Annotated in this window: 55 protein-coding genes and 1 riboswitch; of the genes, 17 read left to right on the top strand and 38 right to left on the bottom strand. The window is 44.3% G+C overall.

Translation table 11 applies throughout. From position 1 onward, the window contains the following. The first annotated feature begins 381 nt into the window (after positions 1-381). Positions 382-834, top strand: coding sequence for an RNA-binding protein (locus AB4232_RS02460; protein WP_009848258.1), 453 nt, complete (start codon positions 382-384; stop codon positions 832-834). Here AB4232_RS02460 and murI read toward each other — a convergent pair. The 3 genes from murI to AB4232_RS02445 are packed head-to-tail and all read right to left on the bottom strand — an operon-like array spanning position 797 to position 4252. Further along, positions 797-1603, bottom strand: coding sequence for a glutamate racemase (gene murI, locus AB4232_RS02455; protein ID WP_029225473.1), 807 nt, complete (start codon positions 1601-1603; stop codon positions 797-799). The two genes, AB4232_RS02460 and murI, sit on opposite strands and share 38 nt — an antisense overlap. Positions 1604-1663: 60 nt before the next feature. Continuing rightward, on the bottom strand, positions 1664-2329 hold the full coding sequence (locus tag AB4232_RS02450) for an ATPase (RefSeq protein ID WP_372086000.1): 666 nt from the start codon (positions 2327-2329) through the stop codon (positions 1664-1666). A gap of 48 nt (positions 2330-2377) precedes the next feature. Continuing rightward, positions 2378-4252: a TonB-dependent receptor domain-containing protein gene (locus AB4232_RS02445; RefSeq protein WP_372085997.1), complete on the bottom strand. Its 1875-nt coding sequence runs from the start codon at positions 4250-4252 to the stop codon at positions 2378-2380. Positions 4253-4291: 39 nt separating this feature from the next. Beyond that, positions 4292-4495, bottom strand: a riboswitch (cobalamin riboswitch). A gap of 154 nt (positions 4496-4649) precedes the next feature. On the opposite strand from AB4232_RS02445, the gene trmA reads away from it, so the two are divergent. Then, positions 4650-5759, top strand: coding sequence for a tRNA (uridine(54)-C5)-methyltransferase TrmA (gene trmA, locus AB4232_RS02440; RefSeq protein ID WP_009848254.1), 1110 nt, complete (start codon positions 4650-4652; stop codon positions 5757-5759). An 80-nt stretch (positions 5760-5839) separates the two neighbouring features. On the opposite strand, the gene AB4232_RS02435 is transcribed toward trmA, so the two are convergent. Continuing rightward, on the bottom strand, positions 5840-6211 hold the full coding sequence (locus tag AB4232_RS02435) for a YijD family membrane protein (RefSeq protein WP_004736696.1): 372 nt from the start codon (positions 6209-6211) through the stop codon (positions 5840-5842). Then, positions 6211-6852: an HTH-type transcriptional repressor FabR gene (fabR, locus tag AB4232_RS02430; protein ID WP_010438693.1), complete on the bottom strand. Its 642-nt coding sequence runs from the start codon at positions 6850-6852 to the stop codon at positions 6211-6213. Before fabR ends, AB4232_RS02435 begins: the two co-directional genes overlap by 1 nt. Positions 6853-7179: 327 nt before the next feature. On the opposite strand from fabR, the gene sthA reads away from it, so the two are divergent. Further along, positions 7180-8580, top strand: a complete 1401-nt coding sequence (sthA, locus tag AB4232_RS02425) for a Si-specific NAD(P)(+) transhydrogenase (RefSeq protein WP_372085994.1) — start codon at positions 7180-7182, stop codon at positions 8578-8580. 106 nt (positions 8581-8686) lie between these two features. Here sthA and dinF read toward each other — a convergent pair whose 3' ends face one another. The 4 genes from dinF to AB4232_RS02405 all read right to left on the bottom strand — a co-directional run bounded on the left by dinF (position 8687) and on the right by AB4232_RS02405 (position 12237). Further along, positions 8687-10042: an MATE family efflux transporter DinF gene (dinF, locus tag AB4232_RS02420; RefSeq protein WP_372085992.1), complete on the bottom strand. Its 1356-nt coding sequence runs from the start codon at positions 10040-10042 to the stop codon at positions 8687-8689. A 141-nt stretch (positions 10043-10183) separates the two neighbouring features. Further along, a complete protein-coding gene (locus AB4232_RS02415; protein WP_372085989.1) occupies positions 10184-11062 on the bottom strand; it encodes a class I SAM-dependent methyltransferase in 879 nt (292 codons plus the stop codon). Between the two features lie 97 nt (positions 11063-11159). After that, positions 11160-11780 (bottom strand): transcriptional repressor LexA, encoded by a 621-nt coding sequence (gene lexA, locus AB4232_RS02410; protein WP_009848249.1) that lies wholly within the window; start codon positions 11778-11780, stop codon positions 11160-11162. 94 nt (positions 11781-11874) lie between these two features. Then, a complete protein-coding gene (locus tag AB4232_RS02405; RefSeq protein WP_029223019.1) occupies positions 11875-12237 on the bottom strand; it encodes a diacylglycerol kinase in 363 nt (120 codons plus the stop codon). A 219-nt stretch (positions 12238-12456) separates the two neighbouring features. Between AB4232_RS02405 and plsB the strand changes: the two genes are divergently transcribed. Continuing rightward, positions 12457-14880 (top strand): glycerol-3-phosphate 1-O-acyltransferase PlsB, encoded by a 2424-nt coding sequence (plsB, locus tag AB4232_RS02400; RefSeq protein ID WP_372085986.1) that lies wholly within the window; start codon positions 12457-12459, stop codon positions 14878-14880. A 104-nt stretch (positions 14881-14984) separates the two neighbouring features. Here the strand turns inward: plsB and ubiA are convergent, their stop codons facing one another. Beyond that, entirely contained in the window at positions 14985-15839 is an 855-nt protein-coding gene (gene ubiA, locus AB4232_RS02395; RefSeq protein WP_135445449.1) for a 4-hydroxybenzoate octaprenyltransferase, read from the bottom strand. Further along, positions 15840-16382, bottom strand: a complete 543-nt coding sequence (locus AB4232_RS02390; RefSeq protein WP_162924288.1) for a chorismate lyase — start codon at positions 16380-16382, stop codon at positions 15840-15842. Positions 16383-16544: 162 nt separating this feature from the next. Between AB4232_RS02390 and AB4232_RS02385 the strand changes: the two genes are divergently transcribed. Further along, positions 16545-16952 carry a flagellar basal body-associated protein FliL gene (locus AB4232_RS02385; RefSeq protein WP_009848242.1) on the top strand — a complete coding sequence of 136 codons (408 nt, stop codon included), beginning with the start codon at positions 16545-16547 and terminating at the stop codon, positions 16950-16952. Positions 16953-17040: 88 nt separating this feature from the next. On the opposite strand, the gene glpG is transcribed toward AB4232_RS02385, so the two are convergent. The 6 genes from glpG to ftsY all read right to left on the bottom strand — a co-directional run bounded on the left by glpG (position 17041) and on the right by ftsY (position 22707). Continuing rightward, a complete protein-coding gene (glpG, locus tag AB4232_RS02380) occupies positions 17041-17883 on the bottom strand; it encodes a rhomboid family intramembrane serine protease GlpG (protein WP_372085983.1) in 843 nt (280 codons plus the stop codon). 55 nt (positions 17884-17938) lie between these two features. Continuing rightward, on the bottom strand, positions 17939-18259 hold the full coding sequence (gene glpE, locus AB4232_RS02375; protein ID WP_009848240.1) for a thiosulfate sulfurtransferase GlpE: 321 nt from the start codon (positions 18257-18259) through the stop codon (positions 17939-17941). A gap of 440 nt (positions 18260-18699) precedes the next feature. Continuing rightward, the gene (gene rpoH, locus AB4232_RS02370; RefSeq protein ID WP_029223159.1) at positions 18700-19557 is read right to left on the bottom strand and encodes an RNA polymerase sigma factor RpoH; all 858 of its coding nucleotides are present in this window, start codon (positions 19555-19557) and stop codon (positions 18700-18702) included. A 177-nt stretch (positions 19558-19734) separates the two neighbouring features. Next, entirely contained in the window at positions 19735-20703 is a 969-nt protein-coding gene (gene ftsX / locus AB4232_RS02365; RefSeq protein WP_009848238.1) for a permease-like cell division protein FtsX, read from the bottom strand. After that, positions 20690-21367, bottom strand: coding sequence for a cell division ATP-binding protein FtsE (ftsE, locus tag AB4232_RS02360; protein WP_009848236.1), 678 nt, complete (start codon positions 21365-21367; stop codon positions 20690-20692). The genes ftsX and ftsE overlap by 14 nt, the downstream gene beginning before the upstream one ends. A 77-nt stretch (positions 21368-21444) precedes the next feature. Beyond that, the gene (gene ftsY / locus AB4232_RS02355; RefSeq protein ID WP_372085980.1) at positions 21445-22707 is read right to left on the bottom strand and encodes a signal recognition particle-docking protein FtsY; all 1263 of its coding nucleotides are present in this window, start codon (positions 22705-22707) and stop codon (positions 21445-21447) included. Positions 22708-22937: 230 nt separating this feature from the next. On the opposite strand from ftsY, the gene rsmD reads away from it, so the two are divergent. Both rsmD and AB4232_RS02345 read left to right on the top strand, forming a co-directional pair. Continuing rightward, entirely contained in the window at positions 22938-23540 is a 603-nt protein-coding gene (gene rsmD / locus AB4232_RS02350; RefSeq protein WP_017061036.1) for a 16S rRNA (guanine(966)-N(2))-methyltransferase RsmD, read from the top strand. Between the two features lie 10 nt (positions 23541-23550). Beyond that, positions 23551-23817 carry a DUF1145 domain-containing protein gene (locus AB4232_RS02345; RefSeq protein WP_009848233.1) on the top strand — a complete coding sequence of 89 codons (267 nt, stop codon included), beginning with the start codon at positions 23551-23553 and terminating at the stop codon, positions 23815-23817. Positions 23818-23935: 118 nt separating this feature from the next. On the opposite strand, the gene AB4232_RS02340 is transcribed toward AB4232_RS02345, so the two are convergent. The 4 genes from AB4232_RS02340 to AB4232_RS02325 all read right to left on the bottom strand — a co-directional run bounded on the left by AB4232_RS02340 (position 23936) and on the right by AB4232_RS02325 (position 26976). Continuing rightward, positions 23936-24520: a YhgN family NAAT transporter gene (locus tag AB4232_RS02340; protein ID WP_009848232.1), complete on the bottom strand. Its 585-nt coding sequence runs from the start codon at positions 24518-24520 to the stop codon at positions 23936-23938. A gap of 205 nt (positions 24521-24725) precedes the next feature. After that, the gene (locus AB4232_RS02335) at positions 24726-24962 is read right to left on the bottom strand and encodes a YecH family metal-binding protein (protein ID WP_009848231.1); all 237 of its coding nucleotides are present in this window, start codon (positions 24960-24962) and stop codon (positions 24726-24728) included. A 90-nt stretch (positions 24963-25052) separates the two neighbouring features. After that, positions 25053-25673, bottom strand: a complete 621-nt coding sequence (locus tag AB4232_RS02330; protein WP_041472940.1) for a lysoplasmalogenase — start codon at positions 25671-25673, stop codon at positions 25053-25055. A 928-nt stretch (positions 25674-26601) separates the two neighbouring features. Beyond that, entirely contained in the window at positions 26602-26976 is a 375-nt protein-coding gene (locus AB4232_RS02325) for a hypothetical protein (RefSeq protein WP_004736595.1), read from the bottom strand. Between the two features lie 244 nt (positions 26977-27220). On the opposite strand from AB4232_RS02325, the gene AB4232_RS02320 reads away from it, so the two are divergent. Next, entirely contained in the window at positions 27221-27550 is a 330-nt protein-coding gene (locus AB4232_RS02320) for a DUF2500 domain-containing protein (protein ID WP_009848228.1), read from the top strand. A 60-nt stretch (positions 27551-27610) separates the two neighbouring features. Here AB4232_RS02320 and AB4232_RS02315 read toward each other — a convergent pair whose 3' ends face one another. From AB4232_RS02315 to rhtB, 7 genes are all read right to left on the bottom strand, one after another. Continuing rightward, the gene (locus AB4232_RS02315; protein WP_372085978.1) at positions 27611-28624 is read right to left on the bottom strand and encodes an acyltransferase; all 1014 of its coding nucleotides are present in this window, start codon (positions 28622-28624) and stop codon (positions 27611-27613) included. A gap of 184 nt (positions 28625-28808) precedes the next feature. After that, entirely contained in the window at positions 28809-30029 is a 1221-nt protein-coding gene (gene arsJ / locus AB4232_RS02310; protein ID WP_372085976.1) for an organoarsenical effux MFS transporter ArsJ, read from the bottom strand. 101 nt (positions 30030-30130) lie between these two features. Next, positions 30131-30634 (bottom strand): cyclin-dependent kinase inhibitor 3 family protein, encoded by a 504-nt coding sequence (locus AB4232_RS02305; protein ID WP_372085973.1) that lies wholly within the window; start codon positions 30632-30634, stop codon positions 30131-30133. 179 nt (positions 30635-30813) lie between these two features. Continuing rightward, positions 30814-31815 carry an ArsJ-associated glyceraldehyde-3-phosphate dehydrogenase gene (locus tag AB4232_RS02300; protein ID WP_372085971.1) on the bottom strand — a complete coding sequence of 334 codons (1002 nt, stop codon included), beginning with the start codon at positions 31813-31815 and terminating at the stop codon, positions 30814-30816. Between the two features lie 101 nt (positions 31816-31916). Beyond that, entirely contained in the window at positions 31917-32258 is a 342-nt protein-coding gene (locus AB4232_RS02295) for a metalloregulator ArsR/SmtB family transcription factor (RefSeq protein ID WP_372085969.1), read from the bottom strand. Positions 32259-32356: 98 nt separating this feature from the next. After that, complete coding sequence (locus tag AB4232_RS02290) at positions 32357-33577, bottom strand: EAL and HDOD domain-containing protein (protein WP_372085966.1); 1221 nt, start codon at positions 33575-33577, stop codon at positions 32357-32359. A 45-nt stretch (positions 33578-33622) separates the two neighbouring features. Next, positions 33623-34240, bottom strand: coding sequence for a homoserine/homoserine lactone efflux protein (gene rhtB / locus AB4232_RS02285; RefSeq protein ID WP_009848221.1), 618 nt, complete (start codon positions 34238-34240; stop codon positions 33623-33625). Positions 34241-34321: 81 nt separating this feature from the next. On the opposite strand from rhtB, the gene AB4232_RS02280 reads away from it, so the two are divergent. Both AB4232_RS02280 and AB4232_RS02275 read left to right on the top strand, forming a co-directional pair. After that, complete coding sequence (locus AB4232_RS02280; protein WP_372085964.1) at positions 34322-35302, top strand: alpha/beta fold hydrolase; 981 nt, start codon at positions 34322-34324, stop codon at positions 35300-35302. Between the two features lie 190 nt (positions 35303-35492). Next, the gene (locus tag AB4232_RS02275; protein WP_009848219.1) at positions 35493-36320 is read left to right on the top strand and encodes a Cof-type HAD-IIB family hydrolase; all 828 of its coding nucleotides are present in this window, start codon (positions 35493-35495) and stop codon (positions 36318-36320) included. Positions 36321-36408: 88 nt separating this feature from the next. On the opposite strand, the gene AB4232_RS02270 is transcribed toward AB4232_RS02275, so the two are convergent. After that, on the bottom strand, positions 36409-36876 hold the full coding sequence (locus AB4232_RS02270) for an EVE domain-containing protein (protein WP_372085962.1): 468 nt from the start codon (positions 36874-36876) through the stop codon (positions 36409-36411). A 39-nt stretch (positions 36877-36915) separates the two neighbouring features. On the opposite strand from AB4232_RS02270, the gene AB4232_RS02265 reads away from it, so the two are divergent. Together AB4232_RS02265 and AB4232_RS02260 are read left to right on the top strand one after the other, a co-directional pair. Further along, the gene (locus tag AB4232_RS02265; protein ID WP_372085959.1) at positions 36916-38460 is read left to right on the top strand and encodes a COG3650 family protein; all 1545 of its coding nucleotides are present in this window, start codon (positions 36916-36918) and stop codon (positions 38458-38460) included. Positions 38461-38462: 2 nt separating this feature from the next. After that, positions 38463-39059 (top strand): tRNA-uridine aminocarboxypropyltransferase, encoded by a 597-nt coding sequence (locus AB4232_RS02260; RefSeq protein WP_371728366.1) that lies wholly within the window; start codon positions 38463-38465, stop codon positions 39057-39059. Positions 39060-39238: 179 nt separating this feature from the next. Here AB4232_RS02260 and AB4232_RS02255 read toward each other — a convergent pair whose 3' ends face one another. The 8 genes from AB4232_RS02255 to lptM form a co-directional block, all read right to left on the bottom strand. Continuing rightward, positions 39239-41719: an EAL domain-containing protein gene (locus tag AB4232_RS02255; protein WP_135382946.1), complete on the bottom strand. Its 2481-nt coding sequence runs from the start codon at positions 41717-41719 to the stop codon at positions 39239-39241. 191 nt (positions 41720-41910) lie between these two features. Continuing rightward, positions 41911-44409, bottom strand: coding sequence for an EAL domain-containing protein (locus AB4232_RS02250; RefSeq protein WP_065679907.1), 2499 nt, complete (start codon positions 44407-44409; stop codon positions 41911-41913). Positions 44410-44574: 165 nt separating this feature from the next. Further along, positions 44575-45291, bottom strand: a complete 717-nt coding sequence (gene yigB / locus AB4232_RS02245) for a 5-amino-6-(5-phospho-D-ribitylamino)uracil phosphatase YigB (RefSeq protein ID WP_372085956.1) — start codon at positions 45289-45291, stop codon at positions 44575-44577. Between the two features lie 15 nt (positions 45292-45306). Next, on the bottom strand, positions 45307-46239 hold the full coding sequence (xerC, locus tag AB4232_RS02240) for a tyrosine recombinase XerC (RefSeq protein ID WP_122047531.1): 933 nt from the start codon (positions 46237-46239) through the stop codon (positions 45307-45309). Beyond that, the gene (locus tag AB4232_RS02235) at positions 46208-46906 is read right to left on the bottom strand and encodes a DUF484 family protein (protein ID WP_012605049.1); all 699 of its coding nucleotides are present in this window, start codon (positions 46904-46906) and stop codon (positions 46208-46210) included. Before AB4232_RS02235 ends, xerC begins: the two co-directional genes overlap by 32 nt. Positions 46907-46949: 43 nt before the next feature. After that, positions 46950-47780 (bottom strand): diaminopimelate epimerase, encoded by an 831-nt coding sequence (gene dapF / locus AB4232_RS02230; RefSeq protein WP_009848210.1) that lies wholly within the window; start codon positions 47778-47780, stop codon positions 46950-46952. Between the two features lie 11 nt (positions 47781-47791). Next, positions 47792-49045, bottom strand: a complete 1254-nt coding sequence (gene lysA, locus AB4232_RS02225) for a diaminopimelate decarboxylase (protein WP_009848209.1) — start codon at positions 49043-49045, stop codon at positions 47792-47794. Between the two features lie 41 nt (positions 49046-49086). Next, positions 49087-49203 carry a lipoprotein gene (gene lptM, locus AB4232_RS22765; protein WP_407829960.1) on the bottom strand — a complete coding sequence of 39 codons (117 nt, stop codon included), beginning with the start codon at positions 49201-49203 and terminating at the stop codon, positions 49087-49089. Between the two features lie 75 nt (positions 49204-49278). Between lptM and cyaY the strand changes: the two genes are divergently transcribed. After that, complete coding sequence (cyaY, locus tag AB4232_RS02215) at positions 49279-49593, top strand: iron donor protein CyaY (RefSeq protein WP_009848207.1); 315 nt, start codon at positions 49279-49281, stop codon at positions 49591-49593. Positions 49594-49664: 71 nt separating this feature from the next. On the opposite strand, the gene AB4232_RS02210 is transcribed toward cyaY, so the two are convergent. Further along, a complete protein-coding gene (locus AB4232_RS02210) occupies positions 49665-52193 on the bottom strand; it encodes a class I adenylate cyclase (RefSeq protein WP_135382947.1) in 2529 nt (842 codons plus the stop codon). Between the two features lie 344 nt (positions 52194-52537). Between AB4232_RS02210 and hemC the strand changes: the two genes are divergently transcribed. From hemC to AB4232_RS02190, 4 genes are read left to right on the top strand one after another with little or no spacing between them, the layout of a single operon-like run. After that, a complete protein-coding gene (hemC, locus tag AB4232_RS02205) occupies positions 52538-53476 on the top strand; it encodes a hydroxymethylbilane synthase (protein ID WP_009848205.1) in 939 nt (312 codons plus the stop codon). A 2-nt stretch (positions 53477-53478) separates the two neighbouring features. Next, positions 53479-54207 carry a uroporphyrinogen-III synthase gene (locus tag AB4232_RS02200; protein WP_372085954.1) on the top strand — a complete coding sequence of 243 codons (729 nt, stop codon included), beginning with the start codon at positions 53479-53481 and terminating at the stop codon, positions 54205-54207. An 18-nt stretch (positions 54208-54225) separates the two neighbouring features. Further along, positions 54226-55452 carry a uroporphyrinogen-III C-methyltransferase gene (locus AB4232_RS02195; protein ID WP_372085952.1) on the top strand — a complete coding sequence of 409 codons (1227 nt, stop codon included), beginning with the start codon at positions 54226-54228 and terminating at the stop codon, positions 55450-55452. Further along, positions 55452-56633 (top strand): heme biosynthesis protein HemY, encoded by a 1182-nt coding sequence (locus AB4232_RS02190; protein WP_135382950.1) that lies wholly within the window; start codon positions 55452-55454, stop codon positions 56631-56633. Before AB4232_RS02195 ends, AB4232_RS02190 begins: the two co-directional genes overlap by 1 nt. The last annotated feature ends 846 nt before the right edge of the window (positions 56634-57479 follow it).

Below are 57479 nucleotides of genomic sequence, written 5' to 3'. Positions count from 1 at the left end.
TTAAATTGTTAAAGAGCGCTAGCGTTTTGTGACTCACACCTCAGTCGCTAGGGGTGCGTACTATACCTGCACCACTTAGAGAGTCAAGGGTTATTTTCAAACTCTTATTCTCTACCGATTTCGCAGCGTGACTTTCGTCTCATTCCTTGTCGGTGAGGCGGCATTATAGAGAGTTCGATATAGAGCACAAGAGCTTTTTTAAATAAAAGTTTTGTTCGCCTAAAAAGCCACCACATCCGCATTTTTCGAATAAAAACTAAACATTTGAGACGTATCACAGCAATACATTGGCAAAATGGAAGCCATGAACGTAAGATTCATGTGTCTATTTTGTTAATGATAGATGCGTATATTTCGTTTATTAATATGTAGTATTCCGATATGAACTCAAAAAAATCGATGTTGTTAATTGTCGCGCTAGCTGTATTGGGCGGCATTGTTTTCTCTCAGGTAGATATATCGCCTGCAATTACCTTTATCCTTGGTGTCTTGGCTTCCGCTTTTGTTGTTAATTTTTCAAGCACCAACTCAAAATCAGAGTCAGAACCTAAGGCTTCAACAAAAACACTTTATGTGGGTAACCTTCCATACAAAGCGAATGAATCACATGTACGTGAATTGTTCTCTGAATATGGTGAAGTATTTGCTGTACGTTTAATGAAAGACAAACGTACTGGTAAAAGAAGAGGTTTTGGATTTGTTGTTATGGCAAGTAATGATGTGAATCATGCTATTTCAGAACTTAACGATAAAGATTACATGCAACGTACTTTAAAAGTACGCGTTGCAAACGATCCTAAACATCCAGAAACGGACGAAGCTGAGCTGAGCTAAACCCTAACTGCTTCAGCATACTATTTAGTGCACTTTCTTTTTTAGGAAGTGCACTACAAAAAGCCTCACGCACTCCCCCTTCTTCAGTACTGCTCTCTAAATCCAATAAATCTTGAACCCGCTTAGCAATAGCCTTACCTGAATCAATCAACATCACGTTTTTACCTAGCACTTGCTGAATCTCTGATTTGATCAGTGGGAAATGAGTACACCCTAAAACAGCCACATCAATTGTGTTGATCATTGGTTGAAGGATTTGCTGCAGCTCTTCAAGGTTAATCGCCTCTCCTCGGAGTTTATCTTCGGCCATATCCACCAGCTGAGTAGAACCTAAAAGCTCAACTCTTTTATTACTAGAGAAGTTTTTGATGAGCTCGTGTGTGTATTCACGAGTAATCGTTGCGGGTGTTGCAATAAGACCAACGGCTTTATTGGCAAGTAGCGATGCTGGCTTGATTGCCGGAACAACCCCGACAATAGGGATTGGGTTATTAGCCCTTAGTGTAGGTAACACAATTGTACTTGCTGTATTGCAGGCTATCACCACAATATCAATAGCGTGGCTAGCCACAAAACTGGCGACGATGCTTTGAACTCTGTGGATAAGGACTTGCTGGTCGAGCTCACCGTATGGGTAAGCCTCGTTATCGAATACATAAGTATAGTTATGATTCGGTAGTAAGTGGCTTATCTCTTTATATACGGACAGACCGCCAACTCCAGAATCAAAGATCAATATGTTTTTTTGTATGCTTTCCGACACAACCATTACCTGTAATAAGTTCCGTTGCAATGATACCCCTTCACTTAGTTTTCGCCAATCATCACTCTACATAATGCAGGCTCGGTAGCGTTGATGCACAAAGCGCTCACCCTGCTCTACATTTTCCAGCTCTATCTTAAGCCTTCCTTTAAAGCATGGCGCTGACGTGACTAAAGTATGGAACTCACCATCTTCCCCGCATGGGTCGACGTGACTCGGTAAACTGTCGATTAGCTCAAACGTGTATTCTTTCCCGCAATAGCTCATGTCTAATGCATCGGTATCGACCGTGACGAGAAAGGTTTCGATTCCTCTGTCTATTATTTCACTCGCAAGTACCTGACTGCTCTCTCCCATTAGGGGAAACACACACTCCCAACCAGCTGGCTCTATATAACTTCTTCGGTAATCGGCAATGCCATTACAGAACATATCTCCAAACGCGACCGCATCGATTGATAAGCTAAAATCTTTAAGTACCGAGACAATCGTACTTTGGTAAACCTCATTACTTGGGAAGACTTCCGGTAGCTCAATCATGATTAATGGTAAACCGACCAATCGAGCTTGCATTGCAACTACCTCAATAGGAGTTACCTGGAAAGGAACTTCATCTCCAACATACGTAGTATACAGAGCAACAACTTCATACTCGGTGCTTTCAAGTAGGCGCTCTAACGTTAACGTAGAGTCTTTACCTGACGACCAACTTATGACGACTTTCTTTTTCATTGATACATCCAATAAGAAAAAACCGCCCGAAGGCGGTTTGCATACCAGTTAGAACTGATATGAAGCATTTAGGTAGTATGCTTGATCTTGCGTTTCATACTTATCCACCGTTTGGTATTGAGTATTAAACAAGTTTTCAACTTTAGCTCGTAGTTTCCATTGTTCGGTCAACTGGTAAGCTAGTGTAAAGTTCACGAGGCTATACGGTTCAAGTTCCACCGTATTTTTTGCATCGTCATAGCGTTTACCTTGATACTGATAGCTCAAATCACCACGCCAGTGATTGTGTTCATAGCTGACCAACCATTTCGCTGCAAAGTTTGCTCTACGAGACAGCTCTTTATCTTGAATGTCTTCTGGTTGACCATAACCAGCGACATTGATTTTGTTGTTATGGTCTAGGAAGTCTAGCGACACTGAGTGTGAAATCACGCCGGTCTCAAACTGCGAGCTTACTTCAATACCACGTATTGTCGCATCAGAATTCTTTAAAGCTTCACCTTTTGACTGATAACTTACCAAATTAGTAATTTTGTTTGAATAACCTACAACGCGTATATCTGATACGTCAGAGAAGAACTCAAATCCAGCCTCAAAACTCAAAGACTCTTCTGGTTTCAAGTCACTCTTACCATAGCCAGGCCAGAATAAGTCATTGTATGTCGGAGCTCGAAAGGCAGTACCACCAGACGCAATCAAACGCCAATTCTGATTAACAAGATAACCAGTTCCTAGCTGCCATGTCGACTTTCCGCCATAGACTTCGTTGTCATCATGACGAACACTTGCTTCAATTTGCAGACCTGAATTGTCATAGAAAGCCGAAGCGAATACTGCATTATTCTTACGACTAGTACCGTCATATTTCTGGTAACTATTGCTGCTCCAAATTTTGGAATCAGCCACGGTGTCTTTAGTTAGGTCGACGCCTGCATTAAGTACAAAGATCTCAGATAACTTATAAGAGTTCAGCCAGTTAAGAGCATGGCGGTCAGTGATTAAGTGGCTACCCGGAACTTGACCGCCTTTATTGTTACTATCGTCGCGGTTAGTTGATACAGACAAAGATGAACGATACTTCTCACCATTATATGCAACAAGCGCTGCGTAGTTGAAAAGAATAGATTCTTGCTCATCAGCTGATAGCTTACCTGTTGAAAAGTCCTTATAACTTTCATATTCAGTCACACCTTTATGATAGAAGCCCATCACTTTGGCAGACCACTCAGGTGAAAAGTTTGTCCCAACCTCAAGCGTTAAGTCTTGACGGCTATAGCCATCTTCATCAGGTTGAGCCGGGCCAGTGCCTACGACATCAAAACCATCTGACGCTTCAGTGTTTACAGACATATTGATCCAAGATTTCTGACCAACTTTAGAGCTCACACCAGCTGCACCTTGGCGATAGTTATCAGTACCAGCACCAACTTGAACAGTACCAGAGTCAACATCAGCCCCTGATGAAGTAATAATGTTAATTACACCACCTATTGCATCAGCACCATATACCGCAGCACGAGCACCTTTTACTAACTCGATACGTTCAACGCCGCTTAGAGGAATAGCTGAGAAGTTCGCACTACCAGTTGTCGCACTACCAATTCTCACCCCGTTATAGAGGACAATGCTTTGATTCGATGAGGTACCGCGAACAAAGACTGAACTGTTTTGTCCACGTCCGCCATTTTGCGTTACTTGCACACCAGGTAATAATGCTAAAGCTTCCGTTAGAGATTTGATTTGCAGGTTATCAATTTGCTCTTTAGTCACAATATCGACTGTTGCTGTAACTTGACCCACAGACTGCTCAAAACGGTTAGCTGTAACGACCATGGTTTCGTCAGCAGATGCTTCTTGTGCGTGTAAATTGGAGATAGGTGAAAGCAGCGATGCTACAGCAACCGCTAAAAGGGATTTGTTCATGTTGTGATCCTAAATCGCGTAAAGTCCTACCAAACCACATTTTATGGTTTGGCCGCTGGCAGGTATTCGGACTCAAGAGCACAACCTTATGGTTACCTAATATTCGACTTCCCACAAAACGCTATTTGCAGTGTCTATGAATACTCGTTCTCTTTTACCGCTGCGCGTCAGTTCTGGATTTTCACCAGATTCCCTCTTCAGCCATCTATACATCCACATGGCACCAGCTTGCCGGAAATAGTATTGACCTATGAATCATTTGTCTAGTCTAAGATAGTTATAAGCTATAGTTTTCGTCGTCTATTTAGACTGAATGGCTCTCAACACTGGACAAGCGCCTGTGATTGAATAAAATCTGCGCTCTTGATTTAAAAGCACGATAGCAAAAGGCATAACAATGGCGAATTTAGAAGTAAACCCGCAACGCTACCAAGAACAACTGGCAGAAAAGACTGAGCGTCTTACTGAAATGTTCTCAGAATATAATGTGCCTGAGCTGGAAGTGTATGAATCTCCAGAACAACACTACCGTATGCGTGCAGAGTTCCGCGTGTGGCATGAAGGTGACGATATGTATTACGTCATGTTCAATCAAGAAACTAAAGAAAAATACCGTGTCGACCAGTTCCCAGCGGCTAGCCGCCTGATCAACGACCTAATGCCTCTATTAACGGATGCAATGAAGGACAACCACTCTCTACGCCACAAACTATTCCAAGTAGACTTCCTTTCTACATTAAGCGGCGAGATTTTGGTGTCACTGCTTTACCACCGCCAATTAGGTGAGCAGTGGATTCAAGATGCTAAAGCACTTAAGCAGCAATTAAACGATGAAGGTTTTAACCTAAACCTGATCGGCCGTGCGCGTAAGATGAAAATCGTACTGGACCGCGACTACGTTATTGAAAAGCTAGATGTGAATGGTGATAGCTACATCTACCAACAAGTTGAGAACAGCTTTACTCAACCAAACGGCAAAGTAGCAGAGAAAATGTTGGAATGGGCTGTCGACTGTACTCAAGACAGCAAAGGCGACTTACTTGAACTTTACTGTGGTAACGGTAACTTCTCACTAGCACTGGCGCAGAACTTCGAACGTGTACTGGCAACAGAACTAGCGAAGCCGTCAGTAGAATCTGCGCAATACAACATCGCAGCCAACAAGATTGAAAATGTTCAGATCATCCGCATGTCTGCGGAAGATTTTACCGTAGCAATGGAAGGCAAGCGTGAATTCCGTCGTCTACAGCAAGCGAACATCGATCTTAAGAGCTACAACTGCAACACTATCTTTGTTGATCCACCGCGTTCAGGTATGGATGTCGATACTTGTAAGATGGTTCAAGGCTACGAGCGTATCATGTACATCTCTTGTAACCCTGAGACATTGAAAGAGAACCTAGACATTCTAAGCGAAACACACGACATCACCCGTTTTGCTCTATTTGACCAGTTCCCTTACACACACCATATGGAAGCCGGTGTGTTTCTAGAGCGTAAAGCGTAAACCTCGCTCTCTAAGTCGAAGCTAAGCAGCAGATACAAAAAAACGAGCCAATTGGCTCGTTTTTTTATTTATAGATTGGTTTAAGCAGTTTTACCGATAAAGCCTAGCTTCTTACCTACCCAAGCGAGCAGTAGCATCGCGACGATAATCGCAAAGAAGTTTGACCCGGCATCAGGGTGTTGTGCTTTCACAAAAGCCGAGTGGCCAAATGCACCTACAAAGAAACAAGCTAAACCCACTAACGGAATATCTTCAGATACTGGATTTGTTAGGTATTCTTGGTATAGCGCTTGTACAGCCAACACTAAAGCAATCAGCGGGAAAATAGAGAAGCCCACTTCGCTCATTGTTACCCAAGATAACAGTGCATCACCACACACACCTGCTACAACAGCAAGTACGAGTGTCTTTCTTTCAGAACCACGGTTTACAGTATTATTTTCATTCGACATTATTCAATCCCGCCTTTTAATCGGTTACGTTCACGTTCTTTACGATACCAAAAAGCTCCTTTGGCCATCATTCGCAATTGCATGATCAAACGCTCAGCCAATTCATCTCGCTGACGTCGATCTAAATCTAATGCTTCTGCCCCTGAGTTAAAAACCAAGATGACGGAGGCTTCCGCTTGAGTAAAAGCTTCGTCTCTTGTCATTCCTGTTGTGATTAAATATTCGGTTAACTCAGCAGAGAAATGCTGTATCTCACGAGCTACCGCTGCACGAAACTCAAATGAAGTTCCAGAGCGCTCCCGCAATAACAGTCTGAATACGTTTGGGCTGCTTTCAATGAATTCCATAAAGGTTTCAACCGATGTGCGAATCACGCTGCCTTCTTTTACTATGCGTTGCCTAGCTTGACGCATCAACTGACGCAACAATAAGCCACCTTCATCGACCATGGTTAAGCCAAGCTCATCCATGTCTTTGAAATGGCGATAAAAGGAAGTCGGAGCTATTCCAGCCTCACGAGCGACTTCTCTCAAGCTTAGATTAGAAAAACTACGATCGGCACTGAGTTGGCTAAATGCCGCATCGATTAAGCTACGACGAGTCTTTTCTTTTTGCTGTGCGCGAATGCCCATTGGTTTCATACTTTATCAACATCTTCTTTTACAGCCTAAACAGGCATGTCTAATACTCTATTCAATATAACGCGAATCACTTACTTATATAAGGCACTCTGGTTATATAAGACACTAAACACACCTCTTTGTTCACGTATCGAAGTAAATACGTTCAAAGAAAACATTTCAATATCCGCACCGTCATTTGGAGACATACGACATACCAAATATTATTTTTTCAGTAGCATGACGTGATCTCACCGACTCTCTGATGCCCTTTTCATGTACCCAAGAACAGAATCAGTTAAAATCTCGCTAAAGCAATGTTAATCAAATATAACAAGGAAGATATCTATGTCGCACTCCAACCACTTTGATGTAATCGTAATTGGTAGTGGCCCCGGAGGAGAAGGGGCAGCGATGGGATTAACCAAAGCCGGGTTGAACGTTGCTATCATTGAAAAAGAGAGCAGCGTTGGGGGTGGTTGTACCCACTGGGGGACCATTCCTTCCAAAGCACTGCGTCATGCCGTAAGTCGTATTATTGAATTCAACAGTAACCCTCTGTTTTGTCAGAACAATAAAAGTATCCACTCAACATTTTCCAATATTCTGGGGCATGCTAAATCGGTCATCGACAAACAGACTCGCTTGCGCCAAGGTTTCTACGATCGCAACCAATGCACGTTAGTCTTCGGTACTGCACGTTTTATCGATACCCACACGATCTCCGTAATGCAAAGCGACGGTACTGAAGAAGACTACAGCGCAGACAAATTTGTTATCGCGACAGGTTCTCGCCCTTATCAGCCAGACAACGTCGACTTCATGCATGAACGTGTCTACGACAGCGATTCAATTCTTTCTCTTAAACACGATCCTCAGCACATCATCATCTATGGTGCTGGTGTTATCGGCTGTGAATACGCCTCTATATTTCGCGGTTTAGGCGTTAAAACCGATCTCATTAATACTCGCGACCGCCTGTTGTCCTTCTTAGATAACGAAACCTCAGATGCACTTTCTTACCACTTCTGGAACAGTGGCGTTGTTATTCGTAACGATGAGACCTTTGAGAAAATTGAAGGAACAGATGATGGTGTAATCATTCATCTAGAGTCAGGTAAAAAAATGCGTGCCGATTGCCTACTGTATGCCAATGGTCGAACGGGTAATACTGATAAACTGAACCTTGGTGCGGTTGGCTTAGAAGCGGACTCTCGTGGACAAGTATCAGTCAACAGCAACTACCAAACCAGTGTTGAACATGTTTACGCTGTCGGTGATGTGATTGGGTATCCTAGCCTAGCAAGTGCTGCTTATGACCAAGGTCGATTTGTGGCCCAAGCCGTGGTGAAAGGTGAAGCAGAACGACACCTTATCGAAGACATCCCAACAGGTATCTACACCATTCCTGAGATCAGCTCTGTCGGTAAAACCGAGCAAGAGCTTACCGCAGCTAAAGTGCCGTATGAAGTGGGACGTTCTTCATTCAAGCACTTAGCTCGCGCTCAAATTGCAGGTAAAGATATTGGTAGCTTGAAGATACTTTTCCATCGTGAAACTAAAGAGATTTTAGGTATCCACGTGTTTGGTGAACGTGCCGCTGAAATCATTCACATTGGCCAGGCGATCATGGAACAAAAAGGCGAAGCCAACACCATCGAATACTTTGTGAATACCACCTTTAACTATCCGACGATGGCCGAGGCGTATCGCGTAGCAGCGCTTAACGGACTTAACCGTTTGTTCTAAACAAAGAACCAACAGGACTATTTGACCACCTGTAGGCCAAATACATAAACAGCAAGCCATTAGCTTGCTGTTTTTATTTTTCGTTCTCTGAACTAAGCTATGCAAACTAAGCGAGAAACTCTCCTTTCTTCCACTGAGAAACAAATAAAACACCAAGACCAATGCCACGCATCGCCATAAAGCTCAACATTGCTAGCCACAGCGCATGGTTTTCTAAACCTGAGGCCAAGTAGAAAATTACAAAGAAGCTGCAGGTCGCCACGAACATGCTATTGCGCATATCCTTGCCCTTGGTTGCCCCCACAAAAATGCCATCGAGTAGGAAGCACCACATAGAAACAAGCGGCATTGCAATCAACCATGGTAAATACACCTCAGCTTGGCTCTTAACGTCTGAGATTGTGGTGATCATATTAATCAAGCTAGACCCCGCTATCGCGAACACTGTGGTCAGCACCAAACAAATATTGAAGCTCCAGAAAAAGGTACCAATCAACGACTGATTTAATTCATCTTTATCTTTCGCGCCTATCGCTTTACCGACCATCGCTTCCATTGCGTAAGCAAAACCATCCATCCCATAAGAGATGATCATCAAGAAACTCATCAACACTGCATTGGCCGCAACAACATCATCGCCAAAGCTTGCACCTTGGAAGGTCATGAAAGTGAAAGTCGCTTGTAGGCATAGTGAACGAAGGAAGATATCGCGATTCAGTTTTACGAAACGACTCAAACCTTGGCTGGTTTTCTTAAGCAGCTCCCATGGCGATGGCAACTGCTTCTTCACCCAGATTCGGTAAACACAAATCAGGCCAAATGTTAAACCGGCATAATCAGCCATTACAGATGCCAATGCTGCGCCTTCCACTTGCCAGCCGAGGCCAATCACAAATACGATATCTAAAACGATGTTGGTGATATTAGTAATGATCACCATCCACATGGGTGCTTTGGCATTTTGGGTTCCGAGTAACCAACCTAACAGCACAAAGTTAGTCAACGCAGCAGGCGCACTCCATGCTCGGATAGAGAAATATTGCTGACCATAGTGTTTCACTTGGTCACTGGCACTACTCAGAGAGAAAACCGCATCCGCAACAAAGCTATGCAATAGCAAGAAGACACCAGCAAACCCAAGTGCCATGGTCACGCCTTGCACAAAGACTAAACCAAGTTGCTTTCCATCGTTCGCCCCATAAGATTGCGCGGCTAGTCCCGTCGTCGACATTCGTAGGAAACCAAGCAACCAAAAAGTCACGCTGATCATCGTGCCACCTAAGGCCACACCACCTAAATACCAAGAATGCTCTAAGTGACCGATAACCGCAGCATCGACTAAACCCAACAGTGGAACCGTAATATTGGAAAGAACCATCGGGATCGCGAGCAACAGCACTTTTTTGTGCATCGCCTGATTGGATAGCGTTTGAAAAATAGTTTGGGGATTAAATAACTTCACGATCACCTCTTAGATTAGAGGCGATAGTTTAACCTAGTGAGTGGCCTTTCACTATGTTGTGGGGAGGTGCTTGCCTTTTATCGATAACGAATACCTATAACGAGGCAAGTATTCAGATACCTGCCAACAGAACCGCTAGCACTACCACTTAACAAGCACTAACTGCGGGGTTAAACGCTTTTTGACCTGAGAGATTTTACAAAGAAGTCGCTGCCACAATTTCCAACGATTACACTGCTGGTCAAGTGGAGAAAACGCTTTTACCCACTGAGCCCATGGCAGCCAATTAAGGACGCTGTCTATCGGAGAAGATAAGCCATGTGCGTATTTTCCAGAACCGAGCTTTTGCCCCAGAGCACTAGAGCTTTTATCTCCAGCTAACACTAAACACGCATGAGCGTGGGTAAAATAACGGCTCAAAGACTGAATAAAGTTCGCCGTCTGTTGTTCATTACAATCAAGCAGAGCATGTTCACACACCACCATCACTGAGGCTTGTTCTGGAATATTAAGTTCATCCAACCAGGTCAGGTCATCCACCGAGCCACACTCTAGACGGTAGCGTTCATTCTTGTGGAACAGGCGTTGTCGCCAAAGTAGATTCTCGGTTACATCCAATTCAACCCAATGACAGCGGCCGTTATCTAAACGGTAGAAGCGGGTATCAAGCCCTGCTCCCACGTTAATTATCCAAGCATCTGGGTTATGAGATAAAAACTGTTGAACTTGAGAGTCACAAAGTTGAGTCAGTGTCGCGTAAAGGAGTTGTTGCTGGTCGAGTTCACCGGTAAGACATTCAGGTGCGAGTTGGCAACGCTTGCAGGCTTGTGCTGCAATAGGGTCATAAACAAGACCGTCATCGGCTAGACTTTCGCGACTGCGAAACCAAAGGTGTTGAACAAGATTGGTCGGTACTTGGAATTCTTGATGTGCTGACCCGAGATCAGAAGAAGCCTTTTGATCATAGGTGTGCGACTTACGAATAAGCGGCTTCATTTGAGGTTTGGTTGGGTTTGGCATCATCATCTTCCTTGTATCTCGACAAAGAAGATGATAATGAATATCAATTACAATAACAAGTTATTGAGAGTAAATATCAATAAGCTGTTTGCACTGACTACATCCAGTCCGTGTTACGAATAATACCAACCGCAAGCCCTTCAATAGACAAGTGTTGGGATTCTAAGTCCACGTGAATTGGAGAAAACTCTTCATTTTCAGCATGCAACAGAACGGTAGAACCTTTGCGCTCTAGCCGTTTTACCGTTACATCATCGTCGACACGAGCCACGACAACTTGTCCATCACGCACGTCTTGTGTTTTATGCACGGCCAGTAAATCGCCATCCATAATACCGATGTCTTTCATACTTTCGCCATTTACGCGAAGTAAGAAGTCAGCTTGTGGCTTAAACATACCTGGGTCAACTTGGTAATGCATTTCTACATGCTCTTGAGCCAAAATAGGCTCGCCAGCGGCAACCTGACCGATTAATGGTAAACCTTGCTCTTCGTTCGCTGCATCTTCAAGCAAAATACGAATACCGCGAGACGCACCCGGGATAATCTCAATCGCTTCTTTACGAGCAAGAGCTTTCAAATGTTCTTCTGCAGCATTTGCAGATCGGAAGCCAAGTTCACGTGCGATTTCTGCACGAGTCGGTGGCATACCGCAATCTTCGATCTTACTTTTGATAAGGTCAAAAACTTGTTGCTGGCGGGGCGTTAACGGCTTCATGATTCACCTGTCTTTTTATACAGTTGACTGTGAGTATATCCAGTAACTGAACAAAAGCAAAGCAATTGGTTGTTTTTAGTTCATTTTTAGCGAATTACAAAAATAAGATCTCTAACCACACGTAACCAGCTAATACTAAACAGATAAAAACGGCAGCTGAGCCAACATCTTTCGCCATCCCAGAAAGCTCATGATGTTCGCTACCGATTCGGTCAACGACCGCTTCAATCGCGGTATTGATCAACTCGACAACCATCACCAACACGACGGCTGAAATCATCAAGATTCGCTCAACTTGGTTTACATCTAAGTAGAACGCCAACGGAATAAGCACTGCGGCCATGAAGACTTCTTGTCGAAATGCAGCCTCGTTTTTAAACGAGCTCGTGATGCCTTGCCATGAAAAGCCCGCCGCTTTGACGATACGTTTGAATCCGGTGTTTGATTTTTTGGTCATTTTTAACTCTATACTCAATCAGTCGATGAATGATTTTCCACAAACTTAACGGCAATATGACTATTTCCATTAAAAGGTTAGACCAGTTTCTGGTATTCTTGCATCGATTAAATTTACGCCTAGGCTTATCCCTATTTCACTCATAGGATTTATCCTCTCATTATAGAAATAGAGATACGCTTGAGCACATTGAAATAACTATTGAGGCAGTGAACCTATATGTCTTCTGGACAATCTTTTTCACGTTCATTAATGAAGCTACCTTTATCCCTATTGGTAAAGAGCACATCAATCCCTTCAAACCCTGTAGAGGATTTGAACATTGATTTGAGCAAACCGATTGTATACGCCTTACCGTTTCGCTCAAGTGTAGACATTCTTACATTGCAAAAACATGCACTTGAACTAGGGTTGCCTGATCCGTTGAGCAAACTTGAAATCAATGGCAAATCGCTGCAACGCTACGTTTTTATCTCTTCTCGCAAAACTCTGCTGCAAGACGATGATTATGTACCAAGCTCATCAATTGAAGTCTTCTCTGAACTGCTTTCACTGCATGCTGAGGACTCTGAGCTCGACGTTCAAGTTATCCCTGCCACCGTATTGTGGGGTCGTAAACCTGGTAAAGAGAATAACCAGAAGCCTTACCTACAAGCAATGAACGGCTTAGAGAAATCGAAAGCTGTATTGCTAGCAGGTCGTGACTGTCTGGTTCGCTTTAGCCCAGTAGTATCTCTACGATACATGGCTAACTCACACGGCACCGACAGCACCATCGCGCATAAACTGGCGCGCGTGGCACGCATTCACTTCTCTCGTCAAAAGCTTGCAGCATCGGGCCCTAACCTACCAAGCCGCCAAGCTCTGTTCGACCGCCTGCTAAAGTCAGAAGCAATCAAAAAGGCGATAGAAGATGAAGCTGAATCAAAAAATATTTCCATAGAGAAAGCGAGCAAAGAAGCTCAAGACATCATGGATGAGATCGCAGCTAACTTCTCTTATTCGCTGATTAAACGCGGTGAGAAGATTCTTGGTTGGTTGTGGAATAAGTTGTACCAAGGCCTGCATATTAGCAACGCTTCAACGGTTCGTAAGCTAGCTCAAGACGGCCACGAAATTGTTTACGTGCCTTGTCACCGCAGCCATATGGATTACTTACTGCTTTCTTATGTGCTTTATCATGAAGGCATGGTGCCTCCGCACATCGCAGCAGGGATTAACCTCAACTTCTTCCCTGCCGGTCCTATTTTCCGTCACGGCGGTGCGTTCTTTATTCGTCGTAGCTTCAAAGGCAACAAGCTTTACTCAACGATTTTCCGTGAATACCTAGCCGAACTGTTCGCTAAAGGTTACTCGGTAGAGTACTTCAGTGAAGGTGGTCGTTCTCGTACGGGTCGTTTACTGCAAGCGAAAACGGGCATGCTAGCGATGACTATCCAAGCTATGCTGCGTGGTATGAACCGCCCTGTTACTTTGGTTCCTGTGTACATCGGTTATGAACACGTAATGGAAGTGGCGACCTACGCCAAAGAGCTTCGTGGTAAGCGTAAAGAAAAAGAGAATGCGAGCCTTGTGATTCGAACTCTGCGTAAGCTACGCAACTTTGGTAAAGGTTATGTGAACTTCGGTGAGCCGATCCAACTTAACCAATACCTGAACGAGCACGCGCCAGAGTGGACTAAAGACATCGATCCAATGGGCACCAGCAAACCACAATGGATGAATCCTGTGGTTAACGATCTGGCGACTAAGATGATGACGCACATTAACGATGCAGCAGCGACTAATGCACTGACACTCTGTGCGACCGCGCTATTGGCTTCAAGACAGCGTGCATTGTCTCGTGATTCTTTGGTTTCTCAAATCAACTGCTACCTGTCTCTGCTTAAGAATGTTCCTTACTCGGATACATTCACAGTGCCCAAAGACAGCGCTGAAGACTTAGTAAAACATGCAGAATCACTGAACAAGTTCTTGATTGAATCAGATACGATGGGCGACATCATTTCACTTGATCGTCATCAATCCATTCTGATGACTTACTATCGTAATAACATCATCCACTTATTTGCACTACCATCACTGATTGCTCAGATGACAATTCGCCAACGTGGTATCTCAATCGCGACCATTCAGAAGAATGTTGCTGCGATCTACCCGTTCTTGAAGAAAGAACTGTTCTTAAGCTATGACGAAGATCAGCTTGAAGACGTGGTTGCGAACATCATCAATGAGCTAGTCAGCCAAGGTATGATTGTCGTTTCTGATGGTGAAGTAACGATCAACCAATCGAACAGCCAAGCACTGATGTTGTTAGGTCGTACGATTTCAGAGACTTTACAGCGTTACTCAATTGCACTGAATCTGTTGGCAGAGAACCCTGATCTTGATAAGTCTGATCTTGAGCAGAAGAGCCAAGACATCGCGCAACGACTGGGTCGCTTGCATGGTATCAATGCCCCAGAGTTCTTCGACAAAGGTGTATTCGCATCGATGTTTGCGACACTGAAACAGCAGCAATACCTTGATAACGATGGTAACTGTGATTTAGAAAAGACTCAGCAATTCGCTAAGCTTCTTTACTCGATACTTTACCCAGAAGTCCGTCTGACTATTCAAGAGAGTATTCACCAGGCAGAGTAATCTCTTGGTATACCGTGAATATCTGTTCAAGGTTTAATTGAACACGATCGAAAAAGGCACCCAATGGGTGCCTTTTTATTTGAAACGGATTCAATGATCAAAACTTACCAGAAAGTAATGAATAAGCCTGCTGTCACTGCGATTCCAACATAGTTGTTGTTTAGGAAAGCTTGGAAACATAAGTCTCGGTCACGATGACGCATCAGATGCTGTTGATACACAAACAAGCTTCCCGAAACTAACAGTGCCCAGTAGAAAGTATCACCGAGTTGGTAGTGCATACCCAATGCAATCAACATCGCCAGTGTAACTAACTGCAGCGCGCCAACCATAAGCTTATCAAAACGACCAAACAGAATAGCCGTCGACTTGATGCCAATCTTCAAGTCATCATCTCGGTCAACCATCGCATATTGCGTGTCGTAGGCTATCGTCCACAACGCATTAATCACGAAGATAAACCACACAATGCTTGGCAGTTCATTGGTTTGCGCCGCCCAAGCCATTGGTATTGCCCAACTGAAAGCCAATCCGAGAAACAACTGTGGAAGGTGTGTAAAACGCTTCATGAAAGGATAAATGAACGCGAGACCAACCCCAATAAAAGAGAGCTTAATGGTCAACGGGTTCATGGTGAGTACCAACAAAAAAGAAACCACAGCTAACACTAGAAAGAGCACAATGGCTTCCTTGCTGGAAACCAAACCTGAAGGTAATGGACGTTGCTTGGTGCGTTTGACATGACCATCAACTTTACGGTCAGCAAAGTCATTAATCACACAGCCAGCCGATCGCATTAACACCACACCGAGTATGAAAACAACCAAGACATCAAAATCAGGCATGCCTTTCGCAGCAATAATCAACGACCACAAGGTCGGCCAAAGGAGTAACAGAGTACCAATCGGGCGATTCATTCGCGTCAATTGCCAGTACGCCTTCGCTTTGGTGGCAAGCATTTACACACTCTCCTTAGAGTAAATGGGGGATGTTGGTAAAAAAAGTTCGGCCACAAGCATAGGTTTATGATTCATCCATAATCGAGAACGACGCGCGAGTAATCGCTCATCACCAGCGATAACCCAACCAACTTGTAGCGCATCTCGCTCCACGTTCTCAGCACTGAAAACAGTTAATCCAAGCGGGACATCCCCTTGTTGAGAAAGGTCAGAGTGCTGATGATCTTCTAGGGTAATTCGAGGTATTAAGGTTCGACCTAACACCCACGGCTCATCATCACCCTTTAAAATCACTTTACGCAGTAAGCAATCATGTGATGATAAAAGGCGTTCTTCGTCCTGTTGCAGAATTGATCGTTCCACAACTTGATTATGAAGCAACTCAACAGACAGGTGCTTGCAGCACTTGCCCAACTTACGGGAAAGCGATCCTTGTTCCATAAGCCACTCTTTGGTGGTTTCATTAGGAAAATTAAATTTTTCTGTGCTTTGCCAATCTACATTCATTAATGAATTTAGATACAATGATATTGACTGATTCATACTAGTATTCAATAGGTGACTTTACACGTACAATAAAGCTTCAACTTTCGAATAAAATTAAAGCGTCCTTCGAATTGTAAACGTATTTAGATTTAGACCGCTCATTGTAACAAGACTAATGCGTTTCGAATATCGCGAATAAACTAAAGAAAAGTCTCAAATATGCACAAACGTTATGTAGCCCAACTATTTATTGCGATTAATCTACTATTTTCAGCATCAAGTTTCGCTGAAGAAGAATCGACACCCAAACTAGCCTACTTCACGCTAGAGCCCGATCTCACCACCAATTTTTACACTAAAGGTAAAAAACTGGGCTATATTCAGGTCCGTCTCGACATAATGGTCGCAAATAGTAATGACTTAGAAGCCATTGAGCATCATCAGCCATTGATTCGTGATGCGGTGATTGAATTACTCGGCAAACAAAATGAAGAGACAATTAAGTCTCTATCCGGTCGTGAAGATTTGAGAAAGTCCTTAGTTGAGCACCTCAATAAGATTTTACTTCCTGAAACAGGTAAAACTCTCATTGCTGACTTATTGTTTACCAAATATCTTTATCAGTAATGATGTAAAAACGAATCCCAATAAAAAAGCGGCTCATCTGGCCGCTTTTTTGTCTCTATCGTTTGGCTACTCACTAGAAAAAAATGAGTTAGCTTCTTGCCGAGCTCGGTGCTTTCATCGCATCGATAAAGCCAATAATGACACCAGCGGCTAGGCCAGCTAAATGCGCTGTATTGGCGATCGCCATAAATGGCTGCATGTACCCAAGCACTAACCACACCAACATAAAGCCGACAACCTGTCTTGGGATACCTAAACCAAGTTGTGGCGCCTTCGCACCGACAACCCATAAGTAACCAACCAAAGCATACACAACACCAGACAAACCACCGAAGTTCGCCCCTTCAACCCAATATTGACCAGCACCTGAAAGCGCAGAAGAGACAGCAAAGATCTGAAGTAGCTTGAGGCTGCCTAGTTTCTTCTCAATATCCCCACCTAGCTGCCACCACCACAAAATATTGAATGCGATGTGCATAACAGAGAAATGCAGAACAGCATGGCTCAACCAACGCCACAGCTGCCATTGCTGTCCATCAACTGCTGGGAAATGCAGGGCATTGAAAATAGCTTGGCCAAAACCAATCTGTTGCAGCGCAAAAATCACCACACACACCAACATTAGGCTCAGTGTCACAGGACCTGCTTTTGCTTTAATCATGCCCAAAAAGCTTGGCGTGTGGTAATGGAAATTACTCTTTCTAGTCTCAGCCATATCCCAAGACGCCGCTTGATAGCGTTTATGATTGGGTTCAGCAAGAAAACGATTCAGCTCAGCTTCGGTTTCAACCTGAAATTGACCATCAAGAAGCCACAAAGCAAAACGCCCTTCTCCCTCTGGAGACATCTGAATAGGGATCTGACGAGAGGCCATATAATCAATAAATGCTTGAGCAAGACGTGGGTTGTCTAACACCATCAATCTAATCATTGTTACTTCCTATTCATACTATGGAGATGCTTGAAGCGTGTAAGTGATAAAGCTATTAACCCGCAATCACCGGAAGTTCAGCACGATGCCAAGCTTCGAAACCGCCATCAACACTATATACCTCTTCAAAGCCTTGGTTCACTAAATATTGTGCCGCGCCTTGGCTACTAATACCGTGGTAACACATCACTAAGATAGGCTGTTCGAACTCAACCTCATCCATAAACGACACCATTGTATCGTTAGTCAGGTGGTAGGCGGTTTCTGAATGGGCTACCGCAAAAGATTGCGGATCTCGTATATCGACAAGTCGAGCTTCACTTTGTTCAATAAGGGCTTGAGCACCTTTAACGTCGATATGTTTAAACTGGTCCATGACTTTCTCTTTTTATACTGATTTACTTTGCTGCCATTGTAACCTATCCCAAGGCTAACAATCACACCCACTTAATAAGGTTATCCACCAGCGATCACTTTTACACCATTTGTGGATAAATCTGTGAATTGCGTGAATAAAGTGCCTTTTTAAAAATAGATCCACAACATGTAGTAATGATCCTGATCTAACTGTGGGTTAACTGAAACATATCCCCACTCAAAAAACCCTGTCAAAGCCTTACTACACCCTGCTTTTAGACAGCTGACGAATAAATTCCTCACAGAGTTATCCACAAAATCATTTTGCAAATTTCGATCGCAAAAGTTGAGAAATCGATCCAAAAAAAAAGGCCGAGATCTCTCGATCTCGGCCTTTTCAAAATTAAGCTATTTGCTTGCTACTATGAGAAACCAAATACTATTAAAAATTAAATGCTATTAGAAGTCGCCAACGGCTTGCTTCAATTTCTTCATCGCATTCTTTTCTAACTGGCGGACACGCTCTGCAGAAATGCTATAGGTATCCGCTAAGTCTTGCAGTGTTGCTTTGTTGTCGTCTAACCAACGTGAGCGAACAATGTGTTGACTACGCTCGTCTAAGCTCTTCAATGCGAGACCTAAGCGATTATTAGTATGAGATTCCCAGTTAGCTGCTTCAACCGTCTCAGCAACGTCTGATGCTTTGTCTTCTAGGTAATAAACTGGAGCTGTGTAAGCAGAACCACCGTCGTCGTCGTCCATAGGCGCTTCAAACGTCGCGTCTTGTGCCGCTAAGCGAGATTCCATTTCACGAACTTCTGAAGGCTCAACACCCAGTTCACGCGCAACCGTCTCAACTTCACCGTTATTGAACCAACCTAAACGCTTTTTAGACTTACGAAGGTTAAAGAACAATTTACGCTGCGCTTTAGTCGTTGCGATCTTAACAATACGCCAGTTACGCAATACGTATTCATGAATTTCAGCTTTGATCCAGTGAACAGCAAAAGAGACTAGACGGACACCAACTTCTGGATTAAAGCGCTTAACAGCCTTCATCAAGCCGATGTTACCTTCTTGGACAAGATCAGCCATTGGCAGCCCGTAGCCAGAGTAGCCTCTTGCAACGTGCACCACGAATCGTAGGTGTGAAAGGATCAAGCCTTTCGCAGCGTCGATCTCACCTTTGTAATGTAATCGCTCTGCAAGTCCACGTTCCTCGTCAGGCGTCAGCATTGGGTAACTGTTCGCTGAGCGGATATAGCTATCTAAACTATCTTGTGTGACTAAAGCCATTTGATACGCTTGGTTTGCCATTCGGTTCCTCATCAATCTCTGATCTGGAGTAATACATCTATTAAAACCCGACAATCTTGAACCTAAAATGAACAGGTTTCAAGGAGGGGGAAGTAATTATGCATAATCAATTCGTCTATACAAGGCAAAAACTGGTTAAGAACTGCCTATTTTTCGTATAAATATGACTCTATTCACCTAAACTGGTTCAATTTCTTTTAGATGACGCTGTGCAGAAAGCTTCGCAGCTACACTACCAAGCAAGGTTCCGACGATCAAAAGCAGTAAAGATTCATCCCAACTCAGGCCAATTAAGCGGAAGTGGCTATCGTACAGCTGAGCCAAGTCATCCACAGCACTGTTCAGTAATACGGTAATCAATGCCGTCATTACCCACGCGCTAATCGAACCTAAAACACCAAACCACATTCCAGCATAGAGGTATGGTCGAAGAATGTAGCTGTCGGTAGCACCAATCAGCTTCATGGTTTGAATCTCTTCTTTATGCGCCAACACATTAAATCGTAATGTGTTGCCGATAATCAGAAATACTGCGCCCAGCATCAGCACAGTTAAGGTAATCACGATGACGGCTGCAAGTGCTTTGATAGCATCCAGTCGAGCTAACCAGTCTTCATCTAAACGAACATCGGTGACTAACTTTTGCTTCTTAACCTTGCCTGCCAGTTCTTTAATTAACGTGTCGCTGTGTACGCTTGGCGTAATCACCAAAACACCTGGCAATGAATAATCATCTAGGATAGTTAGGGCGTCCTCAAAACCAGAATACTGGCTAAGATCTTCAAGACCTTGCTGCGGAGAAATGTACTCAACCAGATCGACTTGGTCCCAACTTTCAATTTCATCCTTAAGCACCATGACTCTCGGCTCAGGGATACCATCCTCTACATAGGCACTAATTTGTGACGGGCTGGTGACATCTTGCGCCACTTCACCAACGTTCTTGCCCAGTAGGTACAAACAAGCGGGCATAGCTAAAGCCATTGAAATCACCGCAAGCGTCAGCAAGTTACCCAACGGACGCTGCCACATTTGCGAGAACGATGACTTGGCTTGTTTCCAATGAACAACAAAGAAACCGTCGCTTGAAGCCCGGTTTACTGCTCGATTGGATTGAGGTTTCTTAATGCGCTTATTCGCGGCCATAATCTTCAACCTCACTCAAAAAGCCTTGGTTTAATTCCAGATGTCGATATTGAGGGCGAGTGTTCACTAACCCGATATCGTGCGTCGCTAGCATGATCGTGACACCCGCACGGTTGAACTCTTCAAACAAGCGTAATACACGACTCGATAGTTCAGGATCTAGGTTACCAGTTGGTTCATCCGCTAAAAGCAGAGTTGGACGGTTAACCACAGCGCGAGCAATACCGACCCGTTGTTGTTCACCCCCAGAGAGCTGGCTTGGCAAACAACGGGCTTTATCTAATAAACCGGTTTTGTCCAACGCGGCGCTGACTCGACGTTTAATTTCGTTTTCAGAAATAGATTCTATACGCATAGGCAGAGCGACGTTATCGAAGATCGAGCGATCCATAAGTAGGCGGTGATCTTGAAAGACAATCCCGATGTTACGGCGTAAAAAGGGAATGTCTTTGGCTGGGATACGAGTAATATCGTGATCGTTAAACCAAACACGTCCGTCAGTTGGACGCTCTATCGCGCAGATCAACTTCAGCAAGGTACTTTTACCAGCACCAGAGTGCCCGCCTAAAAATGCCATCTCTCCTCGTTTGAGATGAAAGTCCACTTTTTGGAGCGCTTGTCGTCCGCCTCGGTAGGCTTTGCTCACTTGCTGAAATTTGATCACCGAAAATTCCTCTTACGATCACTCATATCAAATTTAAAACGGTAGCAGGTTAAGAATAAACCACTTTGCTACACGCGTTACTCTTCGCGGCTAAATAGTGCTTCAATAAAGTCTCTCGACTCAAATGGACGCAGGTCGTCAATGCCTTCACCCACGCCAATGTAGCGGATTGGAATCTGGAACTGGTCAGCAATTGAGAAAATTACGCCACCTTTCGCTGTACCATCTAGCTTAGTTAGCGTAATACCCGTTACTGGTGCCACGTCACTAAACAACTTCGCTTGGCTAATCGCATTCTGACCGGTACCTGCATCTAGCGTTAACATGATTTCGTGCGGTGCAGAATCATCGATCTTCTTCATTACACGAACAATCTTGCGTAGCTCTTCCATCAAGTTGCTCTTGTTCTGCAAACGGCCTGCAGTATCTGCAATCACAACATCAACACCACGCGCTTTCGCCGCTTCAATCGCATCGTAGATAACAGACGCGCTATCGGCACCAGTGTGCTGAGCGATAACCGGAACATCATTACGCTGCCCCCAAACCTGAAGTTGTTCAACCGCTGCCGCACGGAAGGTATCACCCGCCGCCAGCATAACTTTCTTGCCTTCACTTTGGAATTGTTTCGCCAGCTTACCGATAGTGGTTGTTTTACCCACGCCATTCACACCTACCATTAAGATAACGTAAGGTGTTTTAGTGGTATCAACAACCAGTGGCTGTTCCACTTGGCTCAAGATTTCTGACATCTCTTCTTTAAGCAAACCATAAAGCGCTTCACCGTCTTTTAGGTCATTACGGGATGCTTTTTCTGTTAGGTTTTCAATGATCTTAACCGTGGTATTCATACCCACGTCGGCGATCAGAAGTTGCTCTTCTAATTCTTCAAACAGGTCTTCATCGATTTGCTTGCCTTTGAACAAACCAAAGAAGCCAGCACCAATGTTTGCTTTAGTACGGCTTAGGCTACGCTTAAGTCGTGCAAAGAAGCTTTCTGTCGGCTTCTCTTGAACTTCTTCAACCTTAGATTGAGGAGCAATCACTTCTTCCTGTTCTGCTTCTGCTTCTGCTTCTGCTTCTGCTGCGACAGGCTGCTGATCTTGTTGAGCCTCTTCAAGCGCTTGCTCTGACTCCGCAAGTTCAGATTCAACAGACTTAGGTTCCGTTGATTTAGCGTCTTCAACTTCAGGTGCGACCTGTTCAGCCTCAACTTGTGATTCAACTTCAGTTTGATCTTCAACGTTTTCTACGTTCGCTTCATTCTGAGTTTTTGGGCTTTGTTCTTCTTCACCAAAACCAAGCCACGATAATAATCCGCGCTTCTTTTTTTCCGTCATCAGAGGAGTTTCCTAGATCTACTAATTAGCTGTATTGACTTAATACACGTCGACTCTTTGCTATTGTTATACAATACAAGCTTGTACAAACGAATAGTAAAGAAAAATGACAAAGCAGTGATAAGTTTGCTTTTAGCTTGATACACTTTGTCATTGTAAATTTATTTAATACTCGAACCCACTTAAATTGGGCTCGGTATAGTATCACTTTATTAGCGGTCAAAAAATCTATGGTAAGACGTCGCCAGCAAAACACATCACAAAAAAAGCCATCCGGAGGCTTTGTTCGAATTATTAGTGGCTCATGGAGAGGTAGAAAGCTGCCTGTTCATGATTTAGAAGGATTACGCCCAACCATTGACCGAGTCAAAGAAACGCTCTTTAACTGGGTGGCACAAGATATCCCACATTCGACCTGCTTGGATGTATTCGCCGGTTCTGGTGGTCTAGGTTTTGAAGCCGCTTCTCGCCAAGCAAAAATGGTGACACTGCTCGAAATGAATCAAAAAGCGGCCAAACAGCTTTCTGATAACGCGAAAGAGCTCAAAGCAGACAACATCAATGTGGTCAACACTGATGCTATCTCTTTTCTTAAGAAGCCAGGCACTCCTTACGATATGGTCTTTCTCGATCCTCCATTTCGTAAAGGCTTACTCGCAGAAACAGTACAACTGCTTGAGAGCAACGGTTGGCTTGCAGACAACGCCATCATTTACGTCGAGACAGAGAAAGAACTAAAACTCGAAGCTATGCCAGAAAACTGGGAATTACATCGCGATAAGACCACTGGCCAGTCGAGCTACCGACTGTTCAATCGAATCACTGAAGAATAGGAGTTATTGAATGAAGTTCTTGCTTCCACTAGCAAAAGCAGCCATCGCCTTTGTTTGGTTTATCTTAATCGCCAATATTTTCTACCCATTCCCGGGTAATGCTGCGATTGCGCTTTATATCATGACAGCATTCTTATTCTTCATGCACGGCCTGCAGATGCTGATTTTCATCGGTGCTTTTGGCGATAAGATCGAAATGTCACGTTGGGAGAAGTGGTCAATATTGATTTTCGGTGTCTTTGCCCTACTCGATATCCGACGCAAACACATGATGTAATAAAGCTTAAGCTTAGATATAAAACGCTTAGCGACAGAAAACATCATGACAGAAACAATTGATACAAAAGCGCCGCTCATTTGAGCGGCGTTTTTTTTATTCAGCGATGATACTGATGTTAGCCCATGTAGCCCTTTACGCCATCTAGGAACATTTGCGTCGACAGCATAACCAACAACAAGCCCATCAAGCGTTCGATGGCTTTAAGGCCTCTCTCACCCAACACTCGCAGGAAGAAGCCATTAAACATCAGAATAAAGAAGGTCGCCCCCCAAGCCAGCATCACCGCACCTGAAAGCTCTAACATATTGTCAGGGTGCTGGGTCGACAACAGAATCAATGCCGCAATCACTGAAGGGCCAGCAATCATAGGAATCGCCATCGGCACAATAAACGGTTCTTCACCCGCCGCGAGGCCAGTAATACTACCCGCACTTGGGAAAATCATCTTAATCGCGATGATAAAAAGAATAATACCGCCAGAGATACTCAAGGTTTCAGGCTGCACATGCAGGAAGTTCATGATGCTTTGACCAGCAAACAAGAACAGCAGCAGGATAATCAGCGCAAACATTAGTTCACGAACAAGAACAATACGGCGACGCTTCGGATCAATATGCTTAAGGATAGAAAGCACGATTGGTAAGTTGCCAAGCGGATCCATAATAAGAAACAGCATGGTCGCTGCAGATAAAATTTCCATAAGTTTGTCTCGAAAGCGTAAGTGCGCGGAGTATAGCAGCCTCAAGATTGATTTTCGAACACAGTAACAAACTTAGGAATTTACATTATTGGAAGGGTATTTATGAGAGCCAAACGAGGGAGAAATGGTCGGAGTGGAGCCAAGAATATCGCATCCACTCGCTAATCACAGTTCACTGGCGACAAGAACTGATGGTCATTCAAAATCAGTGATTACAAACACGTTCGCGATTAGTGCAAAGCTTGTCATCAATGATCACGACCTTTTCCATTTTCAGGAAAAATTTCAGCAATCCATCTAAATCCAGACCGTTCAGCTTACACGTATGAAAGCGAGCTTCAGCGCCATAGGTTTGAGCGAGCTCTTGCGTCAACTCTTCACGAGTCAGTGGCTTTTCACTCAGTAGGTTTAAAACGTTGTGTGCGTGGATTTCAGTGGTCATAACTCTATCTCATGTTTAATGAAGTAGACGTAGAGTACCTATTTTCATCTAAGCTGCCTTGATGTAGCTCAGAATTAAGCTAGCTCTACCCTAAATGGTGAGGGAAGCAACGATGAGAGCGTGTGCAAGAAAATAACTGCCCGTTACCCAAAAGTAAGCGCCCTTGATTGGGCTGCGATAGAAATTTAGGGCGTACGCCAATGCGGAAAGCAGCAGCACGCAGCAACCAACAAAACCAACAGCATGTGATAGCTGAGGCTCAAGTAACCAGACTTCACCAGAGGCCCAAGCAAGCTGAATGAGCACAATACCCATGATAACCACTGGAAAAACGAGTTTGTCTAAGCGAGGGAGTAATAGGAAGAAAGCAACGATACATGCAGCTAACAGCAGCGCGAACAACCACCAGACCATTTCTCCTGATAGCTGTAACCAAAATGCTTTGCTGTAACAAAGTTGAGCCAACAGGAAACACACAAAATGCAGAAGACGTTTTTGAGTAACAGTATGAAGCACATCTGCGATCGCGGATATCGCTAATCCAACGACTACCCAATAGGTAAAATCAACGACAACAGATTGAGTTAGAGCAATAGTCGCCAATAATACAAAGGTAAAGACCTTATACAATAAAGCCTGACCGATATGCCCATGTTTCGTTCCTGTTATTGCTCCAATACCAGACAAGGAAACCGCCAACCAACTCCACATATCATTTGCCCTATTGCTTTTAATCGTCGCCAGTCTAGGCACACGGGTGTTGATGTAAAGCCTCAGCCCTTCAAAATTGGATCTTGATTACGCTTCCACTAAAAAGAGCATCTTTAGATTGAAGTCGTCACAATACCCGCAGCGATAGTGATTATTCCTTTTAAAATAGACTCATTGTTCGGAAAACTCATATAAATTGACGCTAGAGAACCCAAACTTAAATTCCAATCACTTCTATCCTGCCAACGCCACAATATGTCGCTATATATTGCAAATACCACATAACTAAAAGTTCAAAATTAAATATATAAAAACTTTAAAAACAAACACTTAAAATCAAAAAACAGACTTACATAGAACTTTCCAACACTATACAAACCTAGACTTACAAAGTGCGTAAATTACCTTTATAAAAACCACTTTGTCAGGTTTCGCTAAGTTTCCTGTCAAAAAACCATCACAAAAATTAAACCTAAAACCTATAAAGCTTAATTAAACAAACCTAGACACCACCAAGCCCCATTAATACAGTTTAACAACCTTTAACAATATAAATTACACAAAACGACCATTATAAAACAAGCACTTAAAACAAATAAGAACAAAAAAAAATCATAACGAACAAAATAAGAGCCCCCCAAAACACACAGTAAAACATAGCAAAAGTGATAGAAAACCCAATAGTTTTCTATCACTTTTAAAGGCTTCGAAAGTAATTCTTGATCTAAAGCCATAAGTAGTGCTATTCTTTAAAACATAGCGAGAGACAACCAAATTTAGGAGTAGTGTTATGATTTCATCTTCGCAAAGACAAGGACTTGTAATGATCGCGGTAGTTGTAGGTCTAATGACACTACCGATGATGTACTAAGCAAGTTACAGATAAAAAAAGGGACGCCATTAGCGTCCCTTTTTTTGTTCAATTTTTTCATTTCGAAAACAGATGCAGTGTTAACACATCCCAGTTCGCATAATAGAAACCAGCAGCAGCTAAAGTCATTGCCATCATCAGTAAGATTGCAACTCGCCAAATAAAACGACCACTACGTGGAGTCAACTCCTTCTCACAGTCGTTACACATCATGATGAACTTATGCTGGTCTTCCAACTTAGCCTCATGCTCATTGACTACCTTATTACGACACGTTGCGATATAACGCAGTTTGCTCACCATATCGTGCGGTAGCCTTTCTTCACAGCTTGTTACAAGCTCATGCAATCCTTCGCCTTCGGCATGATATTGAAGCCTCAATAATTTCTCTATATTACGAGTTCTTGTCACCACTTTTTCAATATCGGTCATATTAGCCCTCCCACTCCACACTATAATTCTAGTCGAGCATTTCCCTATTCTTATACAAAATCACTGTTATTTACGAGAGAAAGAGACAATAAATAACAATGCTTTATCCCAAACTGGCCTCTAAATGTGATGTCTGCCGAAAAATAATCAGCTTGGCTTACAACAGTTCACGAATAACGGCTTGAAACACATATCCCTATTGCTTGAAAGATTAGAATAACCATCACGACTACATGGAGGTTACATGCCTAATTCACTCTTTTTTGCCATCTTTGCACTCGCCGGTCTAGCGGCTTGGGTATTTCTTGGTTTCTATCGAAAGCACTCACAAGGTGAAAATGCGCCAGAAAAGAAAGTGAACGTCACTGTGTTGGACAAACAATCCATCGACCTTCCTGATGCAGAACCAGGCCAAGAAGATCAAGAGTATTGGATTTACGTTCAACGTGGTGTGGTTGGTCCAAAACGAGAGTTCCAAGTCGGAATCCACTACTTCCATGCCCTGAACCCTGGCGACAAAGGTACCTTAACCTACCAAGGCGATAAGTTCTTACACTTTGCATTGAAGCGCTAAACATTAGGTACTTCAACTGTATCTTCTAAGCAATCCATCAGAAAGCCTTAGCACCCACCGCTAAGGCAATAACCAACGTGTTTTCTCTGACTTAGAGACCAACCAGCTCATCCATAACGCGCCAGCTCCGCTGATCACGATCCATAATGGAATAACCCAAGCAGGGTGCCCTTGGTACCAACCGAACTCTTTCATTGGCCATAAGAAAATCGGGTGCAGCAGATAAATACCTAAGCTGTGTTTACTGATAAAACCAACCACTTGATTGCTCTTCTCAGACAAGCCTTCACCATAGTAACGGCACACCATGAACACCATGCTCGCCGCTAATACGGTATTCAACGTTTTGTAAGATAGCCAGCGCCCTACCGTGTACTCTTCTGCCACCAAGCTTGCATCAACCACCATATAAACCGTGGTTAGTAACGCTAACCCACCCAGTAACACACTCATGCCAACTGTCATCTTGTTAAGTGGCACAATCTTATAGAGCAAGTAACCCAATGGTAAGTAACCGGTGTACAACCACAATTCGTGACTCCAAGGGCCATCGATTTTCAATAAGAACAATAACGTAGTGAACAACCATACCGCCGTAAAGGCATAGACAGATCTATCACCGTACTTTCTGACCATGATCTGTAAAAAAGGAATCACAAAGTAGAGTGGGATAAAATAATAAAAGAAGCCAAGGTGATAGTAGGTATAGTGATGATAGCTATTGAGTAGCACATCCCAACTGACGTCAGCATCGAAGCCCATTGCCGACCAACCCGACAGATAGGTATAGAAAAGCGACCAGACAATGAAAGGGATCAGTACCTTGCCCAGACGACGCTTGAGGTAGTATTTGGCGTCAAACGGGCGCTGATCACTGAGCATCAGTGCACCAGTAATCAAGATGAACACAGGCACCGCCCAACGACTGAAACCGTTCACCGTAATGGCGGTCAGCCACTCACCGAAAGGAATGGTGCTTAATTCATTACGATAAGGCGCCAAAACATGAATCGCGATAACAGCTATGGCCGCGACACATCGTGCTAAATCAAAAAAGAGAACTCGCTGCTTCATGTAAATGCCTGATTAATATTCAATCATTCTACTATAGCAATAAAAAAGCTGACCGGAATAAATACCAAGTCAGCTTAGTGTTAAAGAAGATACTTATCGCGAATTTAATTCATTCGACTCTAGGTTATCCGACTTAAGCTTATGCGACTTTCACTCTTACAAATGAGACACATGCGGCTGAAGCTTATACCGCTGAGATTTGCGGCACTTTAGGTAAACGCAGAGAGATCACCGTCGTTATCGCTAAGAATGCGAAGGAGACCCACAGACACGCAGACAAACCGGCCATTTGGAATACCAAGCCCGACAATATCGTGCCAATCAAGCGACCCATCGCGTTTGCCATGTAGTAGAAACCGACATCAAGAGAAACCCCATCGCCTTTCGCATAACTCACAATCAGGTATGAGTGAAGTGATGAGTTCACCGCAAAGATAGCACCAAATACCATCAATCCACCGATGATAACTAGCTCTGGTTGCCAGCCAATTTGCACCGCATAGGCGATACCGGCAGTCACAATAGCCAATGCACCTGCCCATAGTAGCGCTGCATGTCCATCAGGCACCTTGCCTTGCGCTTTACCGGTAATCTTAGGTGCGATGCCCTGTACAAAACCGTAAGCAATAGTCCAGGCCGCCAAGAAGCCACCGACCCATGAGTGGTCCCAACCAAACACGCTGCCCAGATAAATCGGTAGAGCAATCACAAACCACACGTCACGAGCACCAAATAGGAACATACGCGCCGCCGATAGGATGTTGATGGATTCAGACTTAGAGAAGATCTGTTTGAATTTGGGTTTGGTTTTCGCTTTACCCATGTCCGCTTCTAAGCTCACCAAGCTACCTATGAAAACTAATGTCAGCACAGCAGCCATCGCGAGCACTGCGTATTGGAAGCCAATCGTCGAAAGCAGTAAACCTCCAATAAAGAACCCTGCACCTTTGAGTGCATTCTTAGATCCAGTCAGAATCGCAATCCACTTATAAAGCGCACCTTGTTGTTCATCAGGGACTAAGGTTTTGATTGAGCTCTTAGCACTCATCTTATTAAGATCTTTAGCGATACCAGACAAGGCCTGCGCCGCCATTACCCAAGGAATGGTCAACATTCCGCTTGGCACCGCGAGCATGCCCAAGGCGACAACTTGCATCCCTAAGCCGATATTCATGGTCTTATTGAGGCCAAGACGCGCCCCTAACCAACCACCGATTAGGTTAGTCACCACACCAAAGAATTCATAAAAAAGGAACAGTGAGGCGATCTCTAACGAACTGTAGCCAAGGTCATAGAAATACAAGACCACCAGCATACGAAGTGCACCATCAGTAATGGTGAAGTTCCAGTAGTTGAAGGTCACCAACATGTATTGGCGAACGCTTTTGCTTAGGTTTGCGAACATAACATCACACCTATAAAAACGGAGAAAAGCGAAGTAAGAAGAGTAGATAGAGCTTTTGGATCATGATGTTCCAAAAGCTCTTGTAACTGCTGAGTGAGATGTTACTGAGCAGCAACACCTTGAATATAGTCAACCTGAATTGACTTAGTAAACGCGCCCGGACGCAGTGCCTGCACCTCTTGAACAATCTTATTCATGTCCCAGCTCTTCTCTAACAACAGGTGTGCAGCCAGCAAACCAGTACGGCCAGAGCCGCCCATGCAGTGCATTGCTACCTTGCCGCCGTTATCCACGACTTGGTGTAGCGCAGGGCTCGCCGCCTGCCATTTCGCAGCAAAATCGGCACCCGGTGCACAATCGTCTTCGATTTCGATTTGAAACCATTGCATGCCTAGTGCTTGCGCTTTCTCGCCTAACTTTGAAACGTTCTTGCTCGCCAGTTCTTCACTATCTAGCGCCGTCACAATCGCTTCCACGCCTTGCGCTTTAAGTTGCGCTAGAGATGCATCGAGGTCAGCGTCTTTAGTGCCTGGGCACGGAGTAAGCACTAACGCACCAGTTTCTAGATCTAGTTGCCATGTTGGGTGTACTTGAGAATTTGTCATCGTCGTCAATCTCTTAAAATTCTTTTATATATAGACCGATACTCAAAATAATTGGAGTTGCAGCTAGGCAACCAGTAAGTTCAGCCCTATGAGCATAGGGGTTCTATGTGATTAGGGCGGCCGGCGCTCCGGTGAACTTACGCAGTTAACAACGCTTGCAGCTTCAAGTATTAAGAGTATTAAGCTAGGCCGACGGTGCGTGCTAACTCAGCAGTACGTGTCGCGTAACCCATCTCGTTGTCGTACCAAGCGTAGATCTTAACCATGCGCTTACCAACTAGCATGGTTGATAGCGCATCTACGATAGTTGAGCGTTGGTCGCCTTTGTAATCGATAGAAACCAGGGGACGCTCTTCAAAGCCAAGAATGCCTTTCAGTTCATTCTCAGACGCTTCTTTCAGCATCGCGTTGACTTCTTCAGCAGTGGTGTCTTGCTTCACTTCGAAGATGATGTCGGTCAGAGAGGCGTTAGCTAGTGGTACACGAACCGCGTGGCCATTAATACGATTTTCAAGCTCCGGGAAAATCTCAACAATCGCTTTAGCGCTGCCTGTCGTTGTCGGGATAAGACTCATACCACATGCACGAGCACGACGTAGGTCTTTGTGCGGCGCATCTAATATAGTTTGTGTATTGGTGAGATCGTGAATAGTGGTGAAAGCTGCGTTTTCGATACCCAACTTCTCGTTGATCACCTTAACCACTGGCGCAAGACAGTTAGTCGTACAAGATGCCGCAGTCACAATCTTATGTACCGCTGGATCGAAGATAGCGTCATTCACACCAACTACGATGTTTGCAATGCCTTCTTCCTTTACTGGTGCCGATACCACAACACGCTTCACACCTTGCTCAAGGTATTTGTTTAGGAAAGATGTCTTACGGTGAACACCCGTCGCTTCAAGGACAACATCACAACCAGACCAGTCGATTGCATCGATATCGCGCTCTTGCGTAGTTCTAATGCGTTGACCGTTGATGATCATCTCATCGCCTTCAACCGTGACTTCGTGGTTCCAGCGACCTTGAACCGAATCGAACTCAAGAAGATGCGCCAATGTCGCGGTGTCGCCAGCCACATCGTTAATCTGTACGAACTCAATTTCCGCCCAATCAAACGCTGCGCGAAGTGCTAAACGGCCGATACGACCAAAACCATTGATACCTACTTTGACTGTCATACTCTTTTCTCTCAGTTAATTGCCTTCATATTTGAAGCCGCAGTGTTGTTGACTATGCCTAACTGCAATCTCAACAATTTTGGCAATAAATTTAAATGTATTTAAACGCAACATTGAGGGCGTGAAGTCATGGCTTCTAGGCGCTCAATATCCTGTTGGTATTCAGTTTTCAAACAGTTCGATGCGATAAGGTCATCAATTAACTTTAGCATCCAACCAGGTAAATCTTGTGACAGACGGTAGAACACCCACTGCCCTTGGCGAACGTCAGTTAAAATTCCGCTTGAACGCAACTGCGCAAGATGGCGGGAAATCTTTGGCTGACTTTCTTGTAATGCCTGAGTCAACTCACCAACAGATAGGCACTCTTGGCGCACAATCAACATTAAGCAACGCACTCGCGTTTCATCAGACAGTAATTTAAAAAATTGGTGAGGAAGCATAATTACATACTCATATATGGATATACACATATATTAGTTGTAAAAAAACGCACGTCAAGGCGTGCGTTTTCATTGTCATAAAAGTTTAACGAAGAATATCAGAGTTTGTTGGTAACAATATGGCTCCAGCGTCGAGCTTCAGTGAGTTCTGTTTTCACTTGTTCCACGTTCAACCCTAGATCAGCACAGTGATCATCAATCTTTTGCCAATCAGCATGTTCGAAACTTTCTTCAAGCGCCAATAATGCGCCATATGGACCTTCTCTGCGCAGCAAGGCGACCTTAATACTTGTGCATAACGGTAATTGTTCAATTAAGTTCTCTAACGACAGATCGAGCAACGCATCAAGTAATGAGAACAAACCAATCATAAAGGCTTGTTCAGTATGCCCTTTAAATACTTGGTAACGAGACATCCGTTGGCAAAACTGCGCACGCTGCAAAGACAGGCCATACAGTTCTTTGGGCTTTTTATCAGAGACATAAGACGCTACTGCTAGCGAGACAAACATTTTCAGTTTCTCTTGCCCTAAATAAACCAAGGCCTGACGAAATGAAGAGATGGTGACCTCAAGGCGGGGTGACATAGTATTCACAAAGCGCAGAAGCTTATAGGATAAGGCAATATCTTTCGCGACGATGCTTTCAACACGTTGGAAGTCGACATCCGGCTTACAGACCTCTTGGAATAGCTCCATCGCTATCACTTGCTCTGGGCTAATATACTTAGTCTTTATGATTTCTGGCTTACTAAAGAAATAGCCTTGGAAAAACTTAAACCCTGCTCCTTTCGCTTGTTGGAACTCTTGTTCCGTTTCAACCCGCTCAGCAAGAAAACTATACTTCTTCCCTTCGTGCTTTTTGACTAACTCACACGCCGCATCCAACCCCATCTGCATGATATCAAGCTTAACAATATGCGTATATTGAAGGAAACGTTCCCACTCAGGTGTCGAAGTAAAGTCATCTAGGGCAATCATATACCCTGCTTGATAAAGCTCTTTGATTACCTCTAATAGCTCATCGGTCGGTTGGCAGGTTTCAAGAATCTCAACTACGACCTTATCTTTCGGTAAGCTCATTGGAAGACGGCGAATCAAGCTTTGATACGGAAAATTAATAAAGCAGCGTGAAGATGGGATCGAAGGGTTAAGCCCAACGGACAAGAAGTTTTCAACGATCAGGCGATACGTTGCTCGATTAGACTCAATATGCGCGGGGTAGGCATTCCTATCACCGTCACGAAACAGCAGCTCATAACCAAGCGTGTTCTTGTTACGGTTTAAGATAGGTTGTCGAGCAACGTACGTAGCGGTCATTTATTGATAACTCTAATTGATTTAACTATAACTCTGTTACTTTCATTAAGCTTTGGCAGCAGCCAGCAAAGCGCCGCAGCCCATGAACATACCACCAAATATTTTATTTATCTTACCCATTATGCGATCTGAGCGAATAAAACGTCCCATTTGTGAAGCTAATGAGGTGTAACCCAACATAACCACGCTATCAATAAATACAGTGGTCACTCCGAGCACCAACAACTGCGGTGCTTGCGGTTGTGTCGGGTCGATAAATTGCGGAAACAGAGCAACTAAGAACACGATAGATTTTGGGTTAGTCAAATTGATAAGCACTGCATTTCTGAGCAGTTTGCCACTCGATAGCGTTGATTTTTCTTCTGAAGCCACCAAGCTAGACTTATCACGCCACTTTTGAATGCCTAACCATAGAAGATAAACCACGCCCACCCATTTGATGATGGTAAATGCCAAGGCGGATTTTGCCACTAGTGCACCAATACCCGCTCCCACCAGCATAATATGAAATGCAAGACCGAGCTGTAAGCCTACGATCGACGCAAGTGACTTCTTGGTGCCATAGCTGAGCCCATTGCTGATTGAGTTAACGGTACCTGAGCCCGGTGCCAAACTAAACAAAATCGCCGTGACGACATAAGCAAGCCAAACATGAGTATCCATTTGCATTTCCTTACTAGTTCTTTAATCTAACAACATTAGTAGCGATGACGCTCTCACATGCATCAGTTCAGGTAATTTCCCATGGAAAACCACAGTGCCACCCTGTTTTCATACACGCAAGAACCTGAGTTCGAGCAAGCGATTAAACACCCGATCTCCACCTTTTGGCAACAACGAAAGGATGGTTATGTTACATCATCTGGTAAAAAAAGATTGTACTGGTGTAGCTTAACTTCTCCGACACACACCAAAGCTATTGTTATTTCAAATGGTCGCATCGAGTGCTGCTTAAAATACCAAGAGCTCTTTTATGATTTCTATCAGCAAGGTTATGACGTTTATTCATTTGACCACCAAGGTCAAGGTCAGTCGGAACGTATGGTAACAGACTCTGACATTGGTCACATTCACGAGTTTGATGATTACGTATCAGATATGTCTGACATTATTGCCAGTTTTGATCTTAGCAAGTATTCCAATCGCTACCTGCTCGCACATTCGATGGGCAGCACAATCGCCACTCGCTACTTGCAAACTCATCCCAACCACCCGTTTGACAAAGTCACTCTGTGCGCTCCGATGTTTGGGATCAATACTGAATGGTACTTCAAGCCTATCGCAATGCTTGTTGGACAAGCTCTCACCGCTTTTTATGCCAAGCCGACTTATGCCCCCGGGCAACAGGCATATTACTCTAAGCCCTTCGAAAATAACTTATTAAGCCACAGTAAGGTGCGCTATCAGTGGTTCCGTTGCCTGTATGACGGCTCCCCTTCTTTGCAGGTTGGCGGACCAAGTACTCGCTGGGTATGGCAAGGGTTAATGGCAGCCAAGCAGGCAATACAACAAACTCGTCAAATCAAGATCCCACTGCTATTGATTCAGGCAGGGGAAGAGAAGATTGTGAGTAACGATGCTCAAGTGAAGTTCATCAATAAGCTGAAAAAAACCAACTCTGATTGCCAGTTTAAGGTGATTGAGGGTTCTAGGCATGAGGTGCTGTTTGAGCAAGATGAATACCGTAATCACACACTGGATGCTATCAATCAGTTTTTTGCCTAGATCGAATAAGCTAATAGGCTAAGTAACCGACCAAGAAGATAAGCGCTAAAGAGGAAGAGAAGTAAGTGAGCTTTGCCCTCTTTTCTTGCATGAAATTGGCATACAATTTCCACCTAGAGATATTGTAGTTAAAACGATGCTAGCGTTGGCTAGTATTGATATTTGCTGAGCATTTTGCAATGAGGGTTAAATGACTATTCCTGCACTTAAAGATTCCGTGAAAATTGTTGCTTCTGATTTAGATGGTACACTTTTGGCTCCCAACCATCAGCTAAGCGACTTTACCAAGCTAACGCTTAAGAAGTTACACGAGCAAGGTTACACCTTTATCTTCGCTACGGGTCGCCATCACGTCGACGTAGCAGGGATTCGTCAAATTGCAGGGATTCCGGCATACATGATCACGTCAAACGGTGCTCGCGTGCACGACCAGAACGATCAACTGATGTATAGCCAGGACGTCCCTCAGAAATTAGTTCAACCGGTTATTGATATTGTTCGCCAAGATCCAAATATCTTTATTCATATGTACCAGAATGAAGATTGGTTACTCGACCGTGAAGACGAAATGCTCGCTAAGTTCCATAGTGAGTCTGGCTTTAGCTACAAGCGATTTGAAGCTGATAATGCCCCAAGCGACGGCATTGCTAAAGTCTTCTTCACACATCCAGAGCAAGACCACGAATATCTGGTCACGTTTGAGCAAAAGCTGAAAGATGCGTTTGGAGACAAACTGAACATCGCCTTCTCAACACCTTGGTGTTTAGAAGTGATGGCCGCTGAAGTATCTAAAGGCCACGCCTTAGACGCTGTTGCGAAATCATTGAACCTGACACTGGATAACTGTGTTGCCTTTGGTGATGGCATGAATGACGCAGAGATGCTAGCGATGGCGGGTAAAGGTCTAATCATGGGCACATCACATGAAAAAGTGATGAAAGCTCTACCAGACAATGAAGTGATTGGCAGCAACGCAGACGACGCCGTTGCTCACTATCTAGAAAAGCACCTGCTCTAATCTCGTCTCGTCGAAGAGATCTGTATAAATAAAAAGGCAGCCAACTGGCTGCCTTTTTTGAACCTTACGTAAAAAGCTCTCTCTAACGCTATCGAGAACCCAGTACTTCTTTACTTAATATTGCCTGCCACTCTTGTTCGGTAACCGGCATGATCGATAATCGGTTGCCCCGTTTAACCAGTGGCATTTCTGACAGTTCAGGCATGGCTTTAAGCGTTGCCAAAGGAATCAAGCGTTCAGTCACTCGCACAAACTCAACATCAACCATTATCCAGCGCGAGTTATCGGGTGAAGACTTAGGGTCGTAGTAATCACTCTCTGGGTCGAACTGAAAGTGGTCTGGGTAGGCTTCTCTGGTTACTTTCGCGATCCCCGCCACGCCAACTTTTTTACATGATGAATGGTATATCATCACCAAGTCTCCAAGCTTGACGTCATCACGCATCATGTTTCGAGCCTGATAGTTGCGTACACCCTCCCAACAAGAGGTTTTTTGTACTCTCAGAGTCTGAATAGAAAAGGTGTCGGGTTCTGTTTTAAATAACCAATATGCCATAATAAATCCAATTAACGGTTGCTCCGAGGAAGATATAACATGAAGGTAATGAAAAACCCAGTGACATGGCTAGTCGCATTCACTCTACAAGGCTGTGTCACAGCGCCAGATGCTCCCCAAAAGCCAGAACTACCACCAGCAACCTTGGATGAGCCACTGAGCATTCAACCGCAAACCTTCATCATGCGTGGTCAGGTTGTGGTTGGCCATGAAAGCCGAACCTTCACCCCTTGCGGTAGCCAACAACAATACTGGTTAGACTTATCTCCAGAGTTAGCGCTAGAAGCACAAGGGCTCTCAACGAGACCTTACCAAGCTTTATATGGCGAGTTGATTGGTCATCTAACCGTACCGAGCCAAACCGGGTATAACGCAGATTTCACGGCACGTTTCGTGGTTGATCAAGTGAATATCCTAACCGCAGAAAACCCTAATCGTTGTGACCAACCACTGCGTTCAACACGAGTATTCGGTAACGAACCCTTTTGGTCAGCAACCTTCGATAAAGACCAGCTCAAATACACCAAGATGGGCGAACAACCACAGCTCCTCGATATTGAATCAAGCCGCACCACACCAAGCAGTCGTGATTACCAATTAGAGGGTAAAGCAGCGCAAGGCAAACTCAACCTTACAAAAGAGAGTTGCAGCGACGGCATGAGCGATTCTATCTATGGATGGCATGCCAAGCTTAACCTCAATGACAGTAACTATAATGGCTGTGCAACGGTCTCAAACCAAGATCCAACATTGGACTGGAGCGGACTCTATTTCGCTAGCTCAACGCAAAATTCAGGGTTCTCTATCAACCTTGAACTCAACGATGACCACAGTGCTATCACGACTTATTCATACAGCAATGGAGACCCTTCTATTGTTGAGCAGGGCTTCTGGCAGCAACTGAACCAAAATCAGGTAAAAGTGGTTATGACTCGCCACCAGCAACAGTATTTGATCTCTGAGCGCATCTTCACGCTCGATAACGGTAAGCTCGTCGCAGAAAAAGAGAAAGTGGGCAACGTGGTCTATCCGATTGCCAATGGCGGTCTGGTGCTATTCGAAGCTAAGAGTGCGCAAGCGCAAGCAAATACCACCACTAACGCTGATCTAACCGCAAAACAGGTGAACTCCAGTGATCAACTTGATCCAAAAGTCGACCAAGCGATCCGCAAGTATTTTAAGATCAACAACAGCTCACCTGACGATACCAAGTACCGCTGGTTAACCTACGACCTCAACGGTGACGGCAAGGAAGAGCTGTTTGCCCAACTCGATTGGTGTGGCTCTGGTGGCTGTACACTGCTGATTTTCGAAAACCATCAAGATAACTGGCGCTTCAATAGCCGAGTGACACTGGTTAAGGGCGACATACGCTTAGGTAAATCGCAAAACCACGGCTGGCAGGATCTGATCTTCAATGTCAGTGGCGGCGGTGCAACAGCTGCGAAACACACACTGTCCTACTCTGGTGTCAGCTACCCGCTAAACCCAAGTGTTGCACCCGTTACAGATGATGCTGATATCAGCGATGTGGTTTTGTTTGCTGATGGCATCTCACCCGTACAAAGTGGAGTGAAGCTGTAAACATGAGTAACCAACAAGCTTGCCCCGGTTGTGGCTTCATTCACCAGTGCGTTTGTCATCTAATACCGACGGTTGAAAGCCAAACTGATCTTGTACTATTGACTCATGAGAATGAGCTGTCGCGAGACACCAACACCGGAAAGCTGCTTCAGCAATCTATTGAGCAGTGTCAGTCCTTGGTATGGCAAAGGAAAACACCACCAGCGGAGCTAATGGCACTGCTTGAAGATGAAACACGACAACCGTTTCTGTTATTCCCAAGTGATCAAAGCATCGAGTGTCAGCAAGCTGTGATGACCCAAGCCCAGAATCGTAAACCGCTATTCATCATTTTGGATGGCACATGGCAAGAAGCGAAGAAGATGCTTAACAAGAGCTCGTGGTTACAAGCAGTCCCACAAGTTCATCTCGACATCACCAGCGAATCCTCTTACACCTTGCGCCGCAATCAAGACAGTGGCCATTTGTGTACTTGCGAAGTGGGCATTGAATTGCTCAAATCTTTAGGTGAAAGCGAACCAGCCAAGCTCATTGATGACTACTACCAACAGTATCTAAAAGTATTCCACGCCGACAAATGTGGTCATGCTCTCAAATAGAACAAGCACGAGCGCGGGAAGACAACAGACACATTTCAGGACGGGACAAATACTGAAAACAAAAGGGTGAGCCATGAGCTCACCCTTTTTACATCGTACTTTAATCTATTGAACCATTTAGTGTTTCACGTGAAACGCACACTCTAGCTGTTCGTTGAAAAGAGATTTTACTCTCCCTATCAGAATAAGCGTTGAGGCTGACCAAAGTAGTAACCTTGCAGGTAATCGATACCCATGTCTTCGGCAATACGGCACACTTGTTCGTTATGAACAAATTCAGCCACCGTCTTAGCATTCAGAATCTGACATAAACTCACCAGTTGCTGAGCGATCTTGCGCTGTTTCTTATCTTTATCAATATTCCGAATTAAACTGCCATCAAGCTTTATGACTTGTGGTTCTAACTTCAATATCTCATCAATGTTCGAATAGCCGGAACCAAAGTCATCAACAATAATATTCACACCAAGGTCGCGGAAGTGATTACACACCTCGATCAAGCGACCGTAATCCTGAATTTGTTCCGTTTCTAACACCTCTAAGCCAATACGCTGTGGGTGACTGATTTTCTTGATGGCTTGCTCAAGGTGAAGAATGGTTTTCTCATTGCTAAAATCTTGTGGCGCCAAGTTAATTGAGAACGAATCGGTTCGCTGACTCATAAAATCAAAGGTACGCGTTATCATCTGGCGACTCAGACGCGTATAGAGATGCGTTCCTTCTATGATTGGCAAGAACTTACCCGGCACAATCAGTTGTCCATCTTCTTCAATTCGAACCAAGCACTCGTAGCTTTCTACCTGATGGCTGTGCGCAGAGACAATAGGTTGGGAACACGCCACAATATTCTGATTAAGCACCGCGCGACTGACACACGACAGCCAGCCAAGCTGCTCTTGGCGATGCTTCTCTAATTGAATGAGCGTCTTGGCGCTCACTAGATGCTTGTTCTGACTCACAGCGCTGCGCCTAGCATCAATCGCCTTCAACAACAAATCATCAATCGAGGTCGTAGGAAAATCTCGACGGCTGGCTATACCCGCACAGATGGATACCGACAGGTAATCAATATCAGGCAACCCCGTTGGTTCAAAATTCACATGTTCGGTTTGGTCTGCAAATTCAGAAAAACGCTGATGAATATGTTCTTGCCCCACCCAGCTATCAAACACCACCGCCCACTCACCGATACCAATGCTATAGAGCTGACACCCCTCATCAAAGAACTGCCACAGCGCCTTTTGAAAATACTCGCTTAAATCATGCAGAAGCTTGTCACCGACTCGATAGCCATACTTCTCATTGATTTGGCCAAATGTCGTGACTTTCAAAGCCAACAAATGACTATCGGTACTCATTTTTGACAGCTTTTCACGCAATACGCTTCGGTTAGGTAAGCCTGTACGGCGATCAATTCGGTAGCTCGCGGTCAATGCGGTCGCTTGCTGTTGAATCTTACTCGCCATGCTGTTGTTCATGTCATCGACATCAAGCAGAGCATTTCGTATCAATGAAAACAGAGGGGAAATATTGGTCGCGGGTTGTGTCTCTAATGGCAATACCGCCTTGCCTTCACCTTCCCTAAGCGCAAGATAAGTGAGGCTATGATGCAAAATTCGTTGCTGGCCATTATCTTGATAGAGCTCTCCCATGCAGTACACGCCATAGGTGTCCGCTAATGCTTGGAAAACCTCAACCTCTTGGTTGCCATCAATGAAATCAATGCGAGAGGTACAGTTGTAGATAAAAAACTGTTCTGGCTTATGGGAAGCAATCTGTTGAACGCCCAATCGGATTTGCTCTAGGGTCAATGAAGGATGGTCATAACAAAACCGCACCTCATCACCAACCTGAAACGACCCACTGAATTCTATCTCTCCGCCCTCTGTCACCTTGAGCGGTAAGTGAGTATTCTGGTCTTTTGGTTCACCAACCATCAAAGGGAAGTTATACAGTTGCTCAAAAGGGATTTCGAGACCGTCAGCGAGGTAACGATTATAGACTTCTCGGACAGGTATACCGTCCAATTCAGCTAGCCGATTATCTTGAGCGCCAGTCACTCGGAAGGTACGACCAATGGGGTTCCATTCGCAGTAATACCCCTTAGTAATTGCGAGTTCAACACTGTGCAGTGCTAACATGACATAGGCATTTTCATAGCAAATACCATCGAGCATCACCCATCGTCCATGCTCTGTAATGGTCGATGCACCGCCACAAATAGGTAATGAATATATCGACTGCTCAAACGCTGAAAATAGATCTTGGTTATTTATCTGCAAGCGATCGGCGAAACAGATAATGCTTTGAGTATCAGAATTACATTCAAGCTGCTGCCACATCGCTTGGCTATCCCGTCGAGGCTGCTCGCTATATTCGACAACACCACAAGTGTAAGACGTCGCCTCAAAGCGAGTAACAATAACATAGAGACCTTTATGCAGGATCACACCTTGGCTGATGTAGTGATTAGCGCTACAACCAATCAATTTGGCGTTGGGGAAAGTCGACTGAATTACTTGGCAGGCAGCCAACACCGAATCTTTCTCGAAAGAAGAAAACACCTGAATCAGTAGATTGTCATGTTGATGAAAATCTATCTTTTGCAATTCACGCTGGGTGCACTTAATGTCTTGTATCTGGAAAGAGGTCGATTGCATATTCACATTAATCGTTACGTTAATGATTTGTTATTGTGCTTATTATAGATAAAGCTTGCACGGAATACTTACAATCGTCTTATAAATAATGTGACGCTAGTTAGACATCATTCATTCCACTAAAGAGCCATCATCAGTGCCAGTGAAGCACTTTAAAAGCAAGTAACGTTAAGGTCTGAGGGTTTTAATAACTAAAACAGTCGCTTAGGCTCACCAAAGTAATAACCTTGCAGATAATCGACACCCATTTGCTCTGCAATTTCACAAACCTGTTGGTTATGGACAAATTCGGCAACTGTTTTGGCGTTAAACACCTGACACAAGCGTACTAATTGAGAGGCGATATTCCTTTGCTTTGGGTCTTTGTCGATATTGCGAATCAAGCTACCGTCGAGCTTTATGATCTGCGGCTCAAGTTTAATGATCTCATCAATATTGGAATAACCAGAACCAAAGTCATCAACAATGATTCTCGCCCCAAGAGCACGGAAGTGATCACACACTTCTATCATGCGGCCATAATCTTTGATCTGTTCAGACTCGAGAACCTCTAGACCAAGTCGAGTGGGGTCGTTCATACCACTAATCGCTGACTCGAGAACTTCAAGCGTCTTATCGCTCAGTAAGTCTTGTGGGGATAGGTTGATTGAAAAAGAACTCTGCTTATTTGCCATGTAGCCAATGGTGTTTCGAATCATGTGCCGGCTAAGGCGAGTATAGAGATGCGTGTCAGCAATAATGGGTAAGAACTTACCAGGGAGTACAATGGTACCGTCCGACTCCATGATTCTGACCAAGCACTCTTGGCCAATCATTTCGTGAGTACCAGACGCCACAATCGGCTGTGAGTAGGTGATAATGTTCTGATCTAAGATTGCGCGGCTTACACAGCTCAGCCAGCCTAGTTGTTCTTTACGATCTTCCTCACTCACCTGAATGTTTTTTGCATTAGTGATGTGAGTATTGTTCCGCACCCCGTAGCGTCGAGCTTCAATCGCTTTCAACAAGATCTCATCACCGCTATCAGCTAAGAAATCACAGCGACTAGCGAAACCACCACACAGAGAAACCGAAAGGTAGTCTATGTCGGTTAATCCATATGGCTCAAAATTAATATGCTCAATACCATCAGCAAACTCGACGAAACGTTGCTCTATCTTCACGCTATCGACACTCGCGTTAAAGATAATTGCCCACTCACCGACACCAATACTGAACAGTTCAACCTTTACCTTGGATTCCTTAGCCACACTAAGGTGCAATCGGTCGACAAAATGATTCGACAGATCAAGCAGTAATTGGTCACCCACTTGATAACCGTATTTTTCGTTAACTTGATGAAAATTAGTCAGCTTCAGCGTCAACAGATGTTCATTGAATAAAATCGTATTGAGGCGTTCTTTTAATACAATACGGTTGGGTAGCCCAGTGCGAGAGTCAATACGGTAGCTTTCAGTTAAGCGGCGTGCCTGTTGATGGAGTTTGTTCTCCATCTGAGTATTCATACTGTCGAGGTCTGCGACCGCATTTCTGACTAAGTTGAGTAGTGGCGATACCGTTGAGTCTCGCTTGAAATCTTCGCAACGAAACTCATTAATCTCGTCCGACTCTCTCATCGCAATATAGGTAAGGCTGTGATGCAGTATCTCTTGGCGATCGTCGTTGCGATATAGTTCGCCCATGCAGTATGCACCACACGCGTTTACTATCCCTTCAAATGGTTTGAGCTCAAGTTTACTGTCGATAAATTCTAGTCGAGATACACAGTTATAGATGATCACCGATTCAGGCTGATGCACGGCAAGCATCTCAGCGCCGTGACGCACTTTTTCTGCGGTCAAAGAAGGATGGTTATAACAAAACTGGGCCTCTTCGCCGACATGCCAAGGGCTATCAAACTCAATACTACCATCATCATTAATACGTAGAGGCGTCGAGATGCACTTCTTTCTGCCGAGCTCTCGATACAGGGGGAAGCTCATCAACTGACTAAAAGGGAGATCTTTACCATCAGCAAGGTAATGTTTGAACACCTCGATAGCCGGCTTGTCATTCAACGCATATAAACGATTTCCAACTGCGTGTGTCACTCGCAATTTCATCCCAATAGGATTCCACTCAGAATACGCGTCCGACCAAATCTTTAAGCTAGGGTTAGTCAATGCAACCGCAACACAAGCATGTTGGTAGGTTTGCTCATTATGCATAACCCAACGGCCATATTCATTCTCGTGGCACAGCCCACCAGCAACTGGTAATGCGTAAGGTAAACTCTCAAAGGCGCTATAAATAGGATAGTCACGCCCTTCAACCTGATCGCACAAGCTGATAACCGTTTTGGTTTCTTCTGTAAGGTTTAATTGAGAAGCGAGATCTTGGCTGTCTTGATTTGGGTTTCCGGTAAACGTCTGAACTGTAGACGTTAAATGGGTATCGTTAAATTCACTGACGACGACTAAGGTACATTCATGCTTCAGGCTGTTATCACAGATAACATAACGGGCGCTCTGACCGATTAACGTCGCATGCCCTATGCGATTGAGGGCTGCATTGGCAATTCGACGAGCGATATCAGAGGACTGAGCAGAGAAAATTTGAATAAGGTACTGTTTGCTGTCACACCACTCTCGCTGATCAAATTGAGACTTAAATAACTCCTCAGTATTTGCGAGAAATGTAAATGTTTGCATGCCAACCCTTGTTCGAAATCGAGTGAAATGAGAACCCGCACTACTATGAATCAAAAATTTCGATCAAAAGTAGTCGCCAATTATCCTAGCCTAAACAGGCATTTAATTGTGACTAATGTAACAATTCAATATCATAAATGCGACACATTAAGCTTACTACGGCCATTAAGTTAATCGCATAAGATCACTAAGTTGCTCTATTTCAACATCAGGCAGCACTGTTGCCTTCGGGGAATCATATAAATTGGAACCAGTATCATTAAACCAGCATGCTTGGAAACCATTTGTCTTAGCTCCATAGACATCGGTTCTAAGATGGTCACCAACATGGAGAATATTCTCAGCGTCACAATTTAGGTATTGCTGAGCTTTATCAAACATATCTGGGTAGGGTTTTGCTCTGCCGTCAGGACCGGCTTTAAAGATTAATTGGAAGTACTGCCCCAAGCCAATTTTATGTGGGTCGACATTGCCATTAGTAATCGCAACTAAAGGAATACGTTGGCTCAGCTCAGCCATCACTCGATGCGTTTCTTGTGGCACATCCACCTGATTTCGCAGCCACAAGGCGTGTTCTATGCCTTCACGAGCCGCTTGTTCTGCTTGCTGCTGAGAATACCCCAGTTGTAACAAACCACGCTTAATCTGTGTTTCTCGCCACACGGTGACATCATGCTTTAACGCTGGGTTTTCAGAGGCGACTTGCTGTTTGATACCTTGCCACTCTTCTAACGAAAGAGAAGCAGACACAGGATGCTTTTGATAAAGCCACTGCGCCATCTCTTTCTCAACCTTCATGATCACAGGCCAGTTGTCGTACAAGGTATCATCCAAATCAAAGGTCATGGCTTTGATGGGCTTTAACCCTCGATAAATTCGCATAGTTAAACCTTTAATCTAATCTTTATTCTTCTTACGAGCTCTTGGATGAGCTTGGTCATAAGCTTGTGCTAAATGTTGGAAATCTAAGTGAGTGTACACTTGGGTTGTCGAGATGTTTTCATGCCCGAGCAACTCTTGAACCGCACGAAGGTTTTGGCTCGACTCCAGTACATGCGTTGCAAAGGAGTGACGCAGTTTATGCGGGCTGATGTGACTCGCGACAGATTGCTTCTTGCCCCACTCTTCCATGCGCTTTTGCACGCTGCGATGAGAGATACGAGTCCCTAACTTCGAGACAAACAGTGCAGGCTCACCCGGCGAAGCTAGTGCACCACGAACTTTGAGCCATTTATCAACCCACTCTTTCGCTAAACCAGAAAAAGGCGCTTTGCGTTCTTTGTCGCCTTTACCAATCACTCGGATTTCGCCTTGTCGACCCAACACATCTTTAAGATTGATACCGACCAGCTCGGCCAGTCGTAGTCCAGCACCATACATCACTTCCATCATCGCTCGGTCACGAATCGATAGCGGGTCATCCTCGTTTACGTCAAGCAGCTGCCCGACTTCATCAACATCGAGGTTTTTAGGCAAAGGACGCTGTTTGCGAGGTGCTGAAACCCCTTTAGCAGGATTGGCGGTCATTTCGCCACGCAAGACAAGGAAATCAAAGAAGCTGCGCAGTGACGATAAGCGAGTCGCAATACTGCTCGCTTTCATTCCTTCGCGCATGCCTTTACTTGCAAGTTGTCTTACCCACGCCGCATCGACTTGAGACCAATCCTTTAGTCCAAGAGTGACTAAATGAGCGGCCATGGTTTCAAGTTGTTGTTTGTAGTTACGTTGGGTGTGTAAGCTGAGTCCCTTCTCACTTCTAAGATATTCATAGAAGCGAGAGAGCGGCTTTTGAAGGCTATTAGGAAGAGGTATTTTGGGCTCTAGGCTCATTATTTATCTGCCAAGGTAAGGTGTCCGCCAAATGAGCGACAACAAGTGCTAAATGGCGTAAAAAGAGCGTGTCCATATGAGGCTGGAAGTGTCCGCCATCTTCACTAGAAAAAGCGAGTACACCCAGTGGAGATCGCTTAGCAAGGGGTAGCACTACATAAGAGCCTAGCTCTGGAACTGGATAATCACCAAACAAATCGTGTCTGTCTGCCTTTCTCAATCGCCCTAGATAAGCATCTTTGCCATTGAAATGGTTAAGTGAAAATTTCGAGTAACGCTCTTCATTCAGCTGATAAAAACCTAATTGTGAGAGAACTCGTACATGAGCTTTAAGCCCTAGTTCCAACGCTTTTTGTTCAACAGCCTTGATAACCTGAATGAAGTCACTGCATTTCAACACTTGAGTTTGCAGATCCATGAATTCATAGAAAGTTTTATCGTTATTCGCCGCTAGTGACATCAGGCCAGTGATCTCTTCTTCCAGCTCTTCGATTCTATGACGCTGACGTTTAAGCTGAATCTCAACCAGAGAAACAGCGCCCTGCTCAACATTATTAATAGCAAGGCGATCAACCAAATCTTTCCTGTTTTGAAAGAAATCTGGGTTATCACGTAAATATTCCGCAACCACCTCTGCAGTCAGAGTGTCGCCTTCAACGTAAGACAAAACCTATCCTTTATTTTTTATAAATCTATTTGTTATATCGTTATTAGCAAGAAAGCTGACCATCAAACACATGCGTTGCTGGGCCAGTCATCAACAGAGGTTTCCCAGGGCCTTGCCAGCTAATGTGTAAGTCACCACCAGGTAGACGAACCTTCACATTCTCAGCCAGTAAGCCTTGTGTTATACCAACAGCAACTGCACCACATGCGCCACTGCCACACGCCTGAGTTTCACCCGCACCACGTTCGTAGACGCGCAAGCGAACCTCTTCACGGTTAACCACTTGCATAAAGCCAGCATTAACACGCTCAGGAAAACGTTCGTGAGATTCAAGCAGCGGACCTAAGGTATCCACATCTGCTGTATCGACGTCATCAACTACGGTAACCACATGTGGGTTACCCATGCTAACAGCACCACAGAACAAGGTGTGTACGTCCGTTCTTAGGATATACGTCTTTTCTGGCTGCTTCGCCTTAAATGGAATCTTGCCCGGTTCGAACTCAGGAATACCCATGTTGACAGTGATTAAATCATTGTCTTCAATCTTAAGAACCATTTTCCCTTTCTTGGTGCTCACGTTGATGCTGTACTTATTCGTTAAGCCTTTCATGCGAACGAATCGAGCAAAACAACGTGCACCATTGCCACACTGCTCAACTTCACTGCCATCTGCATTAAATATGCGATAATGGAAGTCAGTTTCAGGATCATAGGGAGCTTCAACTACAAGTAGCTGGTCAAAACCCACACCAGTGTGACGATCCGCCAAACGACGGATCAAATCTGGAGAAAAGAAAATATTTTGAGTAATGCAGTCCACGACCATGAAATCATTGCCCAAACCATGCATTTTAGAAAAGTGGAAGTGCATAACGCTTAAAATTACTCCGGAAGAATGTTTTCAAGTTCCCACAGACTCGTAAGCTCTTCACGCTGACGAACCAAATGAGTTTTATCGCCATCAACCATCACTTCTGCCGCACGCGAACGAGTGTTGTAGTTAGATGACATTGCGAAGCCATAAGCACCAGCTGAACGAACAGCCAATAAATCGCCCTCTTCAAGAACAAGGTCGCGATCTTTACCTAGGAAGTCACCCGTTTCACATATAGGGCCAACTAAATCGTAAGTCACAGCTTCCCCCTGACGTGGGCTAACTGGAACAATATCTTGCCAAGCTTGGTAAAGTGCAGGGCGCATCAGGTCGTTCATTGCCGCATCGATAATGGCAAAGTTCTTATGCTCTGTTGGCTTAAGGAACTCGACTTTTGTTAATAATACACCAGCGTTAGCCGCAATCGCTCTTCCAGGCTCGAAAATCAGCTCTAGATCAGAATGATTGTCTAGTCGCGCCAACAAGGCTTTCGCGTAGTCAGAAGGCTGTGGTGGTAATTCATCACGATAAACCACCCCCAAACCACCGCCAACATCAAGATGCTTGATGTTGATATCGTTAGCTCGTAGTTGATCGATCAACGCAAGCAAGCGATCAGTGGCATCAATGAAAGGTTCGATATCGGTTAACTGAGAGCCGATGTGGCAATCAATACCATGGATAGACAAGTTATCGAGTGTTTTAGCAAACGCATAAACAGCAGGAGCACGATCGAAGGCGATACCAAACTTGTTATCACGCAGACCCGTAGAGATATAAGGGTGAGTATTGGCATCAACATCAGGGTTGATTCTCAGTGAAATCGGCGCTTTAACTCCAAGTTCACCGGCCACTTTATTCAGTCGCTCCAGTTCTGGCTCAGACTCTACGTTGAAACATTTAATGTTCAACTCAAGCGCTCGCTTCATTTCTGCGGCTGTTTTGCCGACACCAGAGAAAACAACTTTCGCCGGATCGCCACCTGCAGCAACCACACGCTCTAGCTCACCACCAGAAACGATGTCAAAACCAGAACCCAAACGAGCTAAGGTATTCAACACACCTAGATTCGAGTTAGCTTTAACGGCGTAACACACCAAATGAGGGTGCTCACCTACCGATGAGTCAAATGCGTTCCAGTGACGTTCTAATGTGGCACGAGAATATACATACAGCGGTGTACCATATTGCTCTGCTAGTTGTGAAAGTGCGACGTCCTCAGCCCAAAGCTGGCCATCTTCCTGATAGTTGAAGTAATCCAAAGTTCTTATCCCTTATAAATAACGATTTCTGCGTGTTTCACTTATTGTGATTGTTCAGTCTGTTGAACCTCATCAGGATCATACAAAGGACCCGTTTGACCACAACCAGAAAGTCCAATAACGGACACCATAAACAAAGCGGTAATTAGTTTTTTCATTTTGCACATCGTGATTATTAACTCAATGCCCCCTATAATCGCACCACACTCAGGAAAAGCAATAGGATAGAAAGGATGAACGAGACTGAATTTCATAAGCTGGTCGATATACAGATGCAAAACATCGAAGAAGCGATCGATGAATCAGAGGCAGATATTGATTATGAAGTGACTGGTAACGTAATGACGTTGGAGTTTGAAAACCGCAGCCAAATTATCATCAATCGCCAAGAACCAATGCGTGAGATCTGGTTAGCGTCTAAATCTGGCGGCTTTCACTTCAAGTTAGTTGACGACAAGTGGACATGTTCAAAGACGGGCATGGCGTTGTTTGAGATGGTCAAAGAAGAGTGCGAAAAGCACGCAGATGAAGAGATTAATTGGGTCTAATCATTTGTAAGCAAAACTAAAAAGGAGTGAATCAATCACTCCTTTTTTAATATCAATCAGTCTTGGTAAGACTAGATATTGACTATCTTTGAGCTCCGAGAAGCTAAAGTCGCATCGTTACGATATGGCACCACATAAGAGTTACCTTCTTCAGGGTGAACAATTTGGTAATACTGAGGTAGGTTAAAGTTAATCAACTTAGACGACACCTTCGACTCATCTTTTACTGAAGTGTAGAAAGAATTCACGCTTGCGATCATCTCATCTTTTTCACCGCTGTACTGGTGATACACCTCAACCTGATTCGACTCGTCCAATACATAAATATTGAAACCTTTGTCGGTATCCTCAAAGAAAAATTGAATTAAACCTTCACTCGCAAAACCATCAACCACTTCTGGTAGCTGATACTCTTGCTCTTTATCGAGCATCAGTAAAGGTGAACCCTTCAGCTTATTCGTCGAGATACTACGATAGAAATCGACCGAGTTTTCCAGCATCTGCACCGAAACGCCACGACGTTCAAAGAACAGACCAAACATTTTGTTTGCCAGGCGAATAGCTTTAAATCGGCGGCGCTTCTCTGGCTCAATTGGTTTTAATCGCAAGTCGATACACTCGGCAAGCAGTTGATACACCATATTACGCATCACACCGCGTAGGTTTTTGCTGTAACAGAACACATCGACCGACTCTGGCGGCAACGCATCCTGGTGCATTTTACCCAGTACCGTCTTCAGCGCGTCCAACATCGCGGTTTCGCCTTGGAAATGAAGTGTACGAACTTCATGCCAAGAGTTCCGATAAACCAGATCGACACTGCCAACTAAACTCTTACCTTCTTCACCAAAACTGAAAATATCGGCATTCTTAAGATCCACTTTTAATGCGCGACCACTTAATTCAGACGTCGGGTCATTTTCAAAGTTGATGAACATCGCCAGTTGACTGATCTCACACGGGCTCGCCAGTGCCTGCATACTCGGACGACGCTTACGCAAAGAGAAGGTATTACGTAGATCGCTCACCATTTGATAAAATTTATCGATATCAATATGAGCATCTCGAACCACAGAGTGCAAACGCGTCGACTCTGTAATTAGGCCATTAAAGAACGACCAAGCAACCAATTTACTCAAGTACTCATGGTGTTCAAGTGAAGGCTGACCGAGAATGCGATGTGCAATCAAAGGCTGTTTGTACAAGTACCAACCCGCTTTATTTGACTGACCCTGACGAACTTCGATAAAGCTCAAATCAGGCTCATGCAGATCCGGGGATATTTGTGGATTCAGTAGCGTCACTTTGCCTGGTAACACCTCAAACGCAGCGTAAAGTTTACGTGCCAAGATACTGATATCTTGCGGGCTGATAGCTGAAGTGATGTCGTTACGACGTGCAAATTGAATCAGGTTACGATAGCTCAGCATCAAGGCATCAAGCAGCGCATGGTGCACCACTTTAACCTGCTCAACCTTCCAGTTACGGCGGTTGTCGAGCTCAGCAATGGTTTCATGTCCCCAGTTCCAAGATTTAGTCATCTCGGTTAAGGCTTCACGACGCCATGCGACAGAACCAATACCCGCATCTCGTGACAACTTCTCGTGGGTCTTAAGATAGAAGCAGCGTCTCACCAAATCCAATCGAGTATGGTCGTTGATACGTTCTAGGTAGCGAGTTACCTTCTCAAGCATCAGATAGTAGCTATCCATGCCATACAGATCAGGTTCATCTGCGAAGAAACGACGCTTGGTGTCAATACTAAGCAGTTGGGTGTTTGGGTATTCCCATGAATAAGCTTCTAACAGGATCGCCTTCAACACCGATTTATACGGTGAGTCGATACTCTTATAGAGCTGCCACAGGTTTGAACCAAAGTACTCTTCAGCAGGAATACTGTTCAGCTTGCCGAAATCGATCCACTGCGAGCAATCAAGATAACCATCGTTACATAAACCTTGGACATACTCGTCATAGCACTCCTCCATTTCTGGCGGGATGATTTGCCACAACAAACGCTGGCCAGCCAAACGAACGGCTGAGCGATAGAACTCATCAAGCAGTAGTAAGTGCTGTGAAGAACCACAGTTATCACCGGTCATCTCTTCAGAATGATTCGAGCGGAAACGCTCTTCATCCATCAAAAAGAAGTTTGCTTCAACCCCTAAGGTTTCAGCCCAATCAGTAATAAGCAGACATTTATTGGTCAGACTATCGCGAGATGCGCCATCCATATCTGGAGATACACACACCCAGATATCAAGATCACTTGAGGTACTTTGACCAATAGACGAAGTACTACCCATGGTGTACAAACCCAAGATTGCTGGTTCAGCGGCCTCGGTAAGTTTTCCGCCCAGAGTTAATTCACTATCAGAGACAAATTGCTTTTGGAATTCATTAAGCGTGAAGCTACGAATTCCAAAAGGAACTTGTTGGTCATAATAACCAGGCATCATCGGATGATTGAAATGAAGCAGCGCGGGGATAAGGTTAAAAACTCGCTGGCCCTGCACATTCATCAACGCCAACGCACGATCAATGCGCTGCTGATTTAGATTGTCTAATCGTTTAATCAAAGTTTGAGTGTAAGCCTGCAAGGTAAGTCCTTGGTTTGAGATTAAGTGTACTTCTGTTTAGTTACTGAACGAAAGCAGCAACAAAACGTGATCAATTTAACACTTTTACCCTTATCGGTAAAGCAAAGGACGCCGTCATACTTACGAATCCCTTGATGACTGAAAGTAAAACTCGCGGCGCCGTAGTGTCCTCTTTATTGACTATTTCTAATAATAGCCCATGTTTCAAATGAGATACCAATCACACTATTTTGGTGAACTCATGAAATTCCCTCTGCTATCAAAGTATCGAATGATCAAACAGTAAGAATTTTCGCCTCACAATGGTAGGATTAGCCAATTACAGAACCTATATCGGAAACACCATGACAAATTCAGCACCAATCCGTATCGCGACCAGAAAAAGCCCTCTTGCCCTTTGGCAGGCATACTTTGTAAGGGATGCACTGCAAGCTGCTCACCCTGGTTTAGAGGTTGAGTTGGTAACTATGGTGACCAAAGGTGACATCATCCTAGACACGCCACTTGCTAAAGTAGGCGGTAAAGGGCTATTCGTTAAAGAACTTGAAGTAGCAATGCTAGAAGGTCGTGCTGATCTAGCGGTTCACTCAATGAAAGACGTACCGGTCGACTTCCCTGAAGGTCTAGGTCTAGTAACTATTTGTGAGCGCGAAGATCCTCGTGATGCTTTCGTATCAAATACTTACAACAACATCGATGAGTTACCACAAGGTGCAGTTGTAGGTACATGCAGCCTGCGTCGTCAATGTCAGTTGCTAGAATACCGCCCAGATCTCATCATCAAAGAACTGCGTGGCAACGTTGGTACTCGTCTAGGTAAACTCGATGATGGTCAATACGATGCTATCGTGTTGGCAGCAGCTGGCCTTAAGCGATTAGAGCTAGAAGAGCGTATCCGTAGCTTTATCGAACCTGAACAGTCTCTACCTGCTGTAGGGCAAGGCGCTGTTGGTATTGAGTGTCGTCTAGATGATGAACGTCTAATCAAGCTTCTTGAGCCACTGAACCACAAAGACACAGCCGATCGTGTGCTATGCGAACGTGCAATGAACCTAACTCTAGAAGGTGGTTGTCAGGTTCCTATCGGTAGCTACTCATTATTAGATGGCGATAATATCTGGCTACGTGCATTAGTAGGCGAACCAGATGGTTCTAAAATGGTTCGTGGTGAGATCTCTGGCCTTCGCAAAGATGCAGAAGCACTTGGCGTTACTCTGGCAAATCAATTGCTGGATGATGGCGCGAGAGAAATCTTAACCAAGCTATACGCAGACCAAGAATAACTATGACAGTGTTGGTGACTCGTCCCGGTTCAGAGGGACAATCGCTTTGCCAACAACTAGCGGATGAAGGGATTCAAGCAATCCATCATCCGCTTATTCGTATCGTTGATAATCCACACTCATCGGATTTAAGCACCCAGCTTAATAACAGCGATATCATTATTGCAGTCAGTCACCACGCCGTGACCGCTGCCCAAAACATCCTTTCGAAAACTTCAGCTATTTGGCCAACTTCGCCGCTTTATCTTGGCGTTGGTCAAAAAACTGCGCACGTTTTAAGCAAAGTTAGTAAACAAAAAGTAAACTATCCCAAAGTGAGTGATAGTGAACATCTTCTCAAACTTACTGAACTTAATGGCGTAGATAATAAATCCATTTTGATACTGCGTGGAAATGGTGGGCGTGAGCTCATTAGAGATTCTCTACTCAATCGAGGTGCACAAGTCTCTTATTGTGAGACCTACCGTAGAGAATATATTCCTATTAGCGACCACAATACCTATCAAACATGGATAAACAAAAAAACGTCCAAAGTTGTCATCACTAGTCAGGAACAATTGGAGTATCTCTGCTCAATTACCCCTGATGAGTATTTGGCTTGGCTTTCAACAAGACATTTATTTGTCCCAAGCCAGCGCATAGTAGAACGAGCACAACAACTCGGCTTCTCAAACGTGACCAATACTCACAGTGCTACGAACCAAATATTACTGGCTGCTCTCCGGCCCTAGCTAGAACAGGAAATAAGCATGACAAGCAAAAAAAATAATGAGCATATTGAACCTGAAAAGAAACAAGACACTCAGCCAGTAGTTGTTGAAAACGAAAAAGCTGACTCTACAGAGACAAAACAGCCTGAACAAAAACTTGATGCCTCTGCGTCAAATACCGCTCAAAATGAACAGCCTCAAGCTGAACATAAAGAGCAAATAGAGAGAGAAGAAAAGCAAGGTAAGCGCGGTGTAAAACTAGGCGCTATTGCGATCGCTATTTCAATTATCTTCAGTAGCGGTATCGCCTTTCAAATGCAGCAAAAGAGCGCTGAGTACTCGGCTCAAATCGCTGCTCTTCAAGCACAACTGCAAAATACTCAATCTGCAGTAAATAAAGACCTACAAACCATCAAGCAAGAGACAATCCAAGAAGCATCACATGCGGTGGAGAAAACTCAAGTCGTGCAATCTCAGCAACAGAAGAGCATTCAAAGCCTACAGCTAGCGGTTGCTGATGTTAAAGGTCGCCGTCCAAATGACTGGTTGCTTGCTGAAGCTGATTACCTTGTGAAACTAGCAGGACGTAAACTGTTCCTCGAGCATGATGCCGTTAGTGCAACCAAACTAATGGAAAGCGCCGATCAACGTATCGCCGCACTGAACGACCCAAGCTTGGTCTCTCTTCGTCAATCAATGACCAATGACATTACTAAGCTTCGCACTATTCCTCTTATCGACCGTGATGGCTTAGTTCTTCGTATCACAAGCCTACAACAACAAGTCGATACGCTGCCGCTTGCCAATGCGATTCTTCCAGAAGCTGCGGTTGTTGAGAAAAAAGCCGTATCGCAAGATATCAATGATTGGCAGAACAACCTGATGACGTCGATGAAAGATTTTTCAGAAAACTTCATCACATTCCGCAGTCGTGATGGTGAAGTTATTCCTCTACTCTCTCCTGAGCAACACTTTTACCTGCGTGAGAATATCAAGGGCAAACTAGAGACCGCAATTCGCGCTGTCTACAAAGAACAAGGCGATATCTACAGTGCAGCACTACAAACAGCTAACGAGTGGTCGAAGTCGTACCTAAACCAAGATAACAACTCAGTGATTGAGTTTGAGAAGGCGATTAAACAGTTAAGTGAGCAGAATATCTCTGTGAAATACCCTGTAAAACTTGAGTCTCAAAATGAGTTGTCAGATGTTATACGTGAGCGCCTACGTCGTGAAGTCACTGTTATGACCACGGAGGAAAAATAATGATTCGTTGGATTTTTCTTTTTCTCGTTCTCGGAGCTGGGTTAATTGTTGGTACTCAGTTCTCTGGTCAACAAGGCTACGTTCTGATCTCAATTGCGAATAAGACCATTGAGATGAGCGTGACAACACTGGTTATCTTTGTCATTGCTCTTCTAGCTGCTCTATTCGGCTTAGAGTACCTATTTAAAAAGCTTATGTACGCAAGCTCGACAACTTGGAACTGGTTCAGTGTTCGTAAACTAAAGCGCTCTCGTCGTTATACCAATGAAGGCATCATCAAGCTTCTTGAAGGTGACTGGAAAGGCGCAGAGAAGAAGGTAACTCGTTGGGCTAACCACCACGACATGCCGCTACTTTGTTATTTAGTCGCTTCTCAAGCTGCTCACGAACAAGGCAATACAAGTGAGCGTGATAAGTACATCGAGCTTGCTAGCCAACAAGAGGACTCTCTATTGGCAGTTGAGCTAACGAAAGCAAAACAACAGATCAGTGAGTCAAACTACGAAGCCGCATTCGATACACTTTCAACATTGAAAGGTTCGTACCCGAATAACACCGCCGTACTTGGCCTGCTAAAAGCCACTTACATGCAGCTTAAGCTGTGGCAGCCACTGTTAGAGCTAACGCCTAAGCTGGCTAAGAACAAGCTTCTTACACCTGATGAACAAGTTGAGCTGGAACAGAAAGCACAATGTGGTTTGCTTCACGATGTGGCACAGCAGCAAGGTAGCGAAGGTTTAATCAGTCATTGGAATAAGCTTTCAAGAAAGCAAAAACAAAGCTCTCACCTTGTTTCCTGTTTTGTGAAGCAACTGATCGCTCGTAAAGCTGATTCAGAAGCCTTCACAGTGATTAAAGAAAACATTGCGAAGAGTGGTTCAAATGAGCTCTACATGTTGCTTCCTGAGCTAAATCTTGCCGATCACCACCCAGTAGTTGTGATGCTAGAGCGCGCCATCAGTAAAGATGGTAGCAATGCCGAAGCACACAGCGCATTGGCTCAATTCTACCTAAGAGAACAGAAGTGGGCAGAAGCGCAAAGTCACTTTGAAAAAGCACTAGCACTTCGCTCTAATGTTTCAGATTACGGATACCTATCTGATGCACTAGAGAAGCAGAACCTAACGAAAGCAGCCCATGAAGTTTCTCGTAAGGCACTCGCTCTCGTTCAACCAGCGTAATTCAAAACGACTCAAACTAAGCCGATGTCTAGCCTCGGCTTTTTTGTATCTGTTATTTGCCCCTAGATAACTTCTACAACACATCTCATCGAACCCTACGCGTCCAACGCCACGCCACCAAACTAACTATTAAATTACGCAATGGAGCCTCTCAAATACACGGAGAACTACTTTAATTATTTCTGTATGTAGTTTTGCGATTTTTATAAACAAGCCCTAAGAAGAGGCTCGAGAGGAATCATAAAGAAAAGTAACGCCTGTAAGCTGAAGAGTAAAAGGAGCTCACTTTGAGAGAAGACATTTAAAGATATTCACCAACAGACCGAAAGCCACGTTAAATCACGCTGAATTAGCAATTAAATGGCCATCAATATTCCAACTATAAAACGCTAAAGCCGGGGCTTCACGTAACTGCTTAATAGGTTCATCTATTAAGCAATAGAGATATAGCAAGAGTTGCCGAACCAGCAAAACCTTGTGACTAAAGACGAGACATCTTTATCAACCAGTTCAAATTAGTAAGAAGTAAACCTCACTAAGACATTCTCTAAAGGTTAATCATTGAATCGATAGCCACAAATATCAACTAACGCAATCAAGCGCTTCTAGAAAGAGCAAGACTTTTATAATAAGTGTTGGAATATCAGAGCTCGAGATCAACGGACAACGCTTCTACAAAACTCGAAGTTGAATAATAAGATTCATATGCCGGAAACAACGAAAGCCTAGTCGTCAGACTAGGCTTTCTAATATGTGCCGGAATAGCGTGAAGTGTAGGGTCTCGATGCCTTTACAGCACTCATACAATCTACAAGCAAAACTCTTTTCTTCAAATGTAAAAAAGCC

Origin of the sequence: Vibrio sp. 10N.286.46.A8 (assembly GCF_041470165.1) — a bacterium.
Taxonomy (GTDB): domain Bacteria; phylum Pseudomonadota; class Gammaproteobacteria; order Enterobacterales; family Vibrionaceae; genus Vibrio; species Vibrio tasmaniensis_A.
Note: the sequence above shows the minus strand (reverse complement) of the source record. Positions and strands in the feature narration are given on the sequence as shown.

Coding starts and splice junctions, on each gene's coding strand:
- AB4232_RS02460 (WP_009848258.1), top strand. CDS start 382: ATGAACTCAAAAAAATCGATGTTGTTAATTGTCGCGCTAGCTGTATTG.
- murI (WP_029225473.1), bottom strand. CDS start 1,603: ATGGTTGTGTCGGAAAGCATACAAAAAAACATATTGATCTTTGATTCT.
- AB4232_RS02450 (WP_372086000.1), bottom strand. CDS start 2,329: ATGAAAAAGAAAGTCGTCATAAGTTGGTCGTCAGGTAAAGACTCTACG.
- AB4232_RS02445 (WP_372085997.1), bottom strand. CDS start 4,252: ATGAACAAATCCCTTTTAGCGGTTGCTGTAGCATCGCTGCTTTCACCT.
- trmA (WP_009848254.1), top strand. CDS start 4,650: ATGGCGAATTTAGAAGTAAACCCGCAACGCTACCAAGAACAACTGGCA.
- AB4232_RS02435 (WP_004736696.1), bottom strand. CDS start 6,211: ATGTCGAATGAAAATAATACTGTAAACCGTGGTTCTGAAAGAAAGACA.
- fabR (WP_010438693.1), bottom strand. CDS start 6,852: ATGAAACCAATGGGCATTCGCGCACAGCAAAAAGAAAAGACTCGTCGT.
- sthA (WP_372085994.1), top strand. CDS start 7,180: ATGTCGCACTCCAACCACTTTGATGTAATCGTAATTGGTAGTGGCCCC.
- AB4232_RS02415 (WP_372085989.1), bottom strand. CDS start 11,062: ATGCCAAACCCAACCAAACCTCAAATGAAGCCGCTTATTCGTAAGTCG.
- lexA (WP_009848249.1), bottom strand. CDS start 11,780: ATGAAGCCGTTAACGCCCCGCCAGCAACAAGTTTTTGACCTTATCAAA.
- AB4232_RS02405 (WP_029223019.1), bottom strand. CDS start 12,237: ATGACCAAAAAATCAAACACCGGATTCAAACGTATCGTCAAAGCGGCG.
- plsB (WP_372085986.1), top strand. CDS start 12,457: ATGTCTTCTGGACAATCTTTTTCACGTTCATTAATGAAGCTACCTTTA.
- ubiA (WP_135445449.1), bottom strand. CDS start 15,839: ATGCTTGCCACCAAAGCGAAGGCGTACTGGCAATTGACGCGAATGAAT.
- AB4232_RS02390 (WP_162924288.1), bottom strand. CDS start 16,382: ATGAATCAGTCAATATCATTGTATCTAAATTCATTAATGAATGTAGAT.
- AB4232_RS02385 (WP_009848242.1), top strand. CDS start 16,545: ATGCACAAACGTTATGTAGCCCAACTATTTATTGCGATTAATCTACTA.
- glpG (WP_372085983.1), bottom strand. CDS start 17,883: ATGATTAGATTGATGGTGTTAGACAACCCACGTCTTGCTCAAGCATTT.
- glpE (WP_009848240.1), bottom strand. CDS start 18,259: ATGGACCAGTTTAAACATATCGACGTTAAAGGTGCTCAAGCCCTTATT.
- rpoH (WP_029223159.1), bottom strand. CDS start 19,557: ATGGCAAACCAAGCGTATCAAATGGCTTTAGTCACACAAGATAGTTTA.
- ftsX (WP_009848238.1), bottom strand. CDS start 20,703: ATGGCCGCGAATAAGCGCATTAAGAAACCTCAATCCAATCGAGCAGTA.
- ftsY (WP_372085980.1), bottom strand. CDS start 22,707: ATGACGGAAAAAAAGAAGCGCGGATTATTATCGTGGCTTGGTTTTGGT.
- rsmD (WP_017061036.1), top strand. CDS start 22,938: ATGGTAAGACGTCGCCAGCAAAACACATCACAAAAAAAGCCATCCGGA.
- AB4232_RS02345 (WP_009848233.1), top strand. CDS start 23,551: ATGAAGTTCTTGCTTCCACTAGCAAAAGCAGCCATCGCCTTTGTTTGG.
- AB4232_RS02340 (WP_009848232.1), bottom strand. CDS start 24,520: ATGGAAATTTTATCTGCAGCGACCATGCTGTTTCTTATTATGGATCCG.
- AB4232_RS02335 (WP_009848231.1), bottom strand. CDS start 24,962: ATGACCACTGAAATCCACGCACACAACGTTTTAAACCTACTGAGTGAA.
- AB4232_RS02330 (WP_041472940.1), bottom strand. CDS start 25,673: ATGTGGAGTTGGTTGGCGGTTTCCTTGTCTGGTATTGGAGCAATAACA.
- AB4232_RS02325 (WP_004736595.1), bottom strand. CDS start 26,976: ATGACCGATATTGAAAAAGTGGTGACAAGAACTCGTAATATAGAGAAA.
- AB4232_RS02320 (WP_009848228.1), top strand. CDS start 27,221: ATGCCTAATTCACTCTTTTTTGCCATCTTTGCACTCGCCGGTCTAGCG.
- AB4232_RS02315 (WP_372085978.1), bottom strand. CDS start 28,624: ATGAAGCAGCGAGTTCTCTTTTTTGATTTAGCACGATGTGTCGCGGCC.
- arsJ (WP_372085976.1), bottom strand. CDS start 30,029: ATGTTCGCAAACCTAAGCAAAAGCGTTCGCCAATACATGTTGGTGACC.
- AB4232_RS02305 (WP_372085973.1), bottom strand. CDS start 30,634: ATGACAAATTCTCAAGTACACCCAACATGGCAACTAGATCTAGAAACT.
- AB4232_RS02300 (WP_372085971.1), bottom strand. CDS start 31,815: ATGACAGTCAAAGTAGGTATCAATGGTTTTGGTCGTATCGGCCGTTTA.
- AB4232_RS02295 (WP_372085969.1), bottom strand. CDS start 32,258: ATGCTTCCTCACCAATTTTTTAAATTACTGTCTGATGAAACGCGAGTG.
- AB4232_RS02290 (WP_372085966.1), bottom strand. CDS start 33,577: ATGACCGCTACGTACGTTGCTCGACAACCTATCTTAAACCGTAACAAG.
- rhtB (WP_009848221.1), bottom strand. CDS start 34,240: ATGGATACTCATGTTTGGCTTGCTTATGTCGTCACGGCGATTTTGTTT.
- AB4232_RS02280 (WP_372085964.1), top strand. CDS start 34,322: ATGGAAAACCACAGTGCCACCCTGTTTTCATACACGCAAGAACCTGAG.
- AB4232_RS02275 (WP_009848219.1), top strand. CDS start 35,493: ATGACTATTCCTGCACTTAAAGATTCCGTGAAAATTGTTGCTTCTGAT.
- AB4232_RS02270 (WP_372085962.1), bottom strand. CDS start 36,876: ATGGCATATTGGTTATTTAAAACAGAACCCGACACCTTTTCTATTCAG.
- AB4232_RS02265 (WP_372085959.1), top strand. CDS start 36,916: ATGAAGGTAATGAAAAACCCAGTGACATGGCTAGTCGCATTCACTCTA.
- AB4232_RS02260 (WP_371728366.1), top strand. CDS start 38,463: ATGAGTAACCAACAAGCTTGCCCCGGTTGTGGCTTCATTCACCAGTGC.
- AB4232_RS02255 (WP_135382946.1), bottom strand. CDS start 41,719: ATGCAATCGACCTCTTTCCAGATACAAGACATTAAGTGCACCCAGCGT.
- AB4232_RS02250 (WP_065679907.1), bottom strand. CDS start 44,409: ATGCAAACATTTACATTTCTCGCAAATACTGAGGAGTTATTTAAGTCT.
- yigB (WP_372085956.1), bottom strand. CDS start 45,291: ATGCGAATTTATCGAGGGTTAAAGCCCATCAAAGCCATGACCTTTGAT.
- xerC (WP_122047531.1), bottom strand. CDS start 46,239: ATGAGCCTAGAGCCCAAAATACCTCTTCCTAATAGCCTTCAAAAGCCG.
- dapF (WP_009848210.1), bottom strand. CDS start 47,780: ATGCACTTCCACTTTTCTAAAATGCATGGTTTGGGCAATGATTTCATG.
- lptM (WP_407829960.1), bottom strand. CDS start 49,203: ATGAAAAAACTAATTACCGCTTTGTTTATGGTGTCCGTTATTGGACTT.
- cyaY (WP_009848207.1), top strand. CDS start 49,279: ATGAACGAGACTGAATTTCATAAGCTGGTCGATATACAGATGCAAAAC.
- hemC (WP_009848205.1), top strand. CDS start 52,538: ATGACAAATTCAGCACCAATCCGTATCGCGACCAGAAAAAGCCCTCTT.
- AB4232_RS02200 (WP_372085954.1), top strand. CDS start 53,479: ATGACAGTGTTGGTGACTCGTCCCGGTTCAGAGGGACAATCGCTTTGC.
- AB4232_RS02195 (WP_372085952.1), top strand. CDS start 54,226: ATGACAAGCAAAAAAAATAATGAGCATATTGAACCTGAAAAGAAACAA.
- AB4232_RS02190 (WP_135382950.1), top strand. CDS start 55,452: ATGATTCGTTGGATTTTTCTTTTTCTCGTTCTCGGAGCTGGGTTAATT.